Raw genomic sequence first — 52,511 nt, 5'->3', positions numbered from 1 at the left:
GAGCTGAACAATGAGGTGGGGAGCCCCTCTACAGACGAAGTCAGAACGGATTCTGCTTCAAGGAGCGGGCGGCTTCCCCGGAACTGGTTCAATAGTAAATATGTTTGGTTACAACATACAAGGAGCGGTTTTTAAACCGCGAATTATTGAGTTAGTCATGCGCTATTTCGCGGAATAAATTCCGCTCCCACAAGGGCTCCTAGCAACATAAACCAAGCATTAGTGCCTTAAATTCACAAATGCTTTTCCACCTTATGGGATAATCGCCCTTTCCCCCTTGAATTACACTTTAGGTATGACTCAGCATTGGCTTAGGCAGGCATTAAACCACTTAAGCCCACTGAGATTTCACAGCATTCAACCTAAAGGTATCGTTATGGCTGCGGCATTTTATCAGCATATCCAACAACAGCTTGGCTCTCTTAAAGAGCAAGGTTTATACAAATCAGAGCGGGTGATCACCTCGCAGCAACAAGCCAAGATCGCCATCAGCAGCGGTGAGCAAGTACTCAACTTTTGTGCCAACAACTACCTAGGTTTGGCTAATCACCCAGATTTAATTCAAGCAGGCTGTGATGGCATGGTGCAACACGGCTTTGGCATGGCATCGGTGCGCTTTATTTGTGGTACCCAAGACATCCACAAACAACTTGAGCAAAAGCTATCGGACTTTTTAGGCAAAGAAGACACGATTTTGTACACCTCGTGCTTTGATGCCAACACAGGTTTATTTGAAACCATTTTAGGCCCAGAAGACGCCATCATCTCAGACGCCCTAAACCATGCCTCCATCATAGACGGCGTGCGCTTGTGTAAGGCCATGCGTTATCGTTATGCCAACAACGACATGCAAGCATTAGAGCAGCAATTGATGGCAGCCGATGCCGCGGGCGCGAAAACCAAACTTATCGTCACCGATGGCGTGTTTTCCATGGATGGTATCGTGGCTAATTTGCCCGCTATCTGCGATCTAGCCGATAAATACAATGCCCTTGTAATGGTCGATGATTCCCACGCGGTAGGCTTTATGGGCGAGCATGGCCGCGGCACCCATGAATTTCATAATGTGATAGATCGCATTGATATTATTACCGGCACACTCGGTAAAGCCATGGGCGGCGCATCGGGCGGCTACACCTCAGGCAAAAAAGAGCTAGTAGATTGGCTACGCCAACGCTCACGCCCTTATTTGTTCTCTAACTCACTGGCCCCCGCTATCGTGAACGCATCCATTAAAGTGCTTGATTTATTAGCGCAAAGCGATGATTTACGCGCTCAGCTTTGGGCCAATGCCAGCCATTTTCGTACTCGCATGGCAGCGGCAGGCTTTACCCTAGGCGGAGCCGATCACGCCATCATTCCCATCATGTTGGGTGATGCCAAAGTGGCCGCTGAATTTGCCGAGCGCGCATTAGCGAAAGGCATCTATGTGATCGGCTTTTCTTTCCCTGTGGTGCCACAAGGGCAAGCCAGAATTCGCACCCAAATGTCGGCTGCACACAGCCGCGAGCAACTCGACCAAGCCATTGACGCCTTTATTGCCGTTGGCCAAGACATGGGACTGATCAAATGACCATTAAAGCTCTCGCCAAACTTCACGCCGAGCCGGGCATTTGGATGACCCAAGTGGAAATGCCTGAACTGGGTCACAACGATCTGCTGATCAAAATTCGCAAAACCGCCATTTGCGGCACCGACATCCATATCTATAACTGGGATGAATGGTCACAAAACACCATTCCCGTACCCATGGTTATCGGCCACGAATACGTGGGCGAAGTGGTGGGCATTGGCCAAGAAGTGCGCGGCTTTAACCTTGGCGATAGGGTATCGGGCGAAGGCCATATCACCTGTGGCCATTGCCGTAACTGTCGCGGCGGTCGCACCCATTTATGTCGCAACACCGTCGGGGTTGGCGTTAATCGCACCGGCGCATTCTCTGAGTATTTAGTGATCCCAGCGTTTAACGCCTTCAAGATCCCCGATGGCATTAGTGATGATCTCGCCTCTATCTTTGATCCCTTCGGCAACGCCGTACATACCGCATTATCGTTCGACTTAGTGGGTGAAGACGTACTGATCACCGGCGCAGGCCCAATTGGCATTATGGCCGCCGCAGTCGCCAAACACGTGGGCGCCCGTCATATGGTGATCACCGATGTGAATGAATATCGCCTTGAGTTAGCCCGTAAAATGGGCGTAACCCGCGCCGTTAATGTTGCAAACGAATCTTTACAAGATGTGATGAAAGAGCTTGGAATGACCGAAGGCTTTGACGTTGGCCTTGAAATGTCTGGCGTGCCCAGTGCCTTTAACGCCATGCTAAAAACCATGAACCACGGCGGCCGCATCGCCCTACTCGGCATTCCGCCATCGGATATGGCGATAGACTGGAGCCAAGTGATCTTTAAAGGTCTAGTGATCAAAGGCATCTATGGCCGTGAGATGTTTGAAACTTGGTACAAGATGGCAAGCTTGATTCAATCAGGCTTAGATTTGACCCCCATCATCACCCATCATTTTAAGGTAGATGACTTCCAACAAGGCTTTGACACCATGCGTAGCGGGGCTTCGGGGAAAGTGATATTGGATTGGCGCTAGATGCTTAACAATCAGCCCCGTTTTCGTGGGGCTGATTTCCTATTTGCGCATTACTAATATCATTATGTTGTCGTCAGCGGCCGATTAAGCCTTGGGCTTAAATGCGCCATCACAAAATCGATAAACACCCGCACCCGAGCTGGCATGTATTTGCTCTGAGGGTATTGCATAGCGATGGCGCCGTGGTAGTTGCTTTTAATGGTCCAATCACTTAATACCTGCACTGCGCTGCCTTGGGCAATGGCTTCTTGCACCACAAAATCATGAAAGATACCTATGCCCAATCCCTCTTGCACCGCTTTTAAGCGCATTTGGGAATGGTTAACGGCGTAGCGCCCTGTGACCGCCACAGTATGAAAGGCATCGTCTTTAAGAAAATCCCATAGGTTATCCCGCTCGGTTTCGGCTAGGTATAAACAATCGTGCTGCGCCAATTGCGTGGGATGGCGCGGCACACCGCGCTGAGTTAGGTATTCGGGGCTTGCACATAACACTAAGTTGGTTTTACATATTTCGCGCAGCACTAGGTTTTCATCGGGTTTATCGGTCAATCTAAACGCCACGTCGATATTGTATTTAAGCAAATCAATCGCACCGTCGGCTGCCCTTAACTTTAATTGGATTTCGGGATATTGACGTAAAAACGGCAGCACCCAAGGCTGTAGCACCGAATATAAAAACGCTTCTGGCGCTGCCACCGTTAATGCGCCAGCAGGCTCACTATGCTCAAGCTCGGAGACTTCAATGGCTTGCTGCGCCGCGTTGACCATGACTAAGCTTTGCTCATAAACCCTTTGTCCGGCGGGCGTGATGATCAAGGTCCGTGTGGTGCGCTGAAATAACTTAACCGATAATGCCGCTTCTAAACGGGTGATGAGCTTACTTAAGGCGGAAGGCGTGACGCCCAGTTTATTGGCCGCGGCGGTAAAACTGCCCTCTTCCACCACGTGAATAAAGCTGGCTAAATCGGGCAATAAGGCGATTAACTTAGTTTGCATGGGGCATAGCTTTCATTGGAAATAGTTACGACAACTGCGGCTCGGCCACCAGCTCGGTGACTAAACTCAAAATGCCTTGCGCACCACCAAAATGGGTTAATACGGTGAAATTAAGCTCAGGGAAACGTTCGCGGTATTGATTAATGGCATTGGGGATATCTTTTTGCACATGCACGCCTGAGTTTAAAAAGTAAGGCAACACGACAAATTCCGTTGCACCTTGTGCTATCAGCTGATCAAAACTGTCTGCGATAGAAGGCGTGGCTAATTCTAAAAAGCCTGCCTGAAACAGTTCAAAATGGCTGTTTTCGGGCTGCTTACTCAATTGTGCCACCATGTTTTTTAGCTCTTCATTGGCCAAGGCATTGCGACTGCCGTGGGCGATAACAACAAGTGCTTTCATGATCTTAGATTCTCATATTTTGGCAAAAACAAGGATACGTGATTATGGCGGATTTAGATTCATGAGTAAAAACAAGCGCACAAAAAAAGCTCCCGCAGGAGCTTATTGGCCATCATTTCGCATCAGCTTAGCTTTGCGGCTCTGCTTCAGTGGCTTTCTGGCTTTGATTTGGCTGACCAAACCCCATTTTTACCGCCACGTAAAACGCCAAACCTAGACACAAGAAAATCTGAATCAGGTTGTGACCGATATCGGGAAATTCTGCGCGTAGGAACGACGAATACCCCAGTGCACCAATAAAGAACATCGCTAACGCACAGCGCGGCGTGTCGCCTGCCATCGGCCCTTCAACGTACGACTGCCACAGCGCAGATATCGCAAACACAAAGGCAATGATGGGAAAGATAGAAAAGTTAACATGAGCAGAAGTGAGCGCCGCCAGTGAGGCGTTACCACATAGGCCTGTCAGAAAAGCGAGTAGTAAAGGCTTACGTTCAATTGTATTTGTCATAAGGCAGTATCCTGAAAAAATGGAACATGAATTAAGCTTGGCGAACCAAGGCGTCCTAACCGAGGCGTCCTAACCTAGGCATCCCTAATAGAGGATAAACCTGATCTCCATCACTGTCCTGTGAAATTCGCATTAATTTAACATGAGCGATTGACTCAGCGACATAATAGCGTGTTTAAGGAATAACGAAAATGATCTAGCCCAAAACCTATCCCGCAAACAAAAACATGGCCGGCGAGTGGTATTTCCAAAGGCATGCAAAATATCGTTACACCTTTACGACTTAAGCCGAATTAACTTCGATGTAACACCTTGTTAAACTGATCTCAAAATAGCAACAACTAAGGGTATTTCAGGCTGAAATTTGCTATTTTGCTGTGACTATCAGGAACTGTCAGAGCTTTCATTCAATTTTTGCCCTAACACAGCGCATTTTCTGTGCCAGCGCCAAGGGCACTGATTACCTCTGCATCCAACAAACTTAAGGCCTAATATTGACAGTAGCCTGTGTGCGAAATAACAAATAAAAAGGACATCCCGTGAGTAAAAAAACCAATACAGCAACGCCGTTTAAAATCGCGGCGCATTATGATGCCATTGTCATTGGTACAGGCCCTGGCGGCGAAGGGGCGGCCATGAAGTTGGCAAAACGAGGCAAAAAGGTCGCCATTATTGAAAAAGCACACTCGGTTGGCGGCGGTTGTACTCACTGGGGCACCATACCTTCAAAAGCGTTGCGTCACTCGGTGAGCCGCTTAATTGAATTTAATTCCAACCCCATTTTTGGCGAGGATCAACCACGTAAACACCTGACTTTTGCTGAGATTCTGAGCCACGCCCAATCGGTGATCCGTAAACAAGTACACATGCGCAAAGGCTTTTACGATCGCAATGACTGTGATTTGTTTTTTGGCGAAGCCTCCTTTGTTGATAAAAACACCCTACAAGTACGCAAGAATGACGGCTCACTGGATTACTTGAGTGCCGAAAACATTATTATCGCCACGGGATCACGCCCTTACCGCCCAGCGGATATCGACTTTTCTCACCCCCATGTTTACGACAGCGACACCATTTTATCTCTGGATTACCACCCGTCGAGCATTATCATCTATGGCGCGGGGGTCATTGGCTCTGAGTATGCCTCTATCTTTAGAGGGCTTGATATTAAAACGGATTTGATTAACAACCGTGAGCGCTTACTGTCGTTTTTGGACGCGGAAATGTCCGATTCTTTGTCTTATCACTTTAGAAATTCTGGCATTATTATTCGTCATGACGAGCAATATAAAAGCGTAGAAACTCACCCTGATGGGGTGGTGATGCATATGCAATCCGGTAAGAAAATGAAGGCCAATTGTTTACTGTTTGCCAATGGTCGAACCGGCAACACCGACAAGCTCAACCTTGAGTCAGTGGGGCTCACGCCTGATGGACGCGGCCAACTAAAAGTGAATGAAAACTATCAAACCGAGGTAGAAAACATCTACGCCGTGGGCGATGTGATTGGTTACCCAAGCCTAGCCAGCGCCGCTTATGACCAAGGCCGAATTGCGGCTTCAGCCATCGTCAGTGGCAAGGCGCGCAAGAACCTGACCTTAGATATTCCGACAGGCATCTACACCATCCCAGAAATTAGCTCGGTAGGTAAGACCGAACAAGAGCTCACCGCACAAAAGGTGCCTTATGAAGTGGGACGCGCTCAGTTTAAACACTTAGCTCGCTCGCAAATCTTAGGCTCAGATGTGGGCAGCCTTAAAATCTTGTTCCACCGTGAAACCAAAGAAATTTTAGGCATTCACTGTTTTGGTGAGCGTGCCTCGGAAATTATCCATATCGGCCAAGCCATTATGGAGCAAAAAAACGGCGGTAATACCATAGAGTATTTTGTTCATACCACCTTTAACTACCCCACCATGGCCGAAGCCTATCGCGTGGCGGCATTAAATGGTTTGAACCGTTTGTTTTAGTCTAGGTTCGGTAAAAATTTAAAAACAATGCAACACAGTTGACTAAATACTGCTCTCGCTCTGCGAGAGTGGTGTCATCCATTTGATTTAACTCCGCTCTTAACCTCGCCTCGCCCATCACCATGCCTAAAAACTGGCTCGCAGCCCAACGTGGCTGAGGGACATTGAGCACGCCTTGCTGATGTTGAAAACTAAAAAATTGGCTCAGTGCGGTGATCACCGTATCTGGCCCTAAACGAAAGAAGATATCGGCCAACTGAGGTAAGTGCTTGGCTTCAAAGGCGCATAGGGTATGGGTGTTGACGGTTTCCACCTCAATAATAAACGCACCAAATTGCTTGGCAAAGGCCACTAAACTTGTCTCGACATCTTGGTCACCTTGTAACAAGGTTTCACTCAACTTTAAGCTGGCGCATTTATATTCAACTGCAGCCCCAAACAAGTCTTCTTTATTACCAAAATGGCTATAAACCGTTTGTTTGGCCACGCCAGCCTGCTCGGCAATCTTGGCCATGGTTACTTGGGTAAAGCCATGCTCCACAAATAAACGCACCGCGGCTTTCAGGATCAAACGCCGCTTGTCTTCACTTTTTGTTCTATTCTTACTCATCATAAGCACACTCTATTGTTGCGTTTTTTATGCGTTGCCAATCAAATTAAAAGCAAATAAATACTAGACTGCTGAGTCTAAACAGCAATAAACTAGACTCTATAGTCCAGAATAATATGGAATGTCACATGGGCAAACTCAATTTCATCAACACCGCATGTTTATTGTGGGCCTTACTCATCAGCACGCCTGCTACCGCTACCAATAACGCGCTCCATCATACCGAAAGTATTATATTAAAACAGCAAACGGGGTTTACCATAGACAGGCAATTTGTCGGTAGCGTGTTTGCAAAACAAAATGCCAACATAGGTTTCGAATTAGCTGGCAAAATCGCGGATTTAGTCGCAAACACAGGTGAGCGAGTCACCAAAGGCAGTGTCTTAGCCAGCCTAGACACGGAATTATTGCAAATTGAACGGGATGAGCTTTACGCCCAGCTTGCCCAAACCGACGCCGATATCGTACTGGTTAAAGCAAACCTTAATCGGCTCAATTCACTGCAAAAAAAGGGCTATACCTCAGACCAAAGCGTGGATGAGCTCAAGGCGAAACAAAAGTCGCTATTTGCCAATAAAGCCCGTATTAATGCCTCCCTTGCCGCGAACCAAACACGTATCGAAAAATCGCAATTAATCGCCCCCTTTGACGCCCAAGTGGGTCAACGCCTCGTATCTCAAGGCCAAGTCGTGAGTGCGGGTAGCCCTGTCTTTGAACTACTGCAGCTATCGGATCAAGAAGTCCGCATTGGTTTGCCTGTGCGCCTAATTGATAAACTTGATCACAGCTTAAACCAACACACCCACGCCACCATCGCAGGGCAAACGGTGCCAGTTAGCTTGATCACCAAAGGCGCGTCGGTCGATCCTGCCACTCGCACCGTGCAATTGAGGTTTGCCATCGATGATAACTTTAGCTTCATACCGGGTCAGTTAGCCTACCTTAATCTGGTAGAACAGCAGCCACAAAGCGGCTTTTGGGTGCCCTTAAGTGCATTAACCGATGGCCTACGTGGTACTTGGAATGTATTTGTATTAGTACAACAAGAGGAGCAAGCATGGCAAATTGAACGCCGCGATGTACGGGTCGCCCATGCCAACCAAGATGCTGCTTTTATTTATGGCGCCATACAAGATCAAGAGCGCATTATTGCAACTGGGTTACATAAGTTTGTGCCGGGCCAACACGTAACTACGCAAACCAGCCAATGGAGCACCAAGCATGATTAAGGTCTTGGTTAACAACACACGGTTACTCGTCTTAGCGCTGGTTGTACTGATTGTATCGGGTCTTGGTGCACTGCATACCTTACCCCGAATGGAAGATCCGCGGATCAACAACCGCTTCGCCACGGTGATCACGCAATATCCTGGCGCATCAGCTGAACGAGTAGAAGCGCTGATCAGTGAAAAAATAGAAAGTAAAATACGTAAACTGCCCGAAATAAAAGTGCTTACCTCAACATCTCGCCCCGGCATTTCGGTGATCCAAGTAGAACTAAAAGACGAGATCACCCAAGGCATTCCGGTGTGGTCAAGAATTCGAGATCTACTAAGTGATATCACCCCTGAATTACCTCAGGGCAGCTTCCCCCCTCATTTAGACGATGACAGAGGCTACGCCTTTACCCGCATTATTGCGCTGACATGGGCAGGTGACACGCCCGCAGATATCGCGATTTTAGGCCGTTACGCCAGTGAATTACAAAATCGCTTGCGCTTGATTGCGGGCACCGACTTTGTTGAGGTGCAAGGGGCGCCCGAAGAAGAAATATTGGTCGAACTAGACGTTGATACCGCGTCAGCACTGAGGCTGACCAGTGCGCATATTGCTCAGTTAATTAATAATGCCGATGCTAAAGTCGCTGCCGGTGAGCTAAGTAACCAAGATAATGTGATGCAGCTAGAACTGCGCGGCGAACTCGACTCCCTTGAGCGTATTCGGCAAATTCCATTGCTCAGTGACAATAAAGGCTTTATTTACCGCCTAGGTGATCTGGCCCAAGTTAAACGCAGCATACGAACGCCAGAGGCCAGTATTGCCATCATTAATGGCCAACAGGGCGTGGTGGTGTCAGCACGTATGTTGCCTGATTTACGCATCGATACTTGGTCAAATGCAGTAGACCAAGCCCTAACCACCTTTAATCAAGATCTCCCCACCAATATCACCAGTGAAGTGATTTTTGATCAAAATGGCTATACCCAAACCCGCTTAATGGAATTAATGGATAACGTATTATTTGGTTTTGCCATTATTACCTTAGTGCTATTGCTTACATTGGGCTGGCGCTCGGCGTTAATGGTGGCTTTATCACTGCCAGTGACGGTGCTGTTTACCTTAAGTTGCATGAAGTATTTTGGCTTACCTATCCATCAAATGTCGGTCACCGGCTTGGTGGTTGCTTTAGGTATTATGGTTGATAACGCCATCGTCATGGTGGACTCTATCGGTCAAAAACGTCATCAAGGCATGTCGCCATTGTATGCGGTGCAGCGCTCCATCCGCCACCTCTGGCTACCTTTGCTGGGCTCTACCTTGACCACCATTTTGGCCTTTATGCCCATTATCTTAATGCCCGGGCCTGCGGGTGAATTTGTTGGCGGTATCGCCCTCAGCGTTATTTTTTCCTTAATTGGCTCATACCTGATTTCGCACACCATTTTAGCCAGTATTGCTGGGCGCTTTATCCGCCAGCGCGAAGCCAATCACCGCTGGTACCAAAACGGCATTCACTTCCCTCGGTTAGCAAGTGCCTTTAAACGTGTTCTTGGCTTGTCCTTAAGTTACCCTAAGCTAAGCATGTTGTTGGTATTTATCGTACCCGCGACCGGTTTTTATGGCGCAGGGCAACTCACCGAACAATTTTTTCCCCCCTCAGATCGTGATATGTTCCACATCGAGCTATTTTTAGCCCCTCAATCGAGTATTGAGCGAACCCGAGCGATCACTCAAAAAATAGACGAAACCATCAAGCAGTATGAAGGTGTAGAAGCCGTGAGCTGGTTTATTGGTAATAACGCGCCAACCTTTTACTACAACCTACTATTACGGCAACAAGGGGCGCAAAACTACGCCCAAGCCATGATAAAAACCGCCCACTTTAGCGTTGCCAACCGGTTAATTAATGAGCTACAAGCCAAGTTAGATCAAGCCATCCCTGAGGCGCAAATTCTCGTTCGTCAACTAGAACAAGGCCCCCCCTTTAACGCCCCGATAGAAGTCAGACTGTATGGCCCTAACTTAGATACTTTAAAGCAACTGGGTGACGACGTTCGCGCGATTCTTTACACTCTACCCGATGTGCTGCACACTCGAGCTACCCTACTAGCAGGCACCCCTAAGGTCTGGCTTAATGTTAATGAAGAAGCAAGCCGAGTGATGGGCCTAGGATTAACCCAAGTGGCTGAACAACTTGAAGGTAATACTCAAGGTATGGTGGGCAGTAAGGTGATTGAATCGACCGAGTCCATTCCGATTCGGATCCAACTGGCAGCAGATAGCCGCAATGAGCTCGCCGACCTCAATGCCATTAATGTGACCTCAGCGCAGCAAGGTATCATCCCGCTATCAGCCTTGGCTGAGCTTGAGCTACAGCCTAGCCGCGGCGCCATCCCTAGGCGCGATGGTCAGCGTGTGAATGTGGTCGAAGCATACTTGACACAAGGCGTATTGCCTGCCACGGTACTGAATCAACTGAAAGAGCGACTTGACGAAAAAAACATATTGCTACCAGCAGGTTATCACTTAGAGTTTGGCGGAGAAGCCGCTAAACGCGATGACGCGGTAGGTAACTTATTGGCCAGTCTTGGCCTTGTTATCACCTTGCTCATTACGGTCATCGTGCTGTCTTTCAACTCGTTTCGTTTGAGTTTGTTGATCATATTGACCGCACTGCAAGCCGCTGGGCTGGGACTATTAAGTGTATACTTAGGCAATTACCCGTTCGGCTTTACCGTGATCATTGGACTACTTGGTTTAATTGGTTTAGCCATCAATGCAGCCATCGTGATCTTAGCCGAGCTCAAATCCAATGCCGACGCGATGCAAGGGGATAAAACCGCTGCACTTAACTGTGTCATGAGTTGTACCCGCCATATCACCTCAACCACGATCACCACCGTGGGCGGATTTTTACCCTTGATCATCGCCGGAGGCGGTTTTTGGCCCCCCTTTGCTATCGCCATCGCCGGCGGTACCGCCCTAACAACGTTGATATCTTTCTTCTTTGTTCCCGCCGGCTTTCTTATTTTTCGGCCAAGGCAGGTACATCGTCAAGCATAAAACCAGGTAAAGCCTTGACGATGCGCCACCTGCGCCTCAGAGCATAAAACTTCACACATAGAGTAAAACTAAAAAAATAAACCTTATTTTATCTAAAATTGCAGCACATACATTTGACAACTTGCTATCGAACTCACACTATTCGGTTTCAATGACTAAACCATAGGGCCTGTTGATCTTTGGAGCTTGTTTTTGCAGCGATTTGTTGGGTATTTATATAAGGCAGCGACTTTGTGGCATAGTCACCTACGCGAAAAGGCGCTAACGCAGTAGAAATGACCAACAAACGCTGTCCTTTGGATTCGGCTAAAAGCGTTTTGCGCGTCGTTGAGCGGTCTTTACTTAGAATGCTAAGCTACACACCGCTCGCCTTGCTCAAAACGCTTTTAGACAGGGTGTCTCCCACTCGAACAAAAATCAACCACGAAAGGTCAACAGGCCCTAACAATAGGCCGAGCCATTTTTGCTCAGCCGCATAAACACAACATACGAGAAGCAAATGGCAAATTCACGAGGACAATTTAGCTCTAGGCTGGGCTTTGTTTTAGCCGCGGCTGGCTGCGCGGTCGGGGTTGGTAATATTTGGGGGTTTCCGACTCAGGCTGCCAGTAATGGTGGCGGCGCTTTCTTACTGGTTTATTTAGCGCTGATCTTTATTCTGGGTTATCCCATGTTGGTGGCCGAACTGCTCATTGGCCGAGCAGGTCAAGCTAACCCGATGAAGTCGATGCAAGGTGTCGCCAACTCGTCATTCACTCACCACCTTGGGGCCATCGCTGGTATCGGCTCTATTTTAGTGGTGACCTTAATTTTTACCTTCTACAGCATTATCTCTGGCTGGTTTATTAGTTTTACCTTAGCCCCCGTGTTCTCTTTAGCCGGTCAAGCTGAACATAGCCAATGGCTGACTGACTTTTCCTTGTCTCGTAATCTGGTCTTTACGCTAGCTTTTGGCCTGCTCACGATTCTGGTGGTAAAAAAAGGCATCAAGGACGGCATTGAAAAATGGGCAACCCGCTTAATGCCGCTGCTGTTTATATTGCTGATTGTGAGTGCCGTTTACATGATGACACAAGCAGGCGCCATGGCCGGCTTAAAAGCCTATTTGATCCCTGACTTTAGCCAGCTCCTCAATCCAGAATTACTGGCCAATGCCTTAGGTCAAACCTTCTTTTCTCTATCACTGGGCTCTGGCGCCATGATGGTGTATGGCTCGTATTTAAACAAGCAAGACAGCGTGCCTAAGCTAGCGGCTCAAGTCACGTTAGTCGACACTGGCGTGGCCTTTTTAGCTGGCTTGTTGATCGTTCCTGCCATGTATGTGGCCATGGCGCAAGGGGTAGAAATATTTAATGCTTCTGGCCAACTTGTGGATGGTGACAATTTAGTATTCACCGTGCTGCCCGCGTTGTTTGAGACCATGGGCTCAGCAAAATACATTGTGAGTTTTGGCTTTTTCTTTTTATTGGTGATTGCGGCGTTAACCTCATCCATTGCCATGTTGGAAACACCGGTTGCGTTTGTCTGTGAGCTCACCCGCTTAGATCGTAACAAGGTGGTGTGGTTAGTCGGTATCACCTGTGTCGCTTTAAGCTGCATCATCGTATTTAATTTTGCCAGCTTGTTTGGCTTGGTCATTACCATTTCGACCCAATACGCTCAGCCATTAATTAGCTTAATGGTGTGTGTTTTTGCTGGCTGGGTTTGGCAGCGGAATAAGGTATTAGCCGAAATAAAACAAGGCGATGAAAACATTGAGCAGAGTATATTTTGGAAAATTTGGCCAGCCTATGTTAAATACGTTTGTCCGCTGCTTGTTGGCTTTTTGGTGTTTCGAGCTTACACCGCCTAGCCACAAGGGAAGCCAAAGCGCATCATGATCACGTAAGGTGAAGCATCTGCTTCACCTTTTCTTTATCTGGCACTTTTATGTCAAATAATGCGAGATATAATGCGAGATATAATGTGAGCTTGAACAGACAGGAGTAGACAATTCATGCAATGTACCAGCTGTGAAACCGGTGAATTACAACAAGGCCATCTCGCGCAATTATTACCGTCTTTAAATTGTGACCATTGTGGTGGTCATTTCTTTTATCTTGCAGATTACCTAAGATGGAAAGAGGTAAACCCTGCCCCATTGCAAGACACCGACATTGAAGATGTTGAACCAAGTGAAACCACGAAAGCGATTATTTGCCCTATCACGGGTCGCTTAATGCGTAAATACCGCATGTCGAGCCAACATCAACATAAAGTTGATTTAAGTGTGGCGGTTAATGGTATTTGGCTAGACAAAGGCGAGTGGGAACTCTTGGTTAAATCCGGTTTAAGCAACCAACTTAATAAGATATTCACCGACCCATGGCAGCGCAACATTCGCTTAGAAAAAACCGCTGACGTACTAAAAGCCCAATACACCAATCGTTTTGGCGAACAAGATTACGAGCAGCTTCAGCAAGTAAAAGCTTGGCTGCAAGGCGCTGAGCACAAAGCCGAAATGCTGGCCTACTTAGTGGCTGAAGACCCTTACAGCGCTTAACTCATCAAGATAAAGCCTTGGCCGTAAGGGCACCTTGGTATCAGATTAAAGAATAATCCGATGCCAAGGTAATTGATTATCTCCCACCACAATAAAGTTGGGGTTTTCTAAGCTTTCGCGCTCGTTGTAACTTAAGGCTTCCAGCTTTAAACTCTGGATCTTGCCGCCGGCTTCCTCCACGATGCACTGAGCCCCCGCCGTATCCCATTCACCGGTTGGCCCCACCCGCACATAGCAATCTGCACTGCCTTCGGCCACTAAACAGCTTTTAAGGGAGCTTGAACCCAGCGGGATCATATTGTAGTTATAATCAGGCGCTAACAAATTGGTGATTTTAGATAAGGATTGTACCTTACTGACAGCCACATTGAGCTGCTTGGTATCGACATCATATTGCATACTGGAAATAGCCACGGGCGTTTTCGCCCCGACTTGCTTAAACGCCCCATGACCAGCAACAGCATAGTAGCAAACGTCGGCAATGGGCGCGTAGATAACCCCCAGCACGGGCTTATGATCATGCACCAGCGCAATAATGGTAGCAAAATCGCCGCTTCGAGAAATAAACTCTTGCGTACCATCAAGGGGATCCACCAGCCAGTAGGTCGACCAATTGGCCCGGCGCGCAAGGGGAATATCAGCCGCCTCTTCTGACAAGACGGGGATCTCGGGCGTTAATTCATGAAATGCCTTAACCAAATACTGATGCGCTGCAATATCAGCGCTAGTCACGGGCGTATCATCGCCTTTGGTTTGTTCAGAATAATCTTTTGAATCATAAATTTGTTTAATTATTGCCCCCGCTTGGCGGGCAAATTCACAAGCAGAAGCCAAATAATCTATGGGTTGCATAATCACTCCTGTGGCGCTGCATTTAGCCATTGCAACGCAAGTAGTAAGGCGCAAACACTGCGCGCTTCATTAAAATCGGGCTCGTTAAGCAATTCCATTGCTCGCGCTAGTGGCCAATGCACCACTTCCATCGGCTCTGGTTCATCACCAGGTAAGGCTTTCGGGTATAAATCTTGCGCCACAAATACCTGCATCGCATTAGCAAAATAGGCGGGGGCAAGTTGCAATGACTTCAATGGACTAAACCGATTGGCACCGAATCCCGCTTCTTCCATTAATTCGCGATTGGCAGCGACTTCAGCCTGCTCACCGGGATCAATCAAGCCTTTTGGAAACCCCAGTTCATAACTGTCGGTGCCCGCGGCATATTCTCTTACCAATATCAACTCACCTTGATGAACCGGCACCACCATCACCGCGCCATTACCGTTACTTTTCATGCGTTCATAACGACGCTGCTGGCCATTACTAAAACAAAGGTCGAGCGCTTCAATTTTAAAAAACCGACTTTGCGCTACTATCTCTGCATTGATAATCTTAGGTTTTTTTATAGATTTAGCCATCTTCTCGCCTGTTACTATCAGAAAAGTTACACTACCCGTGTATATCAGATATTTATAAGGAACACCATGGTCAACTGGCAAGAGATAGACACTGTACTGCTTGATATGGACGGTACTTTGCTCGATTTACATTATGACAACCAATTGTGGAATCATGTGGTTCCGACTGCCTATGCCAATCATTTACAAATCCCCTTTGAGCAGGCACAGCAAATCATGCAGCAGAAGTACCAAGCCGTAGAGGACAGTATGCATTGGTACTGTTACGATTTTTGGACCCAAACCTTAGGCCTCGATATCTACCAGCTGCAGCATCAAGTTGCAGATAAAATCAATTGGCGCCAAGATGCTAAAGCCTTTTTACAACAACTTCGCCATACCAAGAAACAAAGTCACCTTGTCACCAATGCCCATCCCGAAGGCTTACGCTTGAAAAACGAGCACACCGGCTTAATTGAATTCTTCGACAGCTGTATTTCAAGCCATGAGTTCGGTATGCCCAAGGAAGAACAAGGCCTGTGGCATAAAGTGCAAAAAAGGCTGCAATTTGATCCCCAGCGCACCTTGTTTATCGATGACAACGAAACCGTACTCGACGCAGCTAAAACCTTTGGTATCAAGCACCTGATTGCGATTGATTTGCCTGATTCCGGCTTGCCGCAGAAGCACTTTCATCGCCACTGTGCCATCAGTAACTTTAGTGAGATCATGCCTAAATAACCCTTTCACCCGAATAGGGGTGTTGGCAATAACACCGTTTACAGTCAGGGAATACATATGTTGCTAACAGTACAAATATTAACCATTCTAGCCATCCTCTGTTGGCCCATGTTTTGGATATTAAGTGTCATGATGTTTGGTGGCCCTGGCGCCACTAATGATGCACAAAGTGTTTACTCGACAATGGCCATCTTACTGTATCCCAGCGGGATATTTTTAGTTTACGCCTTAGGTAACTGGCCTTTGTTTGTGATTCCAGGTAAATACCTCGCCCTCATCGGGATCCCCCTAAACTTAGCCTTAGTTTATGCCAGTTATGGCTCGTTACTTTCAAATACGTTAAAAGGCATCGCCAATGAAGGCTACAGCGTGGTAGACCAACAAGTCTATTACAACGGTAACCCATTACCCATGGCCAGTGCTGGATCGTTTACTTTACTGGAGCATTCCCCCACTTATCGAGACGCCGTTTACGCCAAAGATGAAAACCAAGTTTATTATCGCGGTGAAGTGATCCTTGGTGCTGACAGTGCAAGCTTTCACCCCTTGTTTGTCGAGCAGGGCTTAGATGAATATTGGGCCGATAACCAGCACGTTTATCGCTATAGTCTGGCGCTAGATCTCAATCCCGAGCAAGTCGCGTTATTTCATGATGACAGTTATGCCGTGTATTTAACCGATGGCAAGCAATTGTTTTGCAATGGTATCAAGGTACCCGATGCGGATTTAGCCAGCTTTAAGGTCATTTTCGGCGCCTTAGCCAAAGATAAACATCATGTCTATTACCAACAGCACATCATCTTGCCTGATGCCGATGTGGAGAGTTTTAACCTATACCCAGACGAGCAATACTATGGCTATGATAAACACCATGTTTATGACGTGATTGCTGAGCGCTCACAGCCCATTGCCGGGGCCGACCCTGCTAGTTTTGAATTACTGGGCCGCGGCTATATGCGTGATCAGCACCGCGTTTATTTTAGCCAGCAATATGAGCCTACTATCGTACTCACTCAGGTTGATCGCGATTCACTGGTGGTCACCGATTATGATGACGCCACCGGATCTGACGCTTATGATAAACATGGCTATATCCTTAACGGTAAGCACTTAGAAAGCGACAAATAATGGAATTTACTTTTCTTGGTACCAGTGCGGGTACGCCGACCAAAACTCGTAATGTCACGGCACTCGCGTTGCGCCTTAAACGCAGTAAGCAATGGTGTTTAATCGATTGTGGTGAAGGCACCCAGCATCAACTATTGCATGCCCCTTACTCTTTGGCCCAATTAGGGGCAGTCTTTATTACCCATGTCCATGGCGATCACTGCTTTGGTCTGGTAGGTTTACTGGCCAGTGCCTCCATGGCGGGGCGCACCGAGCCACTGACTATTTACGGCCCCGCTGAGTTAAGTCAGTTTATCCCATTAACCCTAAAGCTGACCGATACTTGGCTAAGTTATGAAATAACCTTTGTCGACGTAAACCAGCTAACCGAGGCGGTTCAAGTGGCAGGGTTTAAGGTTTATGCTTGGCCATTAAACCACCGCGTTCTTTGCCACGCTTGGCAGTTTGTTGAACACGATATCGCCCATCAATTGGATACCGAAAAACTTGTCCATGAAGGCATCGCTCGTGGGCCAATTTGGGGGCAGATACAACGCGGCGAGCAAGTCACACTAACCGATGGTAGGGTATTAAACGGACGCGATTATTGGCAACTCGCCCAGCAGCCAAGAAGCATCATAGTGGCTGGGGACAATGACTCGCCCGAATGTTTAAGTGAGGCTGCGCAAAGCGCTAATGTATTGATCCACGAAGCCACCTATAGCCAAGCTATTTGCGATAAAATTGGCCCTGCGCCGATGCACTCTAGCGCTGCCAAGTTGGCTAAATTTGCTCAACAAGCCCAACTAGACAACTTAGTGATGACGCACTTTAGTGCTCGATTTGGGGGTAAAGGCGCTGCATCCATTAACGTGTTAGAGCAAGAAGCTAAGCGGTTTTATCATGGCCGATTATGGCTAGCCCAAGACTTAGGCCATTATCAGCTTAATTCGGCAGGGGAAGTGAGTTGTTTAAACCGTTGTTTAAACAAAGGGGGATTTGATGACCTAAACTAAGTCATCAAATACGCCCTCAAATACGCCCTCAAATAGTTTACTGTGGGATATTGGATAAACTAATACGGTAGCCGCCGCTGGCTTGCTTAGGTCCAATCCAATCAAGGGCTTGACTGATGGCGGGAGCGAGTTTCTCGCCACCTTTGATCTCGCCTTCAACACGGTAATGCTTGTCGTTAGGCAGCCAAGTTTTCATGCTAATTTCAAGGTGATCCGACTGCTGATCGATGATCGCCGCTAAACCGCCTTTTTCACATTCTAACTTCACCCTAGGGTCGCCCAAGATCACTTCGCCCATTGGCAACGCGACGCTGGCATCGGTCCAAAATAAGTAGCCATCCAGGTTGTCACAAAATGGCGTCCCTTGGGCCGCTGACTTGATGTTAAGATCCAACATGCCTTGTGCTTCAACAGGCATAGGTAAAGGCAAATATTTCATCACCCGCTGTACTGGAACCGTTAAATTAAAATCATTGGCCTGCGCACCACTTAAGCCATAAGCGATTTCACCTTTACCAGTAATGCCTTTGCCCTGACCAAACTTTAAATCGGCCGCTAAACGTCCACTGAGTAAAGCCAGCGGCTTCACTTGCCACTGCACTTTATCTATTTGCTCGCCACGTAACATCAACTGCTGCGCTTGCCCATGCCAAATGGTGCCCGTCACACCAGAGGGCTCAACCCCTGAGGTTTTAGGCAGAAACTGCACTGCCCATTTTGCTGGCATTAAAATGATTAAAAATACCAAGTAGAGCAATACACATAATATGATAGGTTTGATGGCTAACTTCATCCCGCCGCTCCTAAATGTAAGCGTCTTACTTTTACCGTCCCCGGCGCATCACCTACCGCTAAATCTGTGTTTAACGTGACGACGCCATGACGCTCCTGCAATTGCTTTAACCAAGCAAGCAGCTTATTAAACTCAATATTATCAATCCAAACTTCCAGCTCATTACCCTTAGGTTGGATCCGGCTAATGGTAATACCGCTTTGACGCGCGCTGTTACCGATCAACTGGTTCAGGTTCACATTGCCTGATCCTGATCGTTGTTGAGCTTGGTAGTTAACAATATCTTGGCCCTTAGACTTCATCCAAATTAAGGTTTGTTGATGACTTTTAAGCCTTGTTTGCTCTTGCTCAAGGGCTTGGCTAAGGGGTTGATAGACCCCCCAATATAAGGCCCCTACCACTAACACCACGGCTGATAAAATGGCCAAATTACGCTCTCGGCTAGCAAGTCCTTCCCACCAATCTTTCATCCTTGCCCCCTAATGGTTAGCGTTCCAGTCACCTTATTACCTTGGTTACTCATGGCGCCTTGTTTTACTTCAAGACTCGCGTCTAATAAGCTTTGGAATTTCTCAAAATCAGCGTAAGTATCTGCTTTAATTTGCAATCTGAGCTCCGCGTTCTTTGCTTCATACTTGAGAGAAACAGGCTTAAAAGAAGGGATTTGCTTGAATGCAGGCTGAATTTTCGCAAGCATTCCCAATAAATCAGCACCTTGCGTTTGATTCTCTAATTTTGCCAAATGTCGCTTTAACTGCGCTTTGATACGCGCATCACGGATATTTTGCTCATTAGGAAACAGGCTGACATAGACTTGCTTGATTTGCTGTTTGAGTTGTTCGTTTTCTTGTTTTAACTGTTGTAAAGAAAGCACGGTCGAAAGTACGCCAAGTACCAGACAGGCTGCGGCCGCTATCCCGACTTTTTTCCATAATAACCAGTTCTTAGAGTACTCTTTTTGCGGTTGATACTCTCCCGTCAGCAGGTTTAATGAACTGGTTAACGCACCTTGTGCCATCAGTTGCATTGGCAACTCAGGGGGTTGCAGTTGCCAATCGCCCGGTACGTCTTGGGGTAATGGCGTATAACTGTAAATGACCTGTGGCCCAGCCTCGGTTGCCGTTTCATCACTGGCTTCTTCGCTAGCGCTCGCTTTAGGCTTAGGCTCATCTTCTGAGTCAGTCGCGGTTAGCCATCGCTCTAGCAAGAAAGGTAGCAGGCTTTGATCGCAACTGAAACCGCTGTACTCACCTTGTTTTATCAGCCAATCATCGCCCATTTGCATGGCTGACCAAGCGGCATCATTAGCCGGTAAGGCCAGTACATCAGGCAGCACTTGGCGACATTTTAATTGCGCGGCTTCAAGCCAATCGAGCCAAGTATCCATCTTACTTTTTTCAACCACAGCAAGATGAGCCACCCCTTGGCTACAATTTAAAACACTAAAATGTAAGTTATCGACATCCGTCGCTAACTCTTCTTCGATCATGTAAGGTAAAGCTTGCTGTAATTGCTTTGTCAGCTTACCTGGCACTTCCACCTGAGTCAGTAGCACATCACTGGCGGGTAATAGGGTGATAATGGGCCGTCCACCCGCTTTTTCGTGTAATTGCGACAACTGCTCGGCATGGTTTAATTGGCCCGAAGCGATGATCTCTTGTTCACTGCTGGACCAAACCAGCCAGTCGATGACATGGTTGGCTTCACTGCCTAATCGAACTACTAATCGTTCACTCACTGAACGCCTCCATATTGACGTCTTAGCGTCTTCACTTCTTTCTTACTGGCTTGAAACAAAGCATTCAGGGCAACCTGGGTTTCATCAAACTCGGCAACACCCACAAGTTCAAAAAACTGACTGCTAACATCTACTTGCGCTTTAATCTCATCACTAATTTGCAGCCCACTCAGGGCCGATGCGGCGAAAAAGTCGTCCTTACTTGACCAGCCATTTTGGGGCCTTTCATCAAGTAAGCTTTGCGCACCATCTTGACTTAACAAAGGCGTAAACAAAGCTTGAAAGACCTGTGGCTGGTCTGCAGCGACCGTATTGACATTTAACAGCCATTCACGCTGCGGAATAGCACATAAATAGGGGGCCAATTTTTTGTATACCCCTTGGCTGACGCCTTGAATGGCACGAAATTCAGATACGTCCACCATGGGGCCATTCGCCGTTAAGTGAGGCACTCCGCGCCCCTCATAAAAACTGTCTTCGGCTCCTTGACTACTCACGGACACACTATCCGCATCAAGCCAATCACGCATTGAGTCGGTAATTTGCTCCGCATAATAGCCTTCTACTTCTAAGCTCTCGAGCAAAGCTTGAAACTGAGTGGCAATGCGCGGCCTTGCGCCATCGGGTTTATTGGCCTCGTCTAACGCATTAAGATTAAAGCAACCTTGGCGATCTTTTATTTCCCCAGAGATGGTACCGCCATCAAGGGGGAAGCTCATGCCTGAGGTTGCCCAAGCCTGACTTAAGCTCACCACATCGTCATCATTTAATGTATTTTTTAACGTCATTTTGACAAAGGCTTCGGCCGCATGGCCATACCAGTATGCACGCTGACTCATCACTTGCCCTTGGGTGCGCATCAACTCCATTTGCAATCGTGAGGTCATGTTAGTGGCCACCACCACCATCACCGACAAAATCAACAACACGGTAATTAACGCAACGCCCCGTTGCGCAAATGACGGGCCCCTTGTTTGCATTAGCGACGCCCTCCATTTACCGGACCGCCGTTAGGGCCATTGTTGTCGTTCTCCTCTCCTTCTTCACCGCCTTCGCCATCTTCATTACCTTCACCATTATTAGGTGGCGATGTCTCATCCGGCTTACAAGAAGGATCTTCTGGAACCACAGGTTTACGCGCTTTCACCGCCTCTCCTTGAGGGGTTAAAAATAGCCGAGTCACTACCCCATAGGCTTCAAAATCAAACTCCATGGCGATACCCGCAGGCAATTTATCTTTCTGGCTCCAACTGGTTTGCCAACTTTTATCCCAATAACGTAAGGTTAAACTGTTAACATCATGAATCAAAACCTGTACTTCAGGCTCTTGGCCTGACACAATATCTGGGTATAAAAAGTACAAACGCTCTAGGTTGTTTTCCTTGACCCGATAGGCCACTCTGACCAAATTAGATCGAGGAAACTGACCTTGAGGGTTAGACCAGCCTAAGCGCACAAACTCAATGCCATCGCTTTCCGACTCAGCCACAAACTTACCCGCGCGCAATAGATCCTTACTCGGCTCTGCACCTGTGCGTGTGGTTCGCGCCACCATTTGCGTCATATCTCGTTCAATGATGAGCATGGCCCGCTGTAACTGCTTTAATCTTTGGGTATGTTCAGAGGAGATTTGATCGCTGCTGATCACACCTTGTAATACCTGATAAGCCGCTAAACTCAACACCGAGAATACGGCAATCGCAATCAAGATTTCCAGCAAGGTAAACCCTTGCTGCTTGGCTTGGTTAACGCCCAACATAGGTTCGCGCCGTGGCCAAAGCCACTTCCCCTTTCTCATCCAATGAGACTTCTATATCCAAGGCTTTAAAGTTAGGATCAAGTGTTTCCACACCGCGCCATTGCCAATACCAAGTTTGCCCCGCCATTTCTTCTGAGCCTTTGACCCAAGAGGGCCCAGGCCAACGTTTTTCTAATGTCGCTTGAGTGAGTTGATTACTGGCTACCCAAGTGGCAAAGGTTTTTTCTTGTAGATAACTCAAGCTGCGTACGTGCTCACTGGCGGTATTCATTACAGCCAACCCCGCGGCAGCAAAGACGCCCAAGGCCACCATGACCTCAAGTAAGGTCATCCCCCCTTGCTTGCGCTGACAGACGTGTGCGATACCCTTATTCATTCTTCGGGAGCCTCATTCACGAATATCTCCCCCGTCATTTTCACTTCAAGCTCCACCCAGATCTCTTGTGACTTATCCGTAGGCCTAAACCGCATGACAAAGGGGGTAATTTCACCGCTAGACATAATATGAATTTGCGGGATCAATTGTTCTTCTGGCTCATCAAACACGCTTTCATCTTCGAAAAGCTCTTCTTGCTCATCGCGGTCATCCCAAACAAACCCTGACAGGGTTAACGCCAATTCCATGTCTTCTGGCAGCGTTACTTGAGTTTTGATCTTGTCTTCTGGTAAGGCATACCAGCGTTTTTTTTCTACATCGTAAAATACAAACTGATAACTTTGCTCTTCTACGACAATGCCAAGCTCTCTTGAGGTCATCAGCGCTTGATCACTTAACACCTCAACAAAGCTCGCCAGACGCTGTGTTTCCAACTTCAATGCCTTGTAACCAGAGTTACTCGGCATGGTCATGACCACAGCGCTAGAAACTAAGCCCATCAACATGATCACCAGCATAATCTCAAGCAAGGTAAAACCGGCCATGGCTGGCTTTACCTTGGTCAATACTGGCTGTTGACGAGCGCGATTCATTTACTGAAACTCATCCATATTCCAGTTGCCGATATCGTCATCGGTGCCTTCTTCGCCATCTGGACCGGTCGAAAAGATATCTATGTTACCTTTCTCACCTGGGCTGGTCAGCAGATATGGATTGCCCCAAGGATCATTTGGTAGACGTTTCAGGTAACCACCTTCACGGTAGTTACGAGGCTCAGGTGAACCCGCTGGTTTGCTCACTAAGGCTTCAAGGCCTTGGTCTGTGGTTGGGTAACGGCTGTTATCCAATTTATACATATCGAGTGAATTTTCTAATGCGATGATGTCAGAAACCACTTTTTGTTGGTCTGCTTTTTCTTTGTTGCCAAGCAGGTTTGGAACAATCATGGCAGATAACACACCTAAAATAACAATAACAACCATGACTTCTAGCAAGGTAAAACCTTGTTGTTGTTGTTTGCTTTTTACTCTCATGACGACACTCTCTATAAAAATGGGCATTGCTGCCACTTAGGTTAAAACACAAATAATATCGAATTCACACTCAACCTTGCCCTGTGCGGTTAACACTTGAGCAATCACTTAATGGAGGCTATCCGCCCACCATATTATTGAGCGCGAGCATTGGCTGCAAGATAGCCGCCACAATAAACAACACCACGCCAGCCATGGTCACGACCAGCGCAGGTTCAAATACACCAAGGGCCATGTTTACCTGGGCCGCAAACTGTTTGTCTTGGTTTTCGGCCGAGCGCTCAAGCATCTGGTCAAGTTCACCACTTCGCTCACCACTGGCCACCATGTGTAGCATCATAGGTGGAAACAATTTGGTATTTTCCAAGGCGGCGCCCAAGCTGGTACCTTCACGTACGAAATCCGTCGCTTCGGAGACTTTTTCTCTTGCGTATAAGTTACTTAACACTTCACCCGCTATTTTCATACCTTCTAATAACGGGACGGCGCTCGCATTCAAAATACTTAAGGTTCGGGCAAATCTGGCGGTATTGAGATCTCGACTCACTTTTCCGACCACAGGTACGCTCAGTAAAAAACGGTCAAAGCGCAATTGATTACGCGGTTTTTTAAGAAATTGTTTTAAACCCAGTAATCCGCCCACAATGCCAATCACAATAAACAGGCCGTAATCACGCAAAAAATCACTGCTAGCAATCAAAAATAATGTGGAAGCCGGTAAGTCTTGTCCCATGTGTTCAAACTGACTAACCACCTGAGGCACTACCGAGGTTAACAAGATAGAGACAACACCCACAGCAACGAGCGTAAGCATTAAGGGGTAAATCATGGCTTGCATCAGTTTGCTGCGCATTTGCTGACGTTGCTCGGTATAGTCAGCCAAACGGTCCAATACTAACTCTAAATGTCCCGCTTTTTCACCCGCCGCGACCATGGCACAAAACAAGTCGTCAAAAATATGAGGGAATTCAGCCATACTGGCCGCTAAGGTATAACCTTCTAACACTCGGCTGCGCACAGCCGACAGCATCGATTTGACTTTCGGTTTGTCGGTTTGCTCAACCACGGCCTTTAAACATTCCTCTATTGGCATAGAGGCCGCCACCAGCGTTGACAGCTGACGGGTGAGCAAAGCCAACTCAGGGGTAGAAATTTTGCGCTTAAAAGAAAAGCCGCCTTTACTGGCTTTTTTATCTTGCTCTGCAGCTGGTTTCACTTCAACAGGCGTTAACCCCCGATCACGCAAAATCTGTCTGACTTGACGTGCGGTATCTGCTTCTTGCAAACCTTTTTTCTGCTTACCCTTTTTATCGAGGGCTTTATATTCAAACGCTGCCATGGTTATCCCTCTCTGGTCACCCGCAAGACTTCTTCTATGGTGGTGATGCCCTCACGTACCTTAGATAAACCATCAGAGCGAATGCTAGGCGTTTGCTGACGCACGATCTTTTCTATTTGCTGTTCACTGGCTCCCTCATGGATAGCGTTACGGACATCGTCATCCATCACTAATAGCTCGTAAATACCGGTACGGCCTTTGTACCCTGAGAAGTTACAGCTCTCACAACCATTGGCACGAAACACCTGAATATCTTCGTCTGCTGGCATGTTTAACATGGATTTTTCTTTCGCTGTCATGGCATGAGGCTCACGACAATCGGGGCACAAGGTTCGCACTAAACGCTGCGCCAGTACACCCAAGAGAGAAGAAGATAATAAGAAAGGCTCAACTCCCATGTCTTGCATCCGTGTCAGCGCACCAATGGCGGTGTTGGTATGCAAGGTCGACAATACTAAGTGACCCGTTAAACTCGCCTGCACCGCAATTTGCGCCGTCTCTAAGTCGCGGATCTCACCTATCATGACCACATCAGGGTCTTGACGTAAGATGGCCCGAAGGCCACGGGCAAAGGTCATGTCTACTTTGGTATTAACCTGAGTTTGACCTATGCCTTCTAACAAATATTCAATCGGATCCTCAACCGTTAAGATGTTGCGGTCTTTGGAGTTAATGTCCGACAGGCCAGCATACAAGGTGGTACTTTTACCCGAGCCTGTAGGCCCCGTTACCAAAATAATGCCGTGGGGTTTACGCAGTAAGTCCTTCAATATTTCAAGGTTATGCGGCGTCATGTTTAGCTCAGACATTTGCTTAACGGCGTTTTTATCTAATAAACGCAGCACCACTCGCTCACCGTGACTGGATGGCATGGTTGAAACCCGCACGTCAACGGCACGACCACCGATTCTTAATGCAATACGGCCATCTTGCGGAATTCGTTTTTCCGCGATATCTAGCTTAGCCATGACCTTGATCCGAGAAACCAGCAAAGAGGCTAGTTTACGTTGAGGCTTTAAGATCTCGCGTAACACGCCATCTATACGAAAACGAATTATCAAGGTCTTTTCAAACGTCTCAATATGAATATCAGACGCCCCTTCCTTAATCGCCTCGCTCAGCATGGCGTTGATTAACTTAATAATCGGCGCATCATCATCGGCCTCTAATAAGTCCTCATTGTCCGGCAGCTCTTCCGCTAATGCAAAGAAGTCCTCGTTACCTATGTCTTCCATTAACTGGCGCGCTTGCGACGAGTCGCGCTGATAGGTTTGCGTCAAGGTTTGCTCGAAAACTTCATCAACCAATACCACAACGCTAAAGCGCGAGCCCATTTGGCGACGAATTTCCAAGAAAATTTCTGGCTTAACATCAGCCTTGCAATATACCTTGGCTTGGCCATTCTCTGAGCTGAAAATTACACCATGATTTTTGGCAAATGAGAAAGGCAGCAGCTTTGCCGAGCTCGTTTGCTCTTCAAAGTGCGGCACTTCATCCGCAATGGCTTTTTCATCTATCAGCGGCGTTTCCATTGGGTACTTCCTTAGTTACTGCTTTGGTTAGTACTGGCTTCTGGCGAGCGACGCTTTTTCTTGGTGAAATCAAAGACCTCAGGGTTAATTTCTGGGCTTTGTCCCCACTCAGGTAGCACTGGTACATTGGTGTTTGGCATTAAGTTCACGCCCGTTTCTTGCTGCTGTAGCTGCACCGCACGCATTAAGCTGTATTTTCTTGAGCTTAAACTCGCCATGGTATTACTATCACGAATGATGGTTGGGCGGATAAAGATCATCAAGTTACGCTTGGCCGTGCTACTGGTGGTTGATTTAAAGAGGTTTCCTAAGTAAGGGATATCCCCCAGTAGCGGCACCTTATCCACTGATTCATCCACTTTTTCATCAATTAAGCCACCGATAACAATCGTATCTCCACTGTCAGCTAACACGGTGGTTTTAACCGCGCGCGTAGCAAAGGTGATGTCAACGCCGGTATTACCGTTCACATTGGACACTTCTTGTTCAATGATCAACTGCACCGCGTCACCTTCGTTAATCTGCGGCGTTACCTTCAGCTGAATACCCACTTTTTTACGTTCAATGGTAGTGAACGGATTATCGTTGTTACTGCTTGCCGCCGAGCCCGTTTTCACGGGCACTTCATCACCCACGATAAAACTGGCTTCTTGGTTATCAAGAGTGGTAATACTTGGCGTAGCCAAAATATTAGAGCCTTTGGAAGAGGCGATGGCTTGTAACACCACGCCCCAATCATCCGACGCGTAACCCACTGCCATACCACTGACCTTACTTAGCACATTCGCCAATGCCGTGACATCGCCTTTCGTGTCTGGGTTTTTAGTTGTAGTCCCATCTGAGTTGATAATGGTGGAGCCTTCTTCAGGTCTAGCTTGGTAAATCCCTGCCCCTATTTCGCCTAATGACGCACCATTAGAATGGAACTGAGTACCGCCACCTGCAAGGGTGGCCCATTGCACGCTTAACCCGATGCCATCACCTTCAGCCACTTCGACAATAATGGCCTCAACCAAAACTTGAGCACGACGAATATCTAATTGGCGAATAACCGCCTCAAGTGAGCCCATCACATCAGGTTGTGCGGTAATCACGATGGCATTAGTACCTTCATGAGCTTCGATACTTAGGTTAGATTGTTTACTTGCTGCACCACCGGCTGCGGCTGCGCCATTAGCACCTTTTAATTCACCTTCAATAGATTTACTGACCCCTTGTAATACCTCCACCATCTCTTTGGCTTTAGCATATTTAAGGTAAAACACCCGGGTATTACCGCTGGTTTCAAGCTCACTATCGAGCTGACGAACGAGTTGTACGGCCCGTTTACGCGCTTGTGGTTCACCACTGATGATCACCGAGTTGGTGCGCTCATCGGCCACCATACGCGGCTTGAGCATATTAGGGGTATTTGACTTGCCATCACCGGGTTTTTGAATCGACTCTAATATTCTGACCATTTCAGATGCACTGGCAAAGTTTAGACGAACGATATCCACTTCTTCGTCACCGGCTTTATCGACCCGGCGCACGATTTCAACTAAGCGATTAACCACCGCGGCTCGACCAGTGATCATGATGACGTTAGAGGGATCATAATGAACAACGTTACCACCGCCTGCATTGTCATTTAACTGGCGTAGCAGCGGCGCTAGCTCACGCACCGACACATTGCGCACAGGCACAACGCGAGTCACCATCTCATCGCCCTTGCCAGGGTTTTTGCCGTCAACCACAGGAATGGCCGATACTTTGGCATCTTTTGCTTTGATGACTTTCATCACGCCATTGTCCATTTCGACCACAGCAAAGCCATAAACGTCTAATACATTTAAGAAAAATTGATAGTACTGCTCATCGTTGAGCAAATCGTAACTACGAACATTAATTTTTCCACGAACAGACGGTTCGATGATAATGGTTTTATTAAGGTTCTTACCGACGATATTAATAAATTCATTGATGTCCGTGCCTTTAAAGCTAGCTGAATACTCAGCGGCAGAAACGTTGGCACTGAAAGCGAGCAGCAATCCTGCACAAAGGGCGCTAAATTTACGCCGTGTCCCTAAAATTCTCATAAATATTCTGTGCTCCAACTTTCTTATTTATTCGGGCAGACTAAAAAACAAATCGTATATTTGGCCATCACGCTCTACCGACAAGGTCATTTCACGCATGGTCGGAAATTCTTGCATGAGGCTCATTGATTGCTGCATATCGGTTAAATCAATGCCATTAAGGCTGACCGCAAGGTCATTTGGTTGTAAACCAGCGGCTTCAAATAGGCTGCGATCTTTACCTGGATTAATACGGTACCCCACCAACGTGCCTTGATTCCTCACAGGCGAGATCGAGAGAAAATCAGTGATTTTATTCGGGTTGGCTAATAGCTCCGCGCGGTTAAGCTCAAGCTCTACTGGCTCTGGGTCGGCTGGTTTGGCTGGTTTGACAGGCGCGCTACGAGAGGCCCTTGGCTCAGGTTTGGACGCCACATAATCCTCACCATCTAACATTAAGGTTTGTAGATCACCTCGATACTCTAAGATCACTCGGTCGGGTTGCACTTCTTTTAACACCGCGCCCGTGTTGCCTATGGTATTGCCGATAAAGTAAGTATCCTGCCTCCCTCTATCTTCAATGATCGCCATGGCATTTTTGGGGATGGTTGACGCCAATACACCCGTCAGCTTCACATTAAGCTTGGTTTTTGGTGCTTCTTTGGGCTTTTGCACAACCGGTTTTGGTTTAGCCACCACCTTATTAAATTCACCAAATAAGTGCAGCGCAGTCAATGCAGTGAGGTTTAACCCGGGTTGATTTTGCCCCTGCTCAGTCGCAGGTGCAGGCCGCCATGTCGGGGCTTGATTTGATTTTGTGGGCATAGCCAACCACGTTAAGTTGGCCAATTGATAGCACAGCAGCACCAGCAAAGAATAAAAAGCAATAGAAGAAAGCTTTTGCTGGGGCAGGCTGCTCAGGCGCGACAAGGCACCAGAGAACTTATCCATTACAACATTCCTAATTATTTACAACACAGCATCCTGCCGATAAGGGCAATACTAGCTTGGCTCAAGTGTCCCACTCAAGCACAAAAGCTAGGTTATGAGAGATCGGCGATATTCTTACTCATTCAATACTGATGCGCTAGGGTTTCAGTTCATTTGCGAATAGCTTATTAAGCGATTCCTAATCGTCCGAGAGTTTAACACGAGCGTAAAACCAAACAACAGCCATCGTTTGCGAGTTTCTCATCTATTCGTGATGTATACCCAATCAACTTGAAAAACTTAGTTCAGGGAGTGTGTTGCCAATAGCCTAAAGCAGTCAGAGCGGAGCTGACTTGAAGCCAAGGCAGATGACTTCAAAAGCCATCAACAAAGCGGCGCAGCCAAACAACTCACGCTTTAAGTGGCGCTCGTTATCTTTGTGGTCGGGTTACCTATCATCTTTACATCATCTGTCTGGTTCAAGCTTGAAAACTCAGTCAATCCCCCCCATGTAGAGTTGAACAACATGCGAAAAATGGAACCCCCATGTCCGATCCGAACACGAACTCAATTCGCCTTGATAAATGGCTTTGGGCTGCTCGCTTTTATAAAACGCGCGCCCTTGCAAGAGACATGATCCAGGGAGGCAAAGTGCAGTATAATGGTCAGCGAACAAAACCGAGTAAAATAGTTGAATTAGGTGCAACCATTAGCGTACGCCAAGGTCATGATAATAAAGAAGTAACAGTGCTAAAACTTGAAGGGCAACGAAAAGCTGCCCCTCAAGCACAACTGTTATACCAAGAGACATCGGCCAGTGTTGCCCTTCGTGAGCAACATGCTGAATTAAGAAAACTCAGTGCGCTGCACGCACCTCACCCAGACCGGCGTCCAGATAAAAAGCAACGTCGAGAACTATTAAAAGTTAAATCACAACGCAGTGATGGCTAATTTGGAGAGCATGATGAGCCAAACCACAACCCAACCTTTGTACGATAACTTATTTCGTTTCCTTTTTGAGGACTACGATGTGCGCGGTGAATTTGTACAACTGAGTCACAGTTATCAGGATGTCCTTCGTAACCACCAATATCCACCCGCCATTGAGCGCTTAGTCGGTGAGTTATTTGTGGCCACCAGCTTACTCACCGCCACCTTGAAATTTGAAGGGCACATTAATGTACAACTACAAGGCAATGGCCCGGTTTATTTAGCCGCCATCAATGGCGACAACGATCAAACCCTACGTGGCGTAGCTCGTTACAATTCAGCACCCGCTGACAACGCGACACTCACAGAGATGGTAGGCAAAGGATTTCTACTTATTACCATTACCCCCGACCAAGGTGAGCGCTATCAAGGGGTCGTGGAACTGGTTGGCGATTCGCTAGCAGAAAGTCTAGAAAACTACTTCGCTCAGTCTGAACAATTAACCACTAAACTCATACTAAAAACAGGGTTTTATAACAACCAAAAAGTTGCATCTGGTCTATTATTACAAAAGATGCCTTCAGCCAAAGAGCAGCATGACGAAGAGTTTAATCATGTCGCGACTTTAGCTGATACGCTCAAAGATGAAGAGCTGTTTGGACTGGATGCACAAACCTTATTGTACCGTTTGTATCATCAAGAAACCGTTCGTATTTTTGAGCCACAACCTGTTGTATTTGAATGTGGTTGTTCAAGAGAAAAATGTGAAGGAGCTTTGTTATCGGTCGAGAAAAGTGAATTGCTGGATATTCTGAAAGAGAAAGGTCAAATCGATATGGACTGCGAGTATTGCCGTACTAGCTACCATTTTGACGCCGTTGACGTGGAAGCATTATTCACCACAAAAAAACCGTCTAACCAGAACAACGAAACGCAACACTAAAAAAGATCAGTCACAAATAGCAAGTAGTAGTTTCTTTATCATATTTTACTCTTAAGTTTGAAGCGTATCCCATTATTCTAAATCGAAAGTAATAGAATAATTGTATACCCAAGATACCTGAAGATGCGGGATTCAGAGCCGCTCATTATGTTCAATTTGAGGCAAAAAGACGAAGGAATGGTCAACCCTTTCAAGGCTTTTTAACTAAAAAGTGGACGTAATGAGCGGCTCCCTAAGGGCGAGTTTTGTAGGCTTATATGCTTTGTTGCTGATTTTCAACGTAGAATAACTATGTCTCAAATCAGCGTCGCGCCTAAAAGCCTACAAACTCTCGCTGAACCAGCATCTCTAGGTAACTTGGGTATCTGACCAAACCTAAACCTTGGAGATAAATATGACAGTTATCGACGTGGAAAGAACTCTATTAAGTGCGCAAGACTTAGCTAAATACGGCATTCAAGGGGTCAAGGAAGTAGTGCATAACCCTTCTTATGAAACCTTGTTTGCCGAAGAAACGAAACCTGACCTAGTCGGATTTGAGCGTGGAGTTGTAACCGAGTCCGGAGCTGTCGCGGTCGATACAGGGATTTTTACAGGGCGATCACCAAAGGATAAGTACATCGTCAAAGACGATGTCACCCGAGATACCATCTGGTGGTCAGATCAAGGAAAGAATGATAATAAGCCCATCACCCCGGCAGTTTGGCAAGACCTTAAATCCCTTGTTATCAAAGAGCTTTCGAATAAGCGATTGTTTGTGGTGGACGCATTTTGCGGCGCCAATAAAGACTCTCGCTTAGCCGTTCGCTTTATCGTCGAAGTGGCATGGCAAGCGCATTTTGTGACCAACATGTTCATTCGCCCTACGGCCGAAGAGTTGGCCGAGTTTGAGCCTGATTTTATTGTGCTCAATGGCTCAGAAACCACTAACCCTAACTGGCAAGAGCACGGCCTAAATTCAGAGAACTTCATCGCCTTTAACCTTACCGAAAAAATGCAAATTATCGGCGGGACTTGGTATGGTGGAGAAATGAAAAAAGGCATGTTTGCCATGATGAATTACCTGCTACCGCTACGCGGCATGGCTTCTATGCATTGCTCGGCGAATGTGGGTAAAGACGGCGATACCGCCATCTTCTTTGGCTTATCGGGTACAGGTAAAACCACCCTGTCAACGGATCCTAAACGCGCACTTATCGGTGACGATGAGCATGGCTGGGATGACTCGGGTGTGTTTAACTTTGAAGGGGGCTGTTACGCCAAGACCATCCGGTTATGCCTTGAAGCCGAGCCCGATATTTATAAGGCGATCAAACGCGATGCCTTACTCGAAAATGTCACCGTGCGAGAAGATAAAACCGTTGATTATGATGATGGTAGCAAAACAGAAAATACTCGCGTTAGCTACCCTATTTATCATATTGAAAACATAGTTAAGCCTGTCTCAAAAGGGGGCCATGCTACTAAGGTTATCTTCTTAACCGCTGATGCCTTTGGTGTGTTACCGCCTGTCTCTAAACTGACTAAGGAGCAAACCAAGTACCACTTCTTGTCTGGCTTTACGGCTAAGCTGGCGGGCACCGAGCGTGGTATAACCGAGCCAACGCCAACATTTTCAGCTTGTTTTGGCGCCGCATTTTTAACCTTACATCCCACTAAATATGGCCAAGAGTTAGTGAAGCGTATGGAGGCGGCTGGCGCAGAAGCTTATCTTGTGAACACGGGCTGGAATGGGACAGGCAAGCGTATCTCGATTCAAGATACACGGGCGATCATCGATGCCATCTTGGATGGTTCAATTGAAAAGGCCGAAACAAAGACCATCCCAGTGTTTAACCTCACCGTCCCAACGGCATTGCCTCATGTTGATCCTGATATTTTGGATCCTCGTGATACTTACCCAAGTGCTGAGCAATGGGACGAAAAGGCCGCCAAGTTAGCGCAACTGTTCATTGATAATTTTGTTCAATACACGGACAACGATGAAGGCAAAGCGCTGGTTGCAGCAGGTCCACAACTATAAAGCCGCATTTTGATTAATGTTACGCGGGGCACCTTGCCCCGCTTTTTTGTTGTCCAACTTTTGATCAGCCCAGCGCTTCCCCACTCCTTGCCTGCGTTACACTATTATCCCCGATCAGCCTGGATATGCTTGATTGGGTATATCACCACTTTTGACCATAACAGTCTTTAAAAAAGATGAGTAAGACGCTATAAAGACCACAGTGAAAAGTTATTAAGGTTAACCTAACTTGAAGACAAACCTCATTACTCCCGAAGGCATGGCAAAATTACAGGCGGAGTTGGATCATTTGTGGCGTGAATATCGCCCCGAAATCACCAAAAAGGTCGCTTGGGCCGCCAGTTTAGGCGATCGTTCTGAGAATGCAGACTACAAAGAAAATAAACGTGTACTAAGACAAATCGACAAGCGTGTCCGTTTTTTGCGTAAACGCATCGAAGAAGTCACCGTTGTCACGCCCTCTGCACAACAATTGGGTAAAGTCTTTTTTGGCGCAAGGGTTGAAATTGAAAATGATGAGGGTGAGACCCTTACCTTTAAAATTGTTGGCCCAGATGAGATTTATGGTCGTAAAGATTACATCTCAATCGACTCACCGATGGCGCGAGCCTTATTGAAGAAGTCCGTCGATGATGAAGCCATCGTCACCACCCCAACCGGCGATAAAGTCTGGTATATCAATAAAATAGATTATCAACTCCCCGATTCCCATTGAGCTAAGCTCAACCAACTTAGTTATTACCGAGATCATCATGCATGCTATTTCTCAAACCCTAGCACAAGAGCTAGGTGCCAATACCGCGCAAGTTAACGCGGCCATTCAATTATTAGACGAAGGGGCTACGGTGCCCTTTATCGCGCGTTACCGTAAGGAAGTCACTGGCGGATTAGACGACGGCCAGCTGCGTAACCTTGATCAACGTCTAACCTATTTACGTGAATTGGAAGATCGTCGAACCACCATCATCAGCAGTATCCAAGAGCAAGGTAAATTAACCGAGGCGCTCCACCAGCAACTCAACGAAGCTGACACTAAAACTCGCCTGGAAGATCTCTATTTACCCTATAAACAAAAACGCGTCACTAAAGGCCAGCTAGCCATTAATGCAGGCCTTGAGCCTTTAGCGGATAAGTTGCTGGCGCATCCTGAGTTAGATCCTGACACGGCAGCCCAAGACTTTATCAACCCAGAGCTCAAATTTAACGACAGCAAAGCCGTATTAGAGGGTGCTAAATACATTTTAATGGAGCGCTTCGCGCAAGATGCGGAGTTGATCAGCCAAGTGCGTCAACATTTACAGCAAAATGCGGCGTTAGAAGCAAAGGTTATTGCCGGTAAAGAACAAGAAGGCCTTAAATTTAAAGACTATTTCAACTACAGCGAGAAAATTGCCAAGATCCCCTCTCATCGTGCCCTCGCCCTGCTTCGTGGTCGAAACGAAGGGGTTTTACAACTGAGCTTAAATAGTGATCCCGAACGAGAGGACACCACACTGCCAAGCACCGGCGAAACCCTTATTGCGCGTTTTATGCAAGTGAATCAAATGACAGCCAACCCATGGCTAAAAAGCGTCGTGCAATGGACATGGCGAATTAAATTATTAATGCAACTAGAAAATGAGTTAATCACCTCACTGCGTGAGCAAGCCGAAATCGAAGCCATCGAGGTGTTTGCGAAAAATCTAACGGATCTATTAATGGCAGCCCCCGGGGGAGCTAAAGTCACCTTGGCATTGGATCCTGGGCTGCGTACCGGCGTTAAGGTGGCGGTAGTGGATACCACGGGTAAATTATTAGCCTACAGCACCATTTACCCTCACGCGCCACGCAATGATTGGCAGGGTGCGTTGGCTGAGCTAAGTCAGCTTTGTCAACAACATGGAGTGGAAATTATCAGTATAGGTAACGGCACCGCTTCGCGTGAGACCGATCAGTTAGTGGCAGATCTCATTAAAGCCAAGCCTGAACTAAGACTGACGAAAATCATGGTAAGCGAAGCGGGTGCTTCTGTTTATTCGGCATCTGAGCTTGCCGCTAAGGAGTTTCCTGATCTAGATGTCTCTATTCGTGGGGCCGTGTCTATAGCGAGGCGTTTACAAGATCCCCTAGCAGAGCTAGTAAAAATTGAACCTAAAGCCATCGGAGTGGGCCAATATCAACACGATGTTAACCAAACCCTACTAGCGAAAAAGCTCGATGGTGTCGTTGAGGACTGTGTTAATGCCGTGGGCGTTGATGTGAATACGGCATCGGCAGCCCTATTAGCCCATGTCGCCGGGCTCAATAGCACCATAGCGCAAAACATTGTTGATTATCGCGATGAAAATGGCATTTTTGTTGACCGTTCACAGCTGAAAAAAGTCGCACGTTTGGGGCCAAAAGCATTTCAACAATGTGCCGGATTTTTGCGCATCCAAGGTGGTAAAAATCCGCTGGATGCCTCAGCGGTACACCCAGAAGCCTATCCTGTAGTGAAAGCCATTATCCAGCAAAGTAATTTGCAGATCAGTGAACTCATGGGCAACCCACAAGCATTAAAAAGCGTTAACCCCAAAGACTTTGTTAATGATGACTTCGGTTTACCCACCATCTCTGACATCTTTAAAGAGCTAGAGAAACCCGGTCGTGACCCACGCCCTGAATTTAAAACGGCTACCTTTAAAGAAGGCGTCAATACCATCAAGGATTTACAACCTGAAATGATCTTAGAAGGTGTCGTCACCAATGTAGCCAACTTTGGTGCTTTTGTTGATATTGGGGTTCACCAAGACGGCTTGGTACATATCTCTGCATTGAGTGACAAGTTCGTGAGCGATCCACGTGAGGTTGTCAAAGCCGGCCAAATTGTTAAAGTAAAAGTGATTGAAGTGGATGTGCCTCGCAAGCGTATTAGCTTAACCATGAAGCTACATCAGTCAGCACCTAACGCAGGCGCATCCGCACCTAAACAGCCTCGTAAAAACAAACCTCAACAAAGCCGCAGCCCAGCGCTCACCAACAATGCCTTTGCCGATGCGTTTAACAAGGCGAAAAGTAAAAGATAACTTGGGTTTAACTTAAGTTGCACAGTGCTAGCTTTGCTCACAAGGCTAGCACTGGAGAACCGACGGCACAATATGTTCGCTTGTGCCCTCATCCCCGAGCAACTTAGATAGGCTTGGTCTCAGCATTCTTGACAAAGCACCAATAATATATTGATTTAATTGAGTCATTTCTGATGATTAACTGGGGGTTACTCGTTATTTACTGGCTATTTAAATCGAGGCGATTAATCCTGGGCGTTGGTTGGGCACAACCGAACCAAAATAACGTTGTTCTAGAGCACGATCTGTGTTCATTGCTTGCTCGGAGCGTGGTACTGGACCATATTGTTGCGCAGGGCTAAATCTATGTATGTCGTCAGCTTCTAGTACCTGATTGATATCGGAGCGGACTCCTTGAGCAATAGGTTTATCATCGCTGACCGATTGCTCATCAGACGAGCCCTGCAATTCACGCTTACTGGCTGATAGTTCAGCATAAGCCGAATTCAATTGTCGTGTCGCTTCTGCGGCAATGCGACGATCGGCTACTGATGGGTTTTGCGGGGCCAACGCCGCGGCACGAACCTGACGCATTTTTTGGATGGTGGCTTGAGGATCACCAGCAACGGGCGAAACACTGATAGGGACTTCGCCGGATACAGCATAGCGCTTTCCATCTGGACCGCGCTCATACCCATAACTGGGTTGGCCCGCATACTGCCCACCAACACTCGCATGCGCTTGTTCGTGAATAACGACTTCGGTATGTCGAGCTTCGAGGGAATCCACCACCTTTTGCTCTTGCGGCGTGAGCTGGTTTGGCTGTGAGTTGTTTTCTTTTTGTTGTTCGGAAGCTTGCTGTTGTTGTTCAGAGCTTGCGCCTTCGCCCGAGCCATCCTTGCCTTCCTTGCCATGAACGGTGCGGATATCGGTATTTTGTGCTTCACTGCTGTGTGTGCCACTGGCATTTTGGTGGCCAACTTTATTCTTGTCTTTTTCCGAGCCTACCTCGGTTTCAGCTTTGTAAGCATCGGTTTTGTTGAGTTGCGGAACCAACTCACGATAGCGGTTCTCTTGGCGAGTCACGTTTTGCTGTGGCTGCATGGGCGCAGGGATCATTGGAGGAAGTTGAACATTGATATTCATATTTTCCCCCTTACGTTTGAATTAACCCAAAAATAACCTAAATTTTGCCACTGTCGTTTATAAACAATCATCATTTATAAACCGTCATTGATACCCAACCGCTTAGACACCCATTTAGCATTCGTTAACATTCGACCTTGGTATCCTAGACCTTGATATCAATAATACTGCCCATCATCTCGTCAGCGACGGTTATCACTTTGGCTGAAGCTTTGGCTTGGTGTTCAGCCACTTTAAGATTAACCAGTTCAGTGATAACGGATTCTTGTGTCCTATCATTCGGCAACAAGGTGGTGGCCGTTTGACCATCTTGAACCAAAGGCGCGGCATTGTTCGTCTCAGAGACACCGCTTGAATTAGCCACAGCTTGTTGGGCAATATTATTGGCGCTGTTGGTTACTTGCTGCTGTGCTTTTTGAAACCCTTCAACGCCAATATTGAAGGCTGATTGAATTTTCATAACACAACTCTCACCGACTAATAGATTAATTATGGCTTAAAATTGTTCATTTTTACAGCAATTATTGCTTATTTATACCAAACAAAAATGAATAAGCTGGGCACAAAATTGCTCTTTATCCGTCACAAATGGTGCATGCGATGATTTATCAAGCACATATATTTCGCACTCAGGGGCTAATTGTGCAACTTCACTGGCCGTTGCAATGGGTACCAAGCCATCTAACTTGCCGTACATGGCCAAAAAGGGCATGGTTAAGGAAGCGAGCTGTTCACGTAAATCAGCTTGCTGTAAGATCATTAAGCCATCATGCAGTGCTTGTCTATCTGGTAATGGTTTTTCACCAAGCCAACCTTTCAGCGCTTTGATATCTTGACGCGCTGATTCACTTCCCATGGCCTGTATCGCCAAAAACCGCTCTATTGTGGTTTTAAAATCGCCTGCTAAGGAAGTAATAAACTGATCTAACACCTTAGGGGCAATTCCTGGCCAGCTTTGCGTTTGAGCAAACTTAGGACTGGAAGCCACCGTCACCAAACGCCTTATTCGTTCAGGCTCGAGTAAAGCCGCTTGAGTAGCCACTAACCCACCTAACGACCAACCGACCCACACCGCTTCTTTAGGCGCTTTTTCAAGTACCGCTTGGGCAAGACTAATCAGATTGTGTTCAGGCAGCACGGGGCTATCACCAAAGCCAGGTAGATCGATAAGATGAACGGTAAAGTAAGGCGTTAACAAGGGCAAAACACCTTGCCAAGCCGCACTGTTCAACCCCCAACCGTGTAACAACACAAGATCCCTGCCTTGGCCTACACTGGTGATATGTAATTCTTGGGTCATAGTCATGTTTAGTATTCAAAAGTGGGTCATGTTACCGCAACTTTTTGCACATGCAAGCCAGAAACTAACTCACCATGGCCAACAGTTCCTCCCCTTCAGTTGCCTACTATGCCAACAGGGCCTGACTTCAGGTGTGGTATGCCCCACTTGCAGCAAAGACTTAACGCAAGCTTACTGCCGTTGCCTACGCTGTGGCTTGCCCTTACCCAGCACGCAAGGGAATTGTGGCCATTGTTTGGCGCACCCACCTCAATATGACCGTTTGTTGGCTTGTGGCCTATTTTGTCCGCCGTTAAATCAAGTTGTGTTTCAATTAAAATATGCCAAGCAACCCCTCTTTGCAAAGATCCTCGGTCAGCGATTGGCTTGTGAAGTGCAGCAGCAAACCGATTTTAACCAGCTGTCAGCAGAGCCATTGCCGGAGCTATTGCTACCTGTCCCCTTACATCCGCAAAAAGAGCATCAGCGCGGGTTTAATCAAGCCCAGCTCATCGCCCAGCATTGCAGTCGTCAACTTGATATACCCACAGAAACAAGGGCAATCAAACGAGTTAAAAACACCCAAAGCCAAACCCAATTAACCCGGCAACAACGCCAACACAACATGCGACGCGCCTTTAAACCCGTTGGGTCACTTCAAGGAATCAAGCATTTAGCCATCATAGACGATATCGTCACCACAGGCGCAACGGTCAACAGCCTGACAAAAGTGGTGAAACAAGCCGGTGTTAAACGCGTCGATGTGTGGTGCATTTGCCGCACCCCCACCACCCCAAGCTTATTTTGAAGGTATCTTTTCAACCTTGTTAAAGGCGCGAGCAATAGGTCGTCACCGTTAAAACACGCGAAAAATCGTATTTTAGATACAAATCGGCTGGTTTTTAGCGTTATAATGCTTGAGTAATTTAGTCAGGTTTATTGAGGATAGTGATGATCAGTATTTCCAGTGCAGCGCAGCAACACTTTGTTAAGTTGCTAAGTGCACAGCCCGAAGGCACCAATATTCGCGTTTTTGTAGTTAACCCTGGCACACCTAATGCAGAGTGCGGTGTTTCTTACTGCCCACCAGAAGCGGTTGAACGTACCGATGTACTGCTGCCATTTGACGGGTTCGATGCGTTAGTAGATGAGGTCAGTGCCCCCTTCCTTGAAGAAGCAACGATTGACCTTGTTAGCGAAGAAACAGGAACGCAATTAACCTTAAAAGCACCTAATGCAAAAATGAAACGCGTTGCCGATGACGCCCCGCTTGTCGAGCGTGTTGAATACTTTATTCAATCTGAAGTTAACCCGGGGTTAGCAGGCCATGGTGGTCACGTTAAGTTAATGGAAATCACCGAAGAAGGTTACGCCGTGGTGCAATTTGGTGGCGGTTGTAATGGCTGCTCGATGGTTGATGTGACCCTTAAAGAAGGCATTGAAAAGCAAATGGTAGCCACCTTTGAAGGCGAGCTAAAAGGGGTGCGCGATATGACCGAACACCAAAGTGGTGAACACTCTTACTATAAGTAACCACCTGCTATTAAATAAAAAAACCGCTCATCAATAGCGGTTTTTTTTATTTCACGTTCAGCAAATCGCATTCAATAGTGCTGTTGGCTTACTCATCTTTTTTGCTACGCGCTAATAATGCAATAGCAGCGGCCTTCGCGTCTTTACCTTGATAGAGTACTTGATACACCTGCTCGGTAATCGGCATTTCCACACCTAAACGTTGCGAAAGCATGAACACTTCTTTGGTATTGCGATAGCCTTCAACCACTTGGCCTATCTCTTGCTGTGCCTCATCAACACTCAAACCACGCCCTAGGGCTAAACCAAAACGTCGATTTCGCGATTGATTATCGGTGCAAGTTAACACTAAGTCACCTAACCCTGCCATGCCCATAAAGGTTTTAGGATCGGCCTTTAACGCAGCCCCAAGTCGAGTTAACTCAGCCAAACCTCGCGTAATTAAGGCCGTACGCGCATTGGCACCAAATCCTAAACCATCCGCCAGGCCTGCACCTATCGCTATCACATTCTTCACCGCGCCACCCAGTTGTACACCAATAAAATCGTCATTGGTATAAACCCGAAAACGTTGCTCGTTATGTAATAAATCTGACAGGTCTTTAACAAAATCGGGATCCGTTGACGACAAGGAGATCGCCGTCGGTAAACCCGCAGCAAGCTCTTTGGCAAAGGTTGGACCAGAGATCACGGCTAGGGATATGTCAGGACCAAGCACATCAAGCGCAACATCTTGCAACAAGCGTCCGGTTTCTGGCTCAAGGCCCTTGGTCGCCCAAGCAATGCGATGCGAAGGCGTTAGCAAAGGCTTAATTTGCTTTAAGACGATAGCAAAAGCATGGCTGGGCACCACCAATAAAATATTTCGAGATGCCTGAACACAAGTCGTTAGGTCGGATTCGACTTGTAACGTATCCGGAAAAGGGCAATCGGGAAGAAACTCTTGGTTACAACGAGCTTGCGCCAAGCGAGCCATATGATCGGCTTCATGACCCCAAAGCAAAGTTTGATGTCCATTTCTGGCTAAAGAAATAGCAAGGGCGGTGCCATACGACCCCGCCCCCAATACAGAAATGGCTGCTGTGTTAGCCATAAATATTAAGAATCCAATTGTTCCGGTTGAGCTTGCTCTGCTGCACGCTGTTGCATTGCTTGAGCAAACAGGGCGTCAAAGTTAACTGGCGCTAGGTTCAGTTGTGGGAAAGTTCCACGCGTTACCATGCTAGTTACCGCTTCACGCGCATACGGGAATAGAATGTTAGGGCAGAATGCACCTAGACAATGAGCCAGTTGTGGATCAGGCATTTCGCCTACGGTGAAAATACCCGCTTGCTGAACTTCACAAAGGAAAGCAGTGTCTTCGCCGATGTTTGCAGTCACGGTGAGAGAAAGCACGACTTCGTAAACGTTATCCGCTAACTTACCGCTTTTAGTGTCAAGATCTAGCTTAACTTCTGGTTGCCATTCTTTTTGGAATACCGCAGGAGAATTTGGACATTCAAACGAAATGTCTTTTAGGAAGATGCGCTGGATATTGAAATCGATTTGTTGTTGCTGTTGCGCATTTTGTTGTTCTTCGGCCATCTTAATAGTCCTTAAAAATATATATAAATCATGGGGTAACCCCACTTTAAATTAGTCGCTTTCACGCTAATGCACTCCATTTGCATTATGATGAAAGATAACATCACATCAACTTTGCTCGCTAAGTACTGAAGCGGCAAAAACCAGCCTGATAGAGGCGGTGAATTATTTTTTTGTCAGCGGCAGGTTGGCGCTTTTCCACTCCGCTAAACCACCCGTCAAGTTATTCACTTGAGTAAAACCAGCTTTAGCCAGCTTATTGGCAGCGCCAGAAGATCGCATTCCTGTTGCACACACCACTATAATGGGGCTCTGTTTCAGATTTTCAATGCCGGAAAACGTTCCTGCACTAATTTGTGACTCAGTTAAATGTTTTGCGCCTACAATGTGGCCTTTTTTAAACTCATCAAGGCTGCGAACGTCTACCACAACCGCATTTTCTCGGTTCATCATCAAGGTGGCTTGTTGATGGGTCACACTCTTAATGGGCGAAAGTTTGCTTTTGATCGTGGTGTAAACCAGTGCACCGGCGAGACCAAACCAAGCGGCAACCAGCATCGGGTTTGCCGCAGCAAAATCCATATATTCTTGCATAGCGTATTACTTCATTGACTGAAAAAAAGCGATTATACCTGTGACGAAATAGAATATCAGCCTAGCAAAAACACAAAACCATCATTTTTCCCATATTTAGGCCAAAGCGAGCCTGCTAAACAACACAATCCTATTTGAAATAATACGAAAGGATTGAGCCAGATCTACAACACAGCATCTAAATGTAGTAAAATTACGCTAATTTTGTTTCTACAAATCTAACCAGAAGAGGTTCACGAATATGGCTAAAAAGCCTTTAGTACTTATCATCATGGATGGCTGGGGTTACCGTGCGGACATGCCGGACAATGCAGTTTCTAATGCCAAAACGCCAGTACTTGATGGCCTATGTAAAGATTACGCCAATACCCTTATTTCTGCCTCGGGTATGGATGTGGGTTTACCTGACGGTCAAATGGGTAACTCTGAAGTGGGTCATACCAACATAGGTGCAGGCCGCGTGGTTTACCAAAACCTCACTCGCATCACAAAAGACATTCAAGACGGTACTTTCTTTGAAAATGCAGTCCTAACGGGTGCGGTAGATAAAGCCGTCAACGCTGGCAAAGCTGTTCACATCATGGGCCTACTTTCGCCAGGCGGTGTCCACAGCCACGAAGACCATATGCTTGCCGCCATTGAATTAGCAGCTAAGCGCGGCGCAGAGAAAATCTACCTGCACGCGATCACCGATGGCCGTGACACACCACCACGTAGTGCGCAAGGTTCAATTGAACTATTCGAAAAGAAATTCCAAGCCCTAGGCAAAGGTCGCTTTGCCACTATGGTTGGTCGCTACTTCGCGATGGACCGCGACAACCGTTGGGATCGCGTTGAGCAAGCTTACAACCTACTCACGCAAAGCCAAGCTGAGTACCAGTTTGATAGTGCTACCGATGCGTTGAATGCGGCTTACGCTCGTGATGAAAACGACGAGTTTGTAAAAGCAAGCGTTATCGGTGAAGCCGCCCCTATCGTTGATGGCGACGCTGTTATCTTTATGAACTTCCGTGCTGACCGTGCCCGTGAAATCACCCGTGCTTTTGTTGATACGGATTTTGATGGCTTTAAGCGTCAAGTTGAGCCTAAGCTTGCTGATTTCGTGATGATCACAGAATACGCGGCTGACATTAACACGGCTTGTGCTTACCCTTCTGAGTCACTATCCAACACCTTAGGTGAATGGTTATCAGATCACGGTAAAACTCAGTTACGTATATCTGAAACAGAAAAATACGCCCACGTTACCTTCTTCTTTAACGGTGGTGTTGAGAAAGAGTTTGCTGGTGAAGAGCGCTCATTGATTGCGTCTCCTGCTGTGGCAACTTACGACCTTCAGCCTGAAATGAGCTCTGCCGAGCTAACAGAGAAACTGGTAGGCGCGATCAAGAGTGATAAATACGATGTGATCATCTGTAACTACCCGAACGGTGACATGGTCGGCCACACCGGCGTTTACGATGCAGCTGTAAAAGCGTGTGAAGCCGTAGACAGCAGCATTGGTGAAGTGGTTGCAGCACTTAAAGAAGTGGGCGGCGAATGTTTAATTACCGCTGACCATGGTAATGCCGAGCAAATGATCGACCCAGAAACAGGTGGCGTGCACACAGCACACACTAACCTACCTGTACCGCTCATCTACTTTGGCCGCGAAGCACAAGCTGTCGAAGGCGGTAAGCTGAGCGACCTAGCGCCAACCATGCTAAATTTGATGGGCATGGAAGTTCCCGCTGAAATGACTGGTAAGCCACTGATGATTCTGAAATAATCCTTCCCCATGAAGGGGATTCCATTATTCATCAGATCAAGCAAAATGAGCGGTGCATGCACCGCCGTTTTGCTTTTTTCATTATTTATCAGCTTGTTGACACCTGCTCAAGCTGAGAAATCCGAATTAGATAACGTCAAACAACAAATTAAAGCGCATCAACAAAGTATCGCTAAACAAACGAAAGCTGTTGCTACCTTGCAGCAAGAGTTAGCCGATGCAGAGCAAGAAATTGCTAAATTTGCGACAAAATTACAAGCCAATAGCCAAGCGACCCGAGACGCTCAGCAAACCTTAGATAAACTACAAATGTCAGCCGAGAAGCTGGAAGCCAAGCGCGAGCAGCAACAAAAATTACTCGCGAATCAGATTGCTAGCGCTTATCGAACCGGCCAACATGACTATTTGAAGGTGTTATTAAACCAAGAAGACCCCACCAAAATAGATCGGGCCATTAGTTATTATCAATACCTTAACAAGGCACGCATTCGGGCCCTGCAAAAAATGCAAAACACCCTTGCTGAATTAAATGAAAACCAACAGCAGCAAAGTGAAAAAATTGCTCAACTGCAGCAATTAAAACAAGAGCACCAACGCCAGCGTGAAAAGCTTGCCGCCCAACAAACCGAGCGCGAGCAGACCATGGCATCACTGAATAAAACCATCCTGTCAGAACAGCAGCAGATCAAGCAACTCGAAGATGCAGAAAAACACCTGTCTAAACAACTTGCAGAAAGTATCGAGCAACAAAAAATTGAGCAAGAAATAAAGAAAATTAAAAAGCCACTGCTCAATGGTCTGCAACCTTACAAAGGCAAACTGAGCTGGCCAATTAATGGTCGCGTATTGCATCAGTTCGGTGGCCACCGCAGTGGCCAATTACGCTGGAAGGGGATGCTGATTAAAGCCCGTGAAGGTGATGAAATTAAAGCCCTTTCCCATGGCCAAGTGGTCTATTCTGAATACCTTAAGGGATACGGGATGGTGATGGTGATTGACCATGGGAAAGGCTTTATGAGCCTCTATGGTCATAACCAAGCATTACTAAAAACCGTTGGTGAAACGGTAACTAAAAATGAAGTTATTGCACTTGCAGGACGCAGTGGCGGACAAAAACGCAGTGGTTTGTACTTTGAAATTCGTTATCAAGGCAAGCCACAAGATCCACGGAAATGGTTAACACGAAAATAAATGAACCAAGGAAACATCAGAGCGCGCTGGCTCACTCGCGCGTTCGTAGCCTTATTATGCTTTCTCTCTAGCATCTCGTTTGCTGCTAACATCGCCATTGTACTCGATGATATTGGCAACAGTACACTTGACTATCAAGCGCTTAAGTTGCCTCGTCAAGTCGCTTTCTCTTTACTCCCCTTTACGCCAGAAGCATTAGCCATCGGTCAGCAAGCTTGGGCTCAAGAGCGCGATTTGCTGCTGCATATCCCGATGGAAGCGGTAGGCAAAAATAAATACTTAGGCCCTGGCGCCTTGCGTGCCGACATGAATGAAACCGAACTGAAAGCGCAATTGACGCGAGCCATTATTTCATTGCCCTTTGTTCAGGGCATCAATAATCATATGGGCAGTAAGCTGACCACCATGGCCGATCCCATGCGTTGGACCATCGAAATTGTACGCAATAATGAACTCTTCTTTCTCGATAGCCGCACCAGTAAACATACCCTTGCTGAGCAAACCGCTCAGGTATTGGGTGTCCCCGTTCTGAGACGACATGTATTTTTGGACAATTTACGCAGTCAAGCCGCGATTGAACGCCAGTTCAATCATGCTCTTACGTTAGCAAGGGCGGGCCGGGATGTTATCATCATTGGCCATCCCTACCCCGAAACCTTGTCATTTTTGCAGCACAGGTTAAATCAACCATTAGGCGCGGTGAACTTAGTTAACATCAGCCAACTCATGCCCATTGCAGAGCCGGCCTTGGCACAGCAGCAACCAGAAACACTTACCCAAACAAATCAAGAACTCAATTAGCTTAGGTGTTCCGTTCAAGTTCATTGAGATTCACCAGCGCCACCTCATTTGAATCACCACACACAATACTGCAAGGCTTAAAATCAAGGCACACCTGAGGCCGTTCAGGTTGACCAAATAAACGGCATAAATTATCGTCGTTTAGCTGAACACAACGCACACCCGCGGGTTTTCCCTGCTCCATGTTGGGAATGGCAGAGCTAATACTTGGCGCAATACAACATGCTCCACAACCTAAACGGCATTCCATCGATTCCCCCTTTGCCCAACGCCCTTAACCTTTTATAATGGCGCCATTCTAACTCGCCTCTCTTTAGAAGCATACCGCGGATCTTGCTCAGGAGTCATTATGCGTTTAAGCGCCTTTTCGCCACAACATGTTGAGCCTCAACTGTTAATCGACTTAAAAAAAATCTATCAGCCTGTTTGGCCCGCCACCGCCCTTAGCGAAGAAGCCTTGACTCGACTCGTTCAGCAAGCCAACCCACAGCTCTATGTCGCCATGTTTAACCAGCGCCATATTGCCGCTGCACAAATCACCCTTGCTGAGCAAGTGGCTAGCGTCAGTCAGCTGGTGGTGAGAGATATCACGCGAGGACGAGGAGTAGGTAAGTATTTACTAACGGAAATAGAAAAGGCCGTCAAAGAACAGGGCGCGAAGGCCATTGATTGTGTCAACCCAACCGGCAATGCAGACTACGCCGCTTTTTTACAGGCCATGGGATACCAACTTAATGATCAGCATTGGTCAAAGACCCTATAACCCAAGAAGCGGGTGGAGGTAGGAGCTGCAGTCATGCAGCGATTAACTATTAGCCAAATCGCCTCATTACTGAGGCTCCCACACAATCATCATTTTCTCAACTGTTTATAAGAATCTGTGGGAAGCGAGCTTGCTCGGCGAAAGCTTTCCAAGACTGCTGTGACTAAATAGTAGCCAAATCGCCTCATTCCTGAGGAGCCCACACAATCATCATTTACTCAACTGTTTACAAGAATCTGTGGGAGGCGAGCTTGCTCAGCGAAAGCTTTCCAAGACGGCTGTGACTAAATAGCAGCCAAATCGCCTCATTACTGGGGCTCCTACTTAGCCGACAAAGATCGTAAAAACAACCCTATCCCGCCCACCAGCAAGACTAAAATAACGATCAAATCAAACGCCGTCATATGGCGCAGCTGAAAATTAATGGACGAAATAACGCCAAATACCAACATCACCAAAGAGCCTATGGCTAAAATCCAACCGAGAAAATTGCGGCTGTTGTAAAACACCATCCCCACGCCAAAAATAAATGGCACCATCACCATGCCGCTGGTTAATGAAAAACCGCCAACGCGATACAAGCTATAACCAAGGCTAAAATGGTTAGTTACCATAATGGCGTTAAGCAGCATATAACCACCCGCTATCATCATGATCAAACCAATAAAAAACTGACCTACACCGCCTTCACTGCCACCTGCACCACGCATATTACTGCCCCGCTTGCGGTAAATCAGACAACATCTGCGCGACTAAGGTATCTAAACGGCGTTCAGATTCATCACGTGCGCGCTCAAAGTCAGCAAAACCTTGTAACATACTTTTCCAGTATAAGGTTTCTGTGTCTGTCGCCATGGCACCAACAACTAACGTGGCTTTTTCATAACGTCCGTCGCTATTAAGACTGACTAAACCTGGCGAAAGGCCAAACTTAGCAATCAATTGTTGATCTGACACACCCGATTCAAGCGCCAATAAAAAGCCCATAACCAAGTCAGCTTTAGCCAAATCAGGCTCATAGGTGTAACCTTTATCCTGCATCACCGCAGCAATGGCATTGCGTATTTCTTGCTGTACCTGTGCGGGCTCAAGACGGGAGTCTTCAACAACCACGTTCACCTTATCAACAAAAGTATAAGACTTGGCAATTGGGATACTTTGTTTAGGGGTCGAGTCACTGACAATCGTGGTGCGCTTTAATGAATCATTTGCGGCATCTGAGGTGTTAGATTCACTCTCCGAACACGCAGCCAGAAAAATGAGTAATATGCTAGACAGTATTAGGTAAATCGTTTTCAAAGCGTTATGTCCTTTCAATGGAGAGTGGATCAGCCATTGGCGCACCAATAGTGTCACTACAGAAAAATATAAAAAGAATATAACACGAGAAAATCAAAAATTAAGCCATTATGACCACAAAATCCCTCTGCGCCATGCTGTTAGTGCAAACTGAGATTCATATCATCAGAGCAAAACAACCAACGCAATTCCTTGCGATTGGCAATGGGCTCCATTGCAAATTGGGCCAAGCAGCTACCAGCCAAATACTTCGCGATGGTGAGTACAATAGATAATTAACGCCAGAAAAAAATACAAGGCACTCACTTGAAACCCCAAAATCGTGGTTACCCCAAAAATCACCCTAACTAATGCTAACTTGGCCATCCTACAACTCACTCTTGGCATATTGCGACACTTTAAAAAGTAGCGAATATTAGACTAAAGTCGTAGAAGAAAAAACCAGCTATTTATGACATTTGATTATATAGGTAAGGCAAAAAACAACCTGCTGCAAAACGCATTAGACTAAGGTATAAATAAAATCAGATGCCATTTTTGACAAAGGCTTAATTTACAAATAACTAGCTAAACAAGTTGACTCCCACCACGTTTTTAATACCAACATTGCCTAACAATTAAGCATAAAAATGAGAGCATTAGTAACTAATTAATCTTTAGGGCGGTACTCAGTCACCAGCTTTAAGGCATCTTCAAGCACTTTTAAGGTCGCATCACCACGCGGTGCCAATTCACTTAAATGGCGACGATAAGCACGACCATTAGGTAAACCTTGAAACATGCCTAACATATGGCGGGTAACATGGGACAGTTTAGCCCCCGTTGCTAGGTGTTTTTCCACATATGGGAACATGGCCTCAATCACCTCGGCGCGAGATAACACAGGCTTGGTTGAGCCAAAATAACGCTGATCCACCTCAGCCAATAAATACGGATTACTGTAAACCTCACGCCCCAGCATCACGCCATCAAGGTGGGCTAAATGCTCGTCACATTCAGCGTAAGTTTTAATGCCACCGTTAATGGCGATAACCAGATCGGGAAAGTCTTGCTTTAGCTGATACACGCGCGGGTAATCCAGCGGTGGAATATCGCGGTTTTCCTTAGGGCTTAAGCCACTTAGCCACGCTTTACGGGCATGTACAATAAAGGTATCACAACCAGCTTCAGCCACCTGAGACACAAAATCCGTTAAAAATTGATAACTGTCTTGCTCATCGATGCCAATGCGTGTTTTCACTGTCACGGGTAAATCACACGCGTCTTGCATCGCCTTAACGCAATCGGCCACCAGCGCTGGCTCACCCATTAAGCATGCACCAAAGCGGCCACTTTGCACCCGGTCAGATGGACAACCAACATTTAAATTTACTTCGGTGTAACCACGTTGTTCGGCAATCTTAGCGCACTGAGCTAACGCCTGCGGATCACTGCCTCCCAATTGCAGCGACAACGGCTGCTCGGCTTCGTTAAAGGCTAAATAGTCGCCCTTACCATACAAAATGGCCCCTGTGGTCACCATTTCCGTATATAACAAAGTATGCTGTGACATTAAACGGTGAAAGTAGCGGCAGTGACGGTCGGTCCAATCGAGCATCGGGGCAACGGAAAAGCGCTGCAGGTGAGAAACGTGCGACATAAGAAATATTCCTTAATTTACAACAGATTGGGAATTTAACGCACAAGCAAGTAGCGGCGCTTAACACAACAGCGCGGATTATACCGCTGCTGCTGCTAAGCGGCAAATCATAGCTGGGTCAGCATTGCCTGCAACCACGCAGGCTAGCTGCCATTGATATAAATTTCACCAGTGATCATGCAATAACGCTAGGACAAGTTATTAGATTTAAGTATATTGGGCGTGACATTATATGTCACAAAACACACTTTAGCCTAACGGAGGCCATATTATGAAAGCTGCATTATTAGTCACGGCTGTTACGCTTAGCTTTTTGGTCGGCTGTGAGCCCATCAAAGAAATCGTTACCGAAGCCAAGGATGAAGTCAAAGCCAGTAGCCAAGGGATTTTAGAGGAAAAAACCGGCATAAAACTGGATGAACTCAACCTCGAACAAGTGTTAGAGGCCAAAGAGCAACTGGCAATCAGCACCTACGAAGAAACCAAAGAGGCCGCCATTGCCCAGGTTGATGAAGCGGTATCCGATACCTTAGGCACCTCATTATCATCTTTAGAAAACCTAACCGAGCAAGACTTAGAGCAACAAGTTAACGATGTGATAAAGCAGAAGAAAGCGGAATTAGCACAGTGGTTACTTGATGGTGAACAAGGCGAAGAGCAAACGCAATAATTCAATCCACGACTAGGGCAAACCGTTAAGGCAAGCCCTAGCAAGAAGCCTCGCTAGGATATTGCGCTATCTCAACCTGACAATCCGGCAGTAACCGCCGATACAGCTCGGCGAGTTGCTGCTTGGCTTCATCATCGCCGTGAACAATCTTGATTAATGTCGGCGGCTTGCGCATACGTTTAACAAAATTGAGCAGATCCTTTTGATCAGCATGAGCCGAGTAGCCAGATAAAGTGTGTATCCCCGCCTTAATGTCGATGCGTTGATCGTCTATAAATACATAGCCGCCATCTGGGCCATATTGTTGAATATCTCGCCCCAATGAGCCTTTAGCCTGATAGCCCACAAACAGCACATCAGTGGTTTCATCGCCTAAAAAATTAGCCAGATAATTGACAATTCGGCCACCACTGCACATACCACTGGCCGCGATAACAATGGCTGGCTTGTTACGCTTAGCGAGATATTCCATCACCTGCAAATGCTCTTGATGGGAGCCGACCGTGTAGAGGTTAGAAAAATCCAGCGGATGGCGCCCCATAGCCACTTTACGCTTCGCCTCTTTATCCCATAGCTTACTAAATTCACTGTAATAGTCGGTGAAGCTGGCGGCCATGGGTGAGTCAATAATCACTTCTAAATTAGCCCAAGCCCCAGCGGGGTTTCGTTTTGACTCACGAAACACAATTTCTTCCAGCTCGTAGAGCAATTCTTGGGTGCGGCCAATGCTAAATGCCGGGATCAATACCACGCCATTATCGGCCACCGCTTTTTCTATGGTGGTTTGTAATAGCTCTGCGCGAGATTGTCGCCCTTGATGGCAATGATCGCCATAGGTGCTTTCAATCACCAAGACATCGGCCTGATACGGACTTTTCGGCGCAGGCAGTAACGGGGTATAAGGCGCCCCCAAATCGCCAGAAAACACCACGCGCTTACCCTTTCCGCAATTAAACTCAAGATAAGCAGAGCCAAGGATATGGCCCGCGGGTTTAAATTTAACCTGAGCCAATCCAGCCACAGGCAAAGACTGCCAAGTGTTAAACTCAACCGCCACTAACTGCTTATTCAGTCTATCGATACAGGCATCAATCAAGCGTTTATCTTTAGTAACGCCTAACTTTAAGGCATCACGTAAAATCATCGGCAACATCGCTGCCGTCGCGACCGTCGCATAAATAGGCCCGTTAAAGCCAGCGGCAAATAAATAAGGAATGCGACCGACATGGTCGATATGGCAATGGGTTAACACTAAGGCTTTAACCGTACTTAAATCAAATTCAATCGCCATTTGCTTTGCACTGGTTTTACCTGCAGTTTCAGCGCCTTGAAACAAACCACAATCAATTAACACACTGTTGAGAGAGTCTAGTACCAATTCATGGCAAGAGCCCGTCACTCCATCTACCGAGCCCCAATGTCGTATCTCCATATGTTCCTCCTATCCCTAACCTGCCCTTCCCATGTAGATACTCTGTCCAAGTTCAAGCATTTTTACTCTCAAAATTGAATAATTTTGCGGAGTCAAATGCTTGACCTTCTTTATAAACTGCCCACAATCCCGTTAAATACTTACGCATTACAGCAACA

52 protein-coding genes are annotated in these 52,511 nt (G+C 46.9%); 22 read left to right on the top strand and 30 right to left on the bottom strand.

Annotated features, from left to right (window positions below; translation table 11 throughout):
* Nucleotides 1-376: 376 nt before the first annotated feature.
* On the top strand, nucleotides 377-1,573 hold the full coding sequence (locus tag K6Y21_RS19190; protein WP_233073512.1) for a glycine C-acetyltransferase: 1,197 nt from the start codon (nucleotides 377-379) through the stop codon (nucleotides 1,571-1,573).
* Nucleotides 1,574-1,575: 2 nt separating this feature from the next.
* Nucleotides 1,576-2,601, top strand: a complete 1,026-nt coding sequence (tdh, locus tag K6Y21_RS19185) for an L-threonine 3-dehydrogenase (protein WP_233073514.1) — start codon at nucleotides 1,576-1,578, stop codon at nucleotides 2,599-2,601.
* Nucleotides 2,602-2,663: 62 nt separating this feature from the next.
* Here the strand turns inward: tdh and K6Y21_RS19180 are convergent, their stop codons facing one another.
* The 3 genes from K6Y21_RS19180 to K6Y21_RS19170 all read right to left on the bottom strand — a co-directional run bounded on the left by K6Y21_RS19180 (nucleotide 2,664) and on the right by K6Y21_RS19170 (nucleotide 4,513).
* Entirely contained in the window at nucleotides 2,664-3,599 is a 936-nt protein-coding gene (locus K6Y21_RS19180; protein ID WP_233073511.1) for a LysR family transcriptional regulator, read from the bottom strand.
* A gap of 25 nt (nucleotides 3,600-3,624) precedes the next feature.
* The gene (locus K6Y21_RS19175) at nucleotides 3,625-4,002 is read right to left on the bottom strand and encodes a sirohydrochlorin chelatase (protein ID WP_233073510.1); all 378 of its coding nucleotides are present in this window, start codon (nucleotides 4,000-4,002) and stop codon (nucleotides 3,625-3,627) included.
* 127 nt (nucleotides 4,003-4,129) lie between these two features.
* A complete protein-coding gene (locus K6Y21_RS19170) occupies nucleotides 4,130-4,513 on the bottom strand; it encodes a YijD family membrane protein (RefSeq protein WP_233073509.1) in 384 nt (127 codons plus the stop codon).
* A 539-nt stretch (nucleotides 4,514-5,052) separates the two neighbouring features.
* On the opposite strand from K6Y21_RS19170, the gene sthA reads away from it, so the two are divergent.
* A complete protein-coding gene (gene sthA, locus K6Y21_RS19165) occupies nucleotides 5,053-6,483 on the top strand; it encodes a Si-specific NAD(P)(+) transhydrogenase (protein ID WP_233073508.1) in 1,431 nt (476 codons plus the stop codon).
* Between the two features lies 1 nt (nucleotide 6,484).
* Here sthA and K6Y21_RS19160 read toward each other — a convergent pair whose 3' ends face one another.
* On the bottom strand, nucleotides 6,485-7,096 hold the full coding sequence (locus K6Y21_RS19160; RefSeq protein ID WP_233073507.1) for a TetR/AcrR family transcriptional regulator: 612 nt from the start codon (nucleotides 7,094-7,096) through the stop codon (nucleotides 6,485-6,487).
* Between the two features lie 125 nt (nucleotides 7,097-7,221).
* Between K6Y21_RS19160 and K6Y21_RS19155 the strand changes: the two genes are divergently transcribed.
* The 4 genes from K6Y21_RS19155 (at nucleotide 7,222) to K6Y21_RS19135 (ending at nucleotide 13,919) form a co-directional block, all read left to right on the top strand.
* Entirely contained in the window at nucleotides 7,222-8,322 is a 1,101-nt protein-coding gene (locus K6Y21_RS19155) for an efflux RND transporter periplasmic adaptor subunit (protein WP_233073506.1), read from the top strand.
* Nucleotides 8,315-11,377 carry an efflux RND transporter permease subunit gene (locus tag K6Y21_RS19150; protein ID WP_233073505.1) on the top strand — a complete coding sequence of 1,021 codons (3,063 nt, stop codon included), beginning with the start codon at nucleotides 8,315-8,317 and terminating at the stop codon, nucleotides 11,375-11,377. Before K6Y21_RS19155 ends, K6Y21_RS19150 begins: the two co-directional genes overlap by 8 nt.
* A gap of 499 nt (nucleotides 11,378-11,876) precedes the next feature.
* Entirely contained in the window at nucleotides 11,877-13,229 is a 1,353-nt protein-coding gene (locus K6Y21_RS19140; protein WP_233073504.1) for a sodium-dependent transporter, read from the top strand.
* 144 nt (nucleotides 13,230-13,373) lie between these two features.
* Complete coding sequence (locus K6Y21_RS19135) at nucleotides 13,374-13,919, top strand: TFIIB-type zinc ribbon-containing protein (protein WP_233073502.1); 546 nt, start codon at nucleotides 13,374-13,376, stop codon at nucleotides 13,917-13,919.
* A 45-nt stretch (nucleotides 13,920-13,964) separates the two neighbouring features.
* Here the strand turns inward: K6Y21_RS19135 and cysQ are convergent, their stop codons facing one another.
* The gene (gene cysQ / locus K6Y21_RS19130) at nucleotides 13,965-14,771 is read right to left on the bottom strand and encodes a 3'(2'),5'-bisphosphate nucleotidase CysQ (RefSeq protein WP_233073501.1); all 807 of its coding nucleotides are present in this window, start codon (nucleotides 14,769-14,771) and stop codon (nucleotides 13,965-13,967) included.
* A 2-nt stretch (nucleotides 14,772-14,773) separates the two neighbouring features.
* On the bottom strand, nucleotides 14,774-15,334 hold the full coding sequence (gene nudE / locus K6Y21_RS19125) for an ADP compounds hydrolase NudE (RefSeq protein ID WP_233073499.1): 561 nt from the start codon (nucleotides 15,332-15,334) through the stop codon (nucleotides 14,774-14,776).
* Nucleotides 15,335-15,400: 66 nt separating this feature from the next.
* On the opposite strand from nudE, the gene yrfG reads away from it, so the two are divergent.
* The 3 genes from yrfG to K6Y21_RS19110 are packed head-to-tail and all read left to right on the top strand — an operon-like array spanning nucleotide 15,401 to nucleotide 18,177.
* A complete protein-coding gene (gene yrfG / locus K6Y21_RS19120) occupies nucleotides 15,401-16,054 on the top strand; it encodes a GMP/IMP nucleotidase (protein WP_233073497.1) in 654 nt (217 codons plus the stop codon).
* A gap of 57 nt (nucleotides 16,055-16,111) precedes the next feature.
* Entirely contained in the window at nucleotides 16,112-17,182 is a 1,071-nt protein-coding gene (locus K6Y21_RS19115; RefSeq protein WP_233073496.1) for a DKNYY domain-containing protein, read from the top strand.
* Entirely contained in the window at nucleotides 17,182-18,177 is a 996-nt protein-coding gene (locus K6Y21_RS19110; RefSeq protein WP_233073495.1) for a ribonuclease Z, read from the top strand. The genes K6Y21_RS19115 and K6Y21_RS19110 overlap by 1 nt, the downstream gene beginning before the upstream one ends.
* Nucleotides 18,178-18,214: 37 nt before the next feature.
* On the opposite strand, the gene K6Y21_RS19105 is transcribed toward K6Y21_RS19110, so the two are convergent.
* From K6Y21_RS19105 to gspC, 12 genes are all read right to left on the bottom strand, one after another.
* Nucleotides 18,215-18,970, bottom strand: a complete 756-nt coding sequence (locus tag K6Y21_RS19105; protein WP_233073494.1) for a type II secretion system protein N — start codon at nucleotides 18,968-18,970, stop codon at nucleotides 18,215-18,217.
* Complete coding sequence (locus K6Y21_RS19100) at nucleotides 18,967-19,440, bottom strand: type II secretion system protein M (protein WP_233073493.1); 474 nt, start codon at nucleotides 19,438-19,440, stop codon at nucleotides 18,967-18,969. Before K6Y21_RS19100 ends, K6Y21_RS19105 begins: the two co-directional genes overlap by 4 nt.
* The gene (gene gspL / locus K6Y21_RS19095; RefSeq protein ID WP_233073492.1) at nucleotides 19,437-20,708 is read right to left on the bottom strand and encodes a type II secretion system protein GspL; all 1,272 of its coding nucleotides are present in this window, start codon (nucleotides 20,706-20,708) and stop codon (nucleotides 19,437-19,439) included. The genes K6Y21_RS19100 and gspL overlap by 4 nt, the downstream gene beginning before the upstream one ends.
* The gene (gene gspK / locus K6Y21_RS19090) at nucleotides 20,705-21,688 is read right to left on the bottom strand and encodes a type II secretion system minor pseudopilin GspK (RefSeq protein WP_233073491.1); all 984 of its coding nucleotides are present in this window, start codon (nucleotides 21,686-21,688) and stop codon (nucleotides 20,705-20,707) included. The genes gspL and gspK overlap by 4 nt, the downstream gene beginning before the upstream one ends.
* A complete protein-coding gene (gspJ, locus tag K6Y21_RS19085) occupies nucleotides 21,688-22,467 on the bottom strand; it encodes a type II secretion system minor pseudopilin GspJ (RefSeq protein ID WP_233073490.1) in 780 nt (259 codons plus the stop codon). Before gspJ ends, gspK begins: the two co-directional genes overlap by 1 nt.
* Nucleotides 22,454-22,843 (bottom strand): type II secretion system minor pseudopilin GspI, encoded by a 390-nt coding sequence (gene gspI / locus K6Y21_RS19080; RefSeq protein WP_233073489.1) that lies wholly within the window; start codon nucleotides 22,841-22,843, stop codon nucleotides 22,454-22,456. Before gspI ends, gspJ begins: the two co-directional genes overlap by 14 nt.
* Entirely contained in the window at nucleotides 22,840-23,436 is a 597-nt protein-coding gene (gene gspH / locus K6Y21_RS19075; protein WP_233073488.1) for a type II secretion system minor pseudopilin GspH, read from the bottom strand. The genes gspI and gspH overlap by 4 nt, the downstream gene beginning before the upstream one ends.
* The gene (gene gspG, locus K6Y21_RS19070; protein ID WP_233073487.1) at nucleotides 23,437-23,877 is read right to left on the bottom strand and encodes a type II secretion system major pseudopilin GspG; all 441 of its coding nucleotides are present in this window, start codon (nucleotides 23,875-23,877) and stop codon (nucleotides 23,437-23,439) included.
* Nucleotides 23,878-23,995: 118 nt separating this feature from the next.
* A complete protein-coding gene (gspF, locus tag K6Y21_RS19065) occupies nucleotides 23,996-25,216 on the bottom strand; it encodes a type II secretion system inner membrane protein GspF (protein WP_233073486.1) in 1,221 nt (406 codons plus the stop codon).
* Nucleotides 25,217-25,218: 2 nt separating this feature from the next.
* A complete protein-coding gene (gene gspE, locus K6Y21_RS19060) occupies nucleotides 25,219-26,748 on the bottom strand; it encodes a type II secretion system ATPase GspE (protein ID WP_233073485.1) in 1,530 nt (509 codons plus the stop codon).
* A gap of 11 nt (nucleotides 26,749-26,759) precedes the next feature.
* On the bottom strand, nucleotides 26,760-28,826 hold the full coding sequence (gene gspD, locus K6Y21_RS19055) for a type II secretion system secretin GspD (RefSeq protein WP_233073484.1): 2,067 nt from the start codon (nucleotides 28,824-28,826) through the stop codon (nucleotides 26,760-26,762).
* A 27-nt stretch (nucleotides 28,827-28,853) separates the two neighbouring features.
* The gene (gspC, locus tag K6Y21_RS19050) at nucleotides 28,854-29,756 is read right to left on the bottom strand and encodes a type II secretion system protein GspC (RefSeq protein WP_233073483.1); all 903 of its coding nucleotides are present in this window, start codon (nucleotides 29,754-29,756) and stop codon (nucleotides 28,854-28,856) included.
* Between the two features lie 525 nt (nucleotides 29,757-30,281).
* Between gspC and hslR the strand changes: the two genes are divergently transcribed.
* The 5 genes from hslR (at nucleotide 30,282) to K6Y21_RS19025 (ending at nucleotide 36,675) form a co-directional block, all read left to right on the top strand.
* Complete coding sequence (hslR, locus tag K6Y21_RS19045; protein WP_233073482.1) at nucleotides 30,282-30,686, top strand: ribosome-associated heat shock protein Hsp15; 405 nt, start codon at nucleotides 30,282-30,284, stop codon at nucleotides 30,684-30,686.
* Nucleotides 30,687-30,699: 13 nt separating this feature from the next.
* On the top strand, nucleotides 30,700-31,608 hold the full coding sequence (gene hslO / locus K6Y21_RS19040; protein WP_233073480.1) for an Hsp33 family molecular chaperone HslO: 909 nt from the start codon (nucleotides 30,700-30,702) through the stop codon (nucleotides 31,606-31,608).
* 394 nt (nucleotides 31,609-32,002) lie between these two features.
* On the top strand, nucleotides 32,003-33,631 hold the full coding sequence (gene pckA / locus K6Y21_RS19035; RefSeq protein WP_233073479.1) for a phosphoenolpyruvate carboxykinase (ATP): 1,629 nt from the start codon (nucleotides 32,003-32,005) through the stop codon (nucleotides 33,629-33,631).
* A 229-nt stretch (nucleotides 33,632-33,860) separates the two neighbouring features.
* Nucleotides 33,861-34,346 (top strand): transcription elongation factor GreB, encoded by a 486-nt coding sequence (gene greB, locus K6Y21_RS19030; protein ID WP_233073477.1) that lies wholly within the window; start codon nucleotides 33,861-33,863, stop codon nucleotides 34,344-34,346.
* 37 nt (nucleotides 34,347-34,383) lie between these two features.
* The gene (locus K6Y21_RS19025) at nucleotides 34,384-36,675 is read left to right on the top strand and encodes a Tex family protein (RefSeq protein WP_233073476.1); all 2,292 of its coding nucleotides are present in this window, start codon (nucleotides 34,384-34,386) and stop codon (nucleotides 36,673-36,675) included.
* A gap of 210 nt (nucleotides 36,676-36,885) precedes the next feature.
* On the opposite strand, the gene K6Y21_RS19020 is transcribed toward K6Y21_RS19025, so the two are convergent.
* From K6Y21_RS19020 to bioH, 3 genes are all read right to left on the bottom strand, one after another.
* Nucleotides 36,886-37,800, bottom strand: coding sequence for a putative metalloprotease CJM1_0395 family protein (locus tag K6Y21_RS19020; RefSeq protein WP_233073475.1), 915 nt, complete (start codon nucleotides 37,798-37,800; stop codon nucleotides 36,886-36,888).
* A gap of 145 nt (nucleotides 37,801-37,945) precedes the next feature.
* The gene (locus K6Y21_RS19015; protein WP_233073474.1) at nucleotides 37,946-38,260 is read right to left on the bottom strand and encodes a hypothetical protein; all 315 of its coding nucleotides are present in this window, start codon (nucleotides 38,258-38,260) and stop codon (nucleotides 37,946-37,948) included.
* A gap of 72 nt (nucleotides 38,261-38,332) precedes the next feature.
* Nucleotides 38,333-39,106 carry a pimeloyl-ACP methyl ester esterase BioH gene (bioH, locus tag K6Y21_RS19010; RefSeq protein WP_233073473.1) on the bottom strand — a complete coding sequence of 258 codons (774 nt, stop codon included), beginning with the start codon at nucleotides 39,104-39,106 and terminating at the stop codon, nucleotides 38,333-38,335.
* Here bioH and K6Y21_RS19005 point away from each other — a divergent pair.
* A complete protein-coding gene (locus K6Y21_RS19005) occupies nucleotides 39,105-39,887 on the top strand; it encodes a ComFC family protein (RefSeq protein ID WP_233073472.1) in 783 nt (260 codons plus the stop codon). The two genes, bioH and K6Y21_RS19005, sit on opposite strands and share 2 nt — an antisense overlap.
* Before the next feature lie 143 nt (nucleotides 39,888-40,030).
* Entirely contained in the window at nucleotides 40,031-40,612 is a 582-nt protein-coding gene (gene nfuA / locus K6Y21_RS19000; RefSeq protein ID WP_233073471.1) for a Fe-S biogenesis protein NfuA, read from the top strand.
* A gap of 88 nt (nucleotides 40,613-40,700) precedes the next feature.
* Here nfuA and gpsA read toward each other — a convergent pair whose 3' ends face one another.
* The 3 genes from gpsA to K6Y21_RS18985 form a co-directional block, all read right to left on the bottom strand.
* The gene (gene gpsA, locus K6Y21_RS18995) at nucleotides 40,701-41,705 is read right to left on the bottom strand and encodes an NAD(P)H-dependent glycerol-3-phosphate dehydrogenase (protein WP_233073470.1); all 1,005 of its coding nucleotides are present in this window, start codon (nucleotides 41,703-41,705) and stop codon (nucleotides 40,701-40,703) included.
* A gap of 5 nt (nucleotides 41,706-41,710) precedes the next feature.
* The gene (gene secB / locus K6Y21_RS18990; protein ID WP_233073469.1) at nucleotides 41,711-42,196 is read right to left on the bottom strand and encodes a protein-export chaperone SecB; all 486 of its coding nucleotides are present in this window, start codon (nucleotides 42,194-42,196) and stop codon (nucleotides 41,711-41,713) included.
* Between the two features lie 165 nt (nucleotides 42,197-42,361).
* Complete coding sequence (locus K6Y21_RS18985; RefSeq protein ID WP_233073467.1) at nucleotides 42,362-42,790, bottom strand: rhodanese-like domain-containing protein; 429 nt, start codon at nucleotides 42,788-42,790, stop codon at nucleotides 42,362-42,364.
* 241 nt (nucleotides 42,791-43,031) lie between these two features.
* On the opposite strand from K6Y21_RS18985, the gene gpmM reads away from it, so the two are divergent.
* From gpmM to K6Y21_RS18970, 3 genes are all read left to right on the top strand, one after another.
* Nucleotides 43,032-44,558 carry a 2,3-bisphosphoglycerate-independent phosphoglycerate mutase gene (gene gpmM / locus K6Y21_RS18980; protein ID WP_233073465.1) on the top strand — a complete coding sequence of 509 codons (1,527 nt, stop codon included), beginning with the start codon at nucleotides 43,032-43,034 and terminating at the stop codon, nucleotides 44,556-44,558.
* A gap of 69 nt (nucleotides 44,559-44,627) precedes the next feature.
* Complete coding sequence (locus tag K6Y21_RS18975) at nucleotides 44,628-45,749, top strand: murein hydrolase activator EnvC family protein (protein ID WP_233073464.1); 1,122 nt, start codon at nucleotides 44,628-44,630, stop codon at nucleotides 45,747-45,749.
* Nucleotides 45,750-46,550: a divergent polysaccharide deacetylase family protein gene (locus tag K6Y21_RS18970; protein ID WP_233073462.1), complete on the top strand. Its 801-nt coding sequence runs from the start codon at nucleotides 45,750-45,752 to the stop codon at nucleotides 46,548-46,550.
* A 1-nt stretch (nucleotide 46,551) separates the two neighbouring features.
* Here K6Y21_RS18970 and K6Y21_RS18965 read toward each other — a convergent pair whose 3' ends face one another.
* Nucleotides 46,552-46,800, bottom strand: coding sequence for a YkgJ family cysteine cluster protein (locus tag K6Y21_RS18965; RefSeq protein WP_233073460.1), 249 nt, complete (start codon nucleotides 46,798-46,800; stop codon nucleotides 46,552-46,554).
* Between the two features lie 99 nt (nucleotides 46,801-46,899).
* Between K6Y21_RS18965 and panM the strand changes: the two genes are divergently transcribed.
* Complete coding sequence (gene panM, locus K6Y21_RS18960; protein ID WP_233073458.1) at nucleotides 46,900-47,313, top strand: aspartate 1-decarboxylase autocleavage activator PanM; 414 nt, start codon at nucleotides 46,900-46,902, stop codon at nucleotides 47,311-47,313.
* Between the two features lie 320 nt (nucleotides 47,314-47,633).
* On the opposite strand, the gene K6Y21_RS18955 is transcribed toward panM, so the two are convergent.
* The 4 genes from K6Y21_RS18955 to dusA all read right to left on the bottom strand — a co-directional run bounded on the left by K6Y21_RS18955 (nucleotide 47,634) and on the right by dusA (nucleotide 50,251).
* The gene (locus K6Y21_RS18955; RefSeq protein WP_233073457.1) at nucleotides 47,634-48,023 is read right to left on the bottom strand and encodes a hypothetical protein; all 390 of its coding nucleotides are present in this window, start codon (nucleotides 48,021-48,023) and stop codon (nucleotides 47,634-47,636) included.
* A gap of 1 nt (nucleotide 48,024) precedes the next feature.
* Entirely contained in the window at nucleotides 48,025-48,612 is a 588-nt protein-coding gene (locus K6Y21_RS18950) for a DUF4136 domain-containing protein (RefSeq protein WP_233073455.1), read from the bottom strand.
* A 234-nt stretch (nucleotides 48,613-48,846) separates the two neighbouring features.
* Complete coding sequence (locus K6Y21_RS21340) at nucleotides 48,847-48,978, bottom strand: hypothetical protein (RefSeq protein WP_285229767.1); 132 nt, start codon at nucleotides 48,976-48,978, stop codon at nucleotides 48,847-48,849.
* A gap of 283 nt (nucleotides 48,979-49,261) precedes the next feature.
* Entirely contained in the window at nucleotides 49,262-50,251 is a 990-nt protein-coding gene (gene dusA / locus K6Y21_RS18945) for a tRNA dihydrouridine(20/20a) synthase DusA (protein WP_233073454.1), read from the bottom strand.
* Nucleotides 50,252-50,522: 271 nt separating this feature from the next.
* Between dusA and K6Y21_RS18940 the strand changes: the two genes are divergently transcribed.
* Nucleotides 50,523-50,921, top strand: coding sequence for a hypothetical protein (locus K6Y21_RS18940; RefSeq protein ID WP_233073453.1), 399 nt, complete (start codon nucleotides 50,523-50,525; stop codon nucleotides 50,919-50,921).
* Nucleotides 50,922-50,958: 37 nt separating this feature from the next.
* Here the strand turns inward: K6Y21_RS18940 and K6Y21_RS18935 are convergent, their stop codons facing one another.
* Nucleotides 50,959-52,353, bottom strand: a complete 1,395-nt coding sequence (locus K6Y21_RS18935; RefSeq protein ID WP_233073452.1) for an MBL fold metallo-hydrolase RNA specificity domain-containing protein — start codon at nucleotides 52,351-52,353, stop codon at nucleotides 50,959-50,961.
* Nucleotides 52,354-52,511: the final 158 nt, after the last annotated feature.

The organism is Motilimonas eburnea (assembly GCF_021295345.1).
GTDB lineage: Bacteria > Pseudomonadota > Gammaproteobacteria > Enterobacterales > CBDFNC01 > Motilimonas > Motilimonas eburnea.
The sequence above is the reverse complement of the archived record's forward strand: the minus strand, read 5'-3'. Positions and strand labels throughout refer to the sequence as shown.

Coding starts and splice junctions, on each gene's coding strand:
- K6Y21_RS19190 (WP_233073512.1), top strand. CDS start 377: ATGGCTGCGGCATTTTATCAGCATATCCAACAACAGCTTGGCTCTCTT.
- K6Y21_RS19180 (WP_233073511.1), bottom strand. CDS start 3,599: ATGCAAACTAAGTTAATCGCCTTATTGCCCGATTTAGCCAGCTTTATT.
- K6Y21_RS19175 (WP_233073510.1), bottom strand. CDS start 4,002: ATGAAAGCACTTGTTGTTATCGCCCACGGCAGTCGCAATGCCTTGGCC.
- K6Y21_RS19170 (WP_233073509.1), bottom strand. CDS start 4,513: ATGACAAATACAATTGAACGTAAGCCTTTACTACTCGCTTTTCTGACA.
- K6Y21_RS19160 (WP_233073507.1), bottom strand. CDS start 7,096: ATGATGAGTAAGAATAGAACAAAAAGTGAAGACAAGCGGCGTTTGATC.
- K6Y21_RS19155 (WP_233073506.1), top strand. CDS start 7,222: ATGGGCAAACTCAATTTCATCAACACCGCATGTTTATTGTGGGCCTTA.
- K6Y21_RS19150 (WP_233073505.1), top strand. CDS start 8,315: ATGATTAAGGTCTTGGTTAACAACACACGGTTACTCGTCTTAGCGCTG.
- K6Y21_RS19140 (WP_233073504.1), top strand. CDS start 11,877: ATGGCAAATTCACGAGGACAATTTAGCTCTAGGCTGGGCTTTGTTTTA.
- K6Y21_RS19135 (WP_233073502.1), top strand. CDS start 13,374: ATGCAATGTACCAGCTGTGAAACCGGTGAATTACAACAAGGCCATCTC.
- cysQ (WP_233073501.1), bottom strand. CDS start 14,771: ATGCAACCCATAGATTATTTGGCTTCTGCTTGTGAATTTGCCCGCCAA.
- nudE (WP_233073499.1), bottom strand. CDS start 15,334: ATGGCTAAATCTATAAAAAAACCTAAGATTATCAATGCAGAGATAGTA.
- yrfG (WP_233073497.1), top strand. CDS start 15,401: ATGGTCAACTGGCAAGAGATAGACACTGTACTGCTTGATATGGACGGT.
- K6Y21_RS19115 (WP_233073496.1), top strand. CDS start 16,112: ATGTTGCTAACAGTACAAATATTAACCATTCTAGCCATCCTCTGTTGG.
- K6Y21_RS19110 (WP_233073495.1), top strand. CDS start 17,182: ATGGAATTTACTTTTCTTGGTACCAGTGCGGGTACGCCGACCAAAACT.
- K6Y21_RS19105 (WP_233073494.1), bottom strand. CDS start 18,970: ATGAAGTTAGCCATCAAACCTATCATATTATGTGTATTGCTCTACTTG.
- K6Y21_RS19100 (WP_233073493.1), bottom strand. CDS start 19,440: ATGAAAGATTGGTGGGAAGGACTTGCTAGCCGAGAGCGTAATTTGGCC.
- gspK (WP_233073491.1), bottom strand. CDS start 21,688: ATGCAAACAAGGGGCCCGTCATTTGCGCAACGGGGCGTTGCGTTAATT.
- gspJ (WP_233073490.1), bottom strand. CDS start 22,467: ATGTTGGGCGTTAACCAAGCCAAGCAGCAAGGGTTTACCTTGCTGGAA.
- gspI (WP_233073489.1), bottom strand. CDS start 22,843: ATGAATAAGGGTATCGCACACGTCTGTCAGCGCAAGCAAGGGGGGATG.
- gspH (WP_233073488.1), bottom strand. CDS start 23,436: ATGAATCGCGCTCGTCAACAGCCAGTATTGACCAAGGTAAAGCCAGCC.
- gspG (WP_233073487.1), bottom strand. CDS start 23,877: ATGAGAGTAAAAAGCAAACAACAACAACAAGGTTTTACCTTGCTAGAA.
- gspF (WP_233073486.1), bottom strand. CDS start 25,216: ATGGCAGCGTTTGAATATAAAGCCCTCGATAAAAAGGGTAAGCAGAAA.
- gspE (WP_233073485.1), bottom strand. CDS start 26,748: ATGGAAACGCCGCTGATAGATGAAAAAGCCATTGCGGATGAAGTGCCG.
- gspD (WP_233073484.1), bottom strand. CDS start 28,826: ATGAGAATTTTAGGGACACGGCGTAAATTTAGCGCCCTTTGTGCAGGA.
- gspC (WP_233073483.1), bottom strand. CDS start 29,756: ATGGATAAGTTCTCTGGTGCCTTGTCGCGCCTGAGCAGCCTGCCCCAG.
- hslR (WP_233073482.1), top strand. CDS start 30,282: ATGTCCGATCCGAACACGAACTCAATTCGCCTTGATAAATGGCTTTGG.
- hslO (WP_233073480.1), top strand. CDS start 30,700: ATGAGCCAAACCACAACCCAACCTTTGTACGATAACTTATTTCGTTTC.
- pckA (WP_233073479.1), top strand. CDS start 32,003: ATGACAGTTATCGACGTGGAAAGAACTCTATTAAGTGCGCAAGACTTA.
- K6Y21_RS19025 (WP_233073476.1), top strand. CDS start 34,384: ATGCATGCTATTTCTCAAACCCTAGCACAAGAGCTAGGTGCCAATACC.
- K6Y21_RS19020 (WP_233073475.1), bottom strand. CDS start 37,800: ATGAATATCAATGTTCAACTTCCTCCAATGATCCCTGCGCCCATGCAG.
- K6Y21_RS19015 (WP_233073474.1), bottom strand. CDS start 38,260: ATGAAAATTCAATCAGCCTTCAATATTGGCGTTGAAGGGTTTCAAAAA.
- K6Y21_RS19005 (WP_233073472.1), top strand. CDS start 39,105: ATGTTTAGTATTCAAAAGTGGGTCATGTTACCGCAACTTTTTGCACAT.
- bioH (WP_233073473.1), bottom strand. CDS start 39,106: ATGACTATGACCCAAGAATTACATATCACCAGTGTAGGCCAAGGCAGG.
- nfuA (WP_233073471.1), top strand. CDS start 40,031: ATGATCAGTATTTCCAGTGCAGCGCAGCAACACTTTGTTAAGTTGCTA.
- gpsA (WP_233073470.1), bottom strand. CDS start 41,705: ATGGCTAACACAGCAGCCATTTCTGTATTGGGGGCGGGGTCGTATGGC.
- secB (WP_233073469.1), bottom strand. CDS start 42,196: ATGGCCGAAGAACAACAAAATGCGCAACAGCAACAACAAATCGATTTC.
- K6Y21_RS18985 (WP_233073467.1), bottom strand. CDS start 42,790: ATGCAAGAATATATGGATTTTGCTGCGGCAAACCCGATGCTGGTTGCC.
- gpmM (WP_233073465.1), top strand. CDS start 43,032: ATGGCTAAAAAGCCTTTAGTACTTATCATCATGGATGGCTGGGGTTAC.
- K6Y21_RS18970 (WP_233073462.1), top strand. CDS start 45,750: ATGAACCAAGGAAACATCAGAGCGCGCTGGCTCACTCGCGCGTTCGTA.
- K6Y21_RS18965 (WP_233073460.1), bottom strand. CDS start 46,800: ATGGAATGCCGTTTAGGTTGTGGAGCATGTTGTATTGCGCCAAGTATT.
- panM (WP_233073458.1), top strand. CDS start 46,900: ATGCGTTTAAGCGCCTTTTCGCCACAACATGTTGAGCCTCAACTGTTA.
- K6Y21_RS18955 (WP_233073457.1), bottom strand. CDS start 48,023: ATGCGTGGTGCAGGTGGCAGTGAAGGCGGTGTAGGTCAGTTTTTTATT.
- K6Y21_RS21340 (WP_285229767.1), bottom strand. CDS start 48,978: ATGGCCAAGTTAGCATTAGTTAGGGTGATTTTTGGGGTAACCACGATT.
- dusA (WP_233073454.1), bottom strand. CDS start 50,251: ATGTCGCACGTTTCTCACCTGCAGCGCTTTTCCGTTGCCCCGATGCTC.
- K6Y21_RS18940 (WP_233073453.1), top strand. CDS start 50,523: ATGAAAGCTGCATTATTAGTCACGGCTGTTACGCTTAGCTTTTTGGTC.
- K6Y21_RS18935 (WP_233073452.1), bottom strand. CDS start 52,353: ATGGAGATACGACATTGGGGCTCGGTAGATGGAGTGACGGGCTCTTGC.